This is a genomic window from Paenibacillus germinis (assembly GCF_013141785.1).
In the GTDB taxonomy this organism is placed as follows: domain Bacteria; phylum Bacillota; class Bacilli; order Paenibacillales; family NBRC-103111; genus Paenibacillus_E; species Paenibacillus_E phytorum.
In genome coordinates this window covers 1-57,671 of the sequence record NZ_WHOC01000190.1, presented here as the reverse complement: position 1 = coordinate 57,671, position 57,671 = coordinate 1, and the positions used below count along the sequence as shown (strand labels likewise).

Annotated in this window: 35 protein-coding genes and 3 pseudogenes (1 of these 38 running past the window's edge); 3 read left to right on the top strand and 35 right to left on the bottom strand. The window is 47.1% G+C overall.

Features of this window, described 5'->3' with window-relative positions; translation table 11 throughout:
* The 4 genes from GC102_RS37185 to GC102_RS37170 form a co-directional block, all read right to left on the bottom strand.
* Window positions 1–364, bottom strand: partial view of a cache domain-containing sensor histidine kinase gene (locus GC102_RS37185; protein ID WP_171693971.1) — the beginning only. It extends 1,448 nt beyond the left edge of the window; 364 of the gene's 1,812 nt are visible here — the first part of the coding sequence; its start codon is at window positions 362–364; its stop codon lies beyond the left edge, outside the window.
* Window positions 365–440: 76 nt separating this feature from the next.
* The gene (locus GC102_RS37180; RefSeq protein ID WP_171693970.1) at window positions 441–1,973 is read right to left on the bottom strand and encodes an extracellular solute-binding protein; all 1,533 of its coding nucleotides are present in this window, start codon (window positions 1,971–1,973) and stop codon (window positions 441–443) included.
* 99 nt (window positions 1,974–2,072) lie between these two features.
* Complete coding sequence (locus GC102_RS37175) at window positions 2,073–2,942, bottom strand: carbohydrate ABC transporter permease (protein WP_171693969.1); 870 nt, start codon at window positions 2,940–2,942, stop codon at window positions 2,073–2,075.
* 30 nt (window positions 2,943–2,972) lie between these two features.
* Window positions 2,973–3,893: an ABC transporter permease gene (locus tag GC102_RS37170; protein ID WP_171693974.1), complete on the bottom strand. Its 921-nt coding sequence runs from the start codon at window positions 3,891–3,893 to the stop codon at window positions 2,973–2,975.
* A gap of 325 nt (window positions 3,894–4,218) precedes the next feature.
* Between GC102_RS37170 and GC102_RS37165 the strand changes: the two genes are divergently transcribed.
* The gene (locus GC102_RS37165; RefSeq protein WP_171693968.1) at window positions 4,219–5,799 is read left to right on the top strand and encodes an FAD-dependent oxidoreductase; all 1,581 of its coding nucleotides are present in this window, start codon (window positions 4,219–4,221) and stop codon (window positions 5,797–5,799) included.
* A gap of 92 nt (window positions 5,800–5,891) precedes the next feature.
* Here the strand turns inward: GC102_RS37165 and GC102_RS37160 are convergent, their stop codons facing one another.
* From GC102_RS37160 to GC102_RS37105, 12 genes are all read right to left on the bottom strand, one after another.
* Window positions 5,892–7,496, bottom strand: coding sequence for a glycoside hydrolase family 99-like domain-containing protein (locus GC102_RS37160; protein ID WP_246321343.1), 1,605 nt, complete (start codon window positions 7,494–7,496; stop codon window positions 5,892–5,894).
* Window positions 7,497–7,643: 147 nt separating this feature from the next.
* Window positions 7,644–12,302, bottom strand: a complete 4,659-nt coding sequence (locus GC102_RS37155; protein WP_171693966.1) for an S-layer homology domain-containing protein — start codon at window positions 12,300–12,302, stop codon at window positions 7,644–7,646.
* Between the two features lie 503 nt (window positions 12,303–12,805).
* Complete coding sequence (locus GC102_RS37150) at window positions 12,806–12,943, bottom strand: hypothetical protein (RefSeq protein ID WP_171693965.1); 138 nt, start codon at window positions 12,941–12,943, stop codon at window positions 12,806–12,808.
* Window positions 12,944–12,977: 34 nt separating this feature from the next.
* Complete coding sequence (locus GC102_RS40465; protein WP_171693964.1) at window positions 12,978–18,140, bottom strand: OmpL47-type beta-barrel domain-containing protein; 5,163 nt, start codon at window positions 18,138–18,140, stop codon at window positions 12,978–12,980.
* Between the two features lie 88 nt (window positions 18,141–18,228).
* Window positions 18,229–18,390 (bottom strand): hypothetical protein, encoded by a 162-nt coding sequence (locus tag GC102_RS37140; RefSeq protein WP_171693963.1) that lies wholly within the window; start codon window positions 18,388–18,390, stop codon window positions 18,229–18,231.
* Window positions 18,391–18,447: 57 nt separating this feature from the next.
* Window positions 18,448–19,512: a Gfo/Idh/MocA family protein gene (locus tag GC102_RS37135; protein ID WP_171693962.1), complete on the bottom strand. Its 1,065-nt coding sequence runs from the start codon at window positions 19,510–19,512 to the stop codon at window positions 18,448–18,450.
* 406 nt (window positions 19,513–19,918) lie between these two features.
* Window positions 19,919–21,520, bottom strand: a complete 1,602-nt coding sequence (locus GC102_RS37130; protein ID WP_171693961.1) for an extracellular solute-binding protein — start codon at window positions 21,518–21,520, stop codon at window positions 19,919–19,921.
* 43 nt (window positions 21,521–21,563) lie between these two features.
* On the bottom strand, window positions 21,564–22,460 hold the full coding sequence (locus GC102_RS37125) for a carbohydrate ABC transporter permease (RefSeq protein WP_171693960.1): 897 nt from the start codon (window positions 22,458–22,460) through the stop codon (window positions 21,564–21,566).
* 67 nt (window positions 22,461–22,527) lie between these two features.
* Entirely contained in the window at window positions 22,528–23,448 is a 921-nt protein-coding gene (locus tag GC102_RS37120; protein WP_246321341.1) for an ABC transporter permease, read from the bottom strand.
* A gap of 208 nt (window positions 23,449–23,656) precedes the next feature.
* Window positions 23,657–25,960: an AraC family transcriptional regulator gene (locus GC102_RS37115; RefSeq protein WP_171693958.1), complete on the bottom strand. Its 2,304-nt coding sequence runs from the start codon at window positions 25,958–25,960 to the stop codon at window positions 23,657–23,659.
* A 143-nt stretch (window positions 25,961–26,103) separates the two neighbouring features.
* Window positions 26,104–27,360 (bottom strand): FAD-dependent oxidoreductase, encoded by a 1,257-nt coding sequence (locus GC102_RS37110; RefSeq protein ID WP_171693957.1) that lies wholly within the window; start codon window positions 27,358–27,360, stop codon window positions 26,104–26,106.
* Between the two features lie 18 nt (window positions 27,361–27,378).
* Window positions 27,379–29,577, bottom strand: coding sequence for a family 78 glycoside hydrolase catalytic domain (locus tag GC102_RS37105; RefSeq protein WP_171693956.1), 2,199 nt, complete (start codon window positions 29,575–29,577; stop codon window positions 27,379–27,381).
* Between the two features lie 198 nt (window positions 29,578–29,775).
* Between GC102_RS37105 and GC102_RS37100 the strand changes: the two genes are divergently transcribed.
* Complete coding sequence (locus GC102_RS37100; RefSeq protein WP_171693955.1) at window positions 29,776–30,591, top strand: helix-turn-helix transcriptional regulator; 816 nt, start codon at window positions 29,776–29,778, stop codon at window positions 30,589–30,591.
* 210 nt (window positions 30,592–30,801) lie between these two features.
* On the opposite strand, the pseudogene GC102_RS37095 reads toward GC102_RS37100, so the two are convergent.
* The 16 genes and pseudogenes from GC102_RS37095 to GC102_RS37025 form a co-directional block, all read right to left on the bottom strand.
* Window positions 30,802–31,190, bottom strand: a pseudogene (locus tag GC102_RS37095) (IS6 family transposase); the annotation flags it as partial.
* A gap of 225 nt (window positions 31,191–31,415) precedes the next feature.
* Window positions 31,416–31,943: pseudogene (locus GC102_RS37090) on the bottom strand (ABC transporter ATP-binding protein).
* A 34-nt stretch (window positions 31,944–31,977) separates the two neighbouring features.
* Complete coding sequence (locus GC102_RS37085) at window positions 31,978–32,478, bottom strand: hypothetical protein (RefSeq protein ID WP_171693954.1); 501 nt, start codon at window positions 32,476–32,478, stop codon at window positions 31,978–31,980.
* Between the two features lie 77 nt (window positions 32,479–32,555).
* Complete coding sequence (locus tag GC102_RS37080) at window positions 32,556–35,003, bottom strand: glycoside hydrolase family 38 N-terminal domain-containing protein (RefSeq protein ID WP_171693953.1); 2,448 nt, start codon at window positions 35,001–35,003, stop codon at window positions 32,556–32,558.
* A 74-nt stretch (window positions 35,004–35,077) separates the two neighbouring features.
* Window positions 35,078–35,290, bottom strand: a complete 213-nt coding sequence (locus GC102_RS37075; RefSeq protein ID WP_171693952.1) for a fibronectin type III-like domain-contianing protein — start codon at window positions 35,288–35,290, stop codon at window positions 35,078–35,080.
* Window positions 35,278–35,409 (bottom strand): hypothetical protein, encoded by a 132-nt coding sequence (locus GC102_RS40220; protein ID WP_281367748.1) that lies wholly within the window; start codon window positions 35,407–35,409, stop codon window positions 35,278–35,280. Before GC102_RS40220 ends, GC102_RS37075 begins: the two co-directional genes overlap by 13 nt.
* Before the next feature lie 58 nt (window positions 35,410–35,467).
* Window positions 35,468–37,543, bottom strand: coding sequence for a DUF5054 domain-containing protein (locus tag GC102_RS37070; RefSeq protein ID WP_171693951.1), 2,076 nt, complete (start codon window positions 37,541–37,543; stop codon window positions 35,468–35,470).
* A gap of 20 nt (window positions 37,544–37,563) precedes the next feature.
* Complete coding sequence (locus tag GC102_RS37065; protein WP_171693950.1) at window positions 37,564–38,448, bottom strand: carbohydrate ABC transporter permease; 885 nt, start codon at window positions 38,446–38,448, stop codon at window positions 37,564–37,566.
* Between the two features lie 14 nt (window positions 38,449–38,462).
* Window positions 38,463–39,359: an ABC transporter permease gene (locus tag GC102_RS37060; protein ID WP_171693949.1), complete on the bottom strand. Its 897-nt coding sequence runs from the start codon at window positions 39,357–39,359 to the stop codon at window positions 38,463–38,465.
* A gap of 90 nt (window positions 39,360–39,449) precedes the next feature.
* A complete protein-coding gene (locus GC102_RS37055) occupies window positions 39,450–41,129 on the bottom strand; it encodes an extracellular solute-binding protein (protein WP_171693948.1) in 1,680 nt (559 codons plus the stop codon).
* Between the two features lie 84 nt (window positions 41,130–41,213).
* The gene (locus tag GC102_RS37050; protein ID WP_171693947.1) at window positions 41,214–42,902 is read right to left on the bottom strand and encodes a response regulator transcription factor; all 1,689 of its coding nucleotides are present in this window, start codon (window positions 42,900–42,902) and stop codon (window positions 41,214–41,216) included.
* Window positions 42,892–44,652 carry a sensor histidine kinase gene (locus GC102_RS37045; protein ID WP_171693946.1) on the bottom strand — a complete coding sequence of 587 codons (1,761 nt, stop codon included), beginning with the start codon at window positions 44,650–44,652 and terminating at the stop codon, window positions 42,892–42,894. The genes GC102_RS37050 and GC102_RS37045 overlap by 11 nt, the downstream gene beginning before the upstream one ends.
* A 197-nt stretch (window positions 44,653–44,849) precedes the next feature.
* Complete coding sequence (locus tag GC102_RS37040) at window positions 44,850–47,744, bottom strand: endo-beta-N-acetylglucosaminidase (protein WP_171693945.1); 2,895 nt, start codon at window positions 47,742–47,744, stop codon at window positions 44,850–44,852.
* A gap of 869 nt (window positions 47,745–48,613) precedes the next feature.
* A pseudogene (locus tag GC102_RS37035) lies at window positions 48,614–49,366 on the bottom strand (PQQ-dependent sugar dehydrogenase); the annotation flags it as partial.
* Window positions 49,367–49,647: 281 nt separating this feature from the next.
* Window positions 49,648–50,646 carry an aldo/keto reductase gene (locus tag GC102_RS37030; protein WP_216628301.1) on the bottom strand — a complete coding sequence of 333 codons (999 nt, stop codon included), beginning with the start codon at window positions 50,644–50,646 and terminating at the stop codon, window positions 49,648–49,650.
* The gene (locus GC102_RS37025; protein ID WP_171693944.1) at window positions 50,646–53,348 is read right to left on the bottom strand and encodes a UxaA family hydrolase; all 2,703 of its coding nucleotides are present in this window, start codon (window positions 53,346–53,348) and stop codon (window positions 50,646–50,648) included. The genes GC102_RS37030 and GC102_RS37025 overlap by 1 nt, the downstream gene beginning before the upstream one ends.
* 221 nt (window positions 53,349–53,569) lie before the next feature.
* Here GC102_RS37025 and GC102_RS37020 point away from each other — a divergent pair, with 221 nt between their 5' ends.
* Window positions 53,570–54,472, top strand: a complete 903-nt coding sequence (locus GC102_RS37020) for an AraC family transcriptional regulator (protein ID WP_171693943.1) — start codon at window positions 53,570–53,572, stop codon at window positions 54,470–54,472.
* A gap of 137 nt (window positions 54,473–54,609) precedes the next feature.
* Here the strand turns inward: GC102_RS37020 and GC102_RS37015 are convergent, their stop codons facing one another.
* The 3 genes from GC102_RS37015 to GC102_RS37005 all read right to left on the bottom strand — a co-directional run.
* Entirely contained in the window at window positions 54,610–55,461 is an 852-nt protein-coding gene (locus GC102_RS37015) for an amidohydrolase family protein (protein WP_171693942.1), read from the bottom strand.
* Window positions 55,462–55,672: 211 nt separating this feature from the next.
* A complete protein-coding gene (locus GC102_RS37010; protein WP_171693941.1) occupies window positions 55,673–56,416 on the bottom strand; it encodes a LutC/YkgG family protein in 744 nt (247 codons plus the stop codon).
* The coding region (locus GC102_RS37005; RefSeq protein ID WP_171693940.1) for a LutB/LldF family L-lactate oxidation iron-sulfur protein at window positions 56,409–57,671 on the bottom strand (1,263 nt) is incomplete at its 5' end. The genes GC102_RS37005 and GC102_RS37010, both read right to left, overlap by 8 nt.

The window sequence follows — 57,671 nt, the reverse complement described above, 5'->3', positions numbered from 1 at the left end:
TCGTCTGCGACAGTGTGCGGTTCATCGTGCGAAAATGGATCAATTCGGTCGTCGCCGCCTGAAAGTTGAGGATATCCATCGGCATCAGTTCACCGTCAGCTGCATCCAAATGACGGTTAAGCGTACTGTCCGTCACGACGAGATTGGATAGTTCCTCAACATTCAGCAGTGTCGTATCGATGAACTGCATAGCGGACTGCATGACGCCTTTCGTTCGCTCCATCGCCTGCTCCTTCAGAATGAGCTGCGACTTGTTCTGAGCATACAGATTCATCGCGACAAGCGGCAGCAAAATAAGCAAAAAATAACTCGTAATTCGAATATGCACCGACTCCGCATACAGACGCTTCCAGTATCTCCACATCACTGTTACCTCCAAGCCTTTCAAGCAAAGAAAGATGCTCTGTTAGAGAGCACCTTGACTTGACTTCAATTCTATTTTATTTTCGATTCTTGCTGTACCATTCATTCACTTCGCGCGTCATCTCGTCTCCGCCTTCTTTTTTCCATTGCTTTACGAATGCGTCAAAATCATCGATCGGGCTTGTCCCCATAATGATTTTGGTGAATGATTCCTCCATCGTCTTTTTCAGTTGCGAACTGTACTTACCAAGAATTTCTGTTGGAGCTCCATTATATTGATTCGGGATAACATGACTGTTAATTCGGTTAATATTGTCATTCATTTTGAATTCCAGTCCTAACGCGTCGAGTCGCTCCCGCTCTAGCTCGTCATCCCAAGGATTGGCGATTTCGGACAATGTATTGCGATAAATATGCTTGTTATGTTCTTCGAAATTCATCGTCAGCTTGCCGTCCTTGCGCACCCAGATCTGATGTTCGGGCAGACCGAGCTTTAACGTTTCGTGGCCTTGCGTGCTGTTGATCACATCCATCATCTTGATAACTTCTGCAGCATTTTTACTTGTAGCCGGAATGACGGCATAGGAGCCTACAAGATTAATAGCAGCGATTCCCGATTTACCGTCCATGCCTGCTGGATAATCCAGCGCCACCCAATCCGCCTTCGGATCGTTCTTCTTGTTCGTCAAAATCGAGCCCCGCGTTTCGTGCCACTGAGCGGAGAACAGGCCGACCTTGCCGCCTGCTACCTTTTCGTCCACATTCTTCGGCTTATTCAGCGCCCACTCCGAGTCAATCAGCTTATCCTTATACAGCCCGGCGAGATAGCGAAGCGCCTCCTTCGTCTCCGGCAAAATATAGGAATGCATAAGCTGACCATTCCGTTCAACCCAGTTGTTCTGCCCAAACGGAACGCCGAAAGCACCGAATATAGGGCCGGTTCTGGCCAGCTTCTCGCCAATAATCAGGCCGAGCGTGTCGTTCTTTCCGTTACCGTCGGGGTCTTTGGTTGCCAGAGCGCGCATAACCTCCGTGTATTCGTCCAGCGTCTTCGGCGGATTAAGACCGAGCTTAGCCAGCCAATCTTTGCGGACATACATCAGCTCATCGGCTTTCTTGGTGGTCACTCCCGGTAGCGCATAAATCTTACCATCCTCGAACGTAACCTGCTTCCACACTTCCTCGGGGTATGCCTTCTTCAGATTAGGTCCATATTTATCGATCAGCTCGTTCAGCGGTGTGAGCGCTTTCTGCTTTACCAGCTTTGACACCCAAGCGCTGTCCGTGGAACGGATTAAGTCATAACTTTCGCCTGAGGTCATCATAATATTGATCTTGTCCTGGTAACCGTCCGGCGGCGGCGTGGTAACCGTAATGTTTAGATTGGATTGCTGACGGATATAATCCAGGTAAGGATTCGTGTTCTCATTCATGCCATCGGGATACTTGCGTCCAGCATTATCGAGCACCAGCGTCAGTGACTTCTTCACGGCTGGTCCTGCCGAGTTGGATGCTTGCGGAGCGGATTCTCCCTGGGAGCAGGCGCTTCCGAGTACGACAAGTGTAGATAAAGATGCAATGATTATCGTCAGATTTGACCTTTTTTTCATCGTATTAACCCCTTTATTGTAATGGAATTGATGGAATGGAACAATTGTCGTAATGAGGAATTGATTTTAGCGAATCGTACCGCCTTAGAATCAGCATGGTCATCCCTTTACGGAGCCGATCAAAATGCCCTTCACAAAATATTTTTGTAGAAACGGATAGACGATCAGGATCGGAACAGTGCTTGCGATAAGTGCCGCCGCCTTCAGGGATTCGACGGCAAGCAACTGCCGCTCCAAATTGTCGGTTACATTAATAGTCGTTACATTCGCCTGAATCAGATTGCGCAGGTATACCTGCAGCGGGTTGAGCTTGGAATCGGCTACATAAAGCACCGCATCGAAAAATGAGTTCCAATGCGCAACGGCATGAAAGAGCGCGATCGTAGCAATCGCAGGCATTGACAGGGGCACCACAATGCGGTAAAGAATTCCCTGGTTCGAGCAGCCGTCGATACGAGCCGATTCCTCCAACTCAGTGGGGACGCTCTGGAAAAAGTTTTTCATAATAATCACATTAAAAGCGCTGATCGCTCCCGGGAGCAGGAAGGCCCAAAATGAATTGTAAAGCCCCAGCTCCTTGACGATCAGATAGGTCGGTATCATCCCACCGTTGAACATCATCGTGAATACGATCAAAAAGAGAATAAAATGTCTGCCTTTAATATAAGACTTGGAGAGTGGATAAGCGAGCAGAACCGTCAGCAGCACGTTCAGGCACGTTCCCAGTACGGTACGCCAGGTGCTGACTAGGAACGCTTGCCGGAACGCATTGTCGTCGAATACTTTGCCGTAAGCCTCCCAGGTGAATTCCACTGGCAGGAACGACACCTCTCCACTCATGACTGCCCGGTAGCTGCTGAACGATTGAGCCAAAATGTGCACGAACGGCGCCAGCGCCAGTAGACTGAACGCTCCGAGCAGCGCATAATTCCATAGATGTCCGATCTTTTCTTGCCGGCTAAATCTCATTTGTGGTTCCCCCTTTCCCTGAATTTGCAATTAATAGACGCCTTCATGGCCCGCTCTTTTGGCCATACGATTGAAGAAAATGACCAGCGCAAGGCCAATAACCGACTTGAACAAGCCGACAGCCGTTGAGAAACTGAATTCGGATTGGCTGATACCTACCCGATACACATACGTTTCGATGACATCTCCAACCTCGTAGACCATCGAATTGTAAAGTACAAATATTTGTTCGAAGCCTACATCCAGCACGTGCCCCAAGCGGAGGATGAACAGAATGATGATCGTACCTAGCAACGAGGGCAGCGTAATATGCCTGATCTGCTGCCACTTGCCCGCTCCGTCGATGACGGCGGCTTCGTACAATTGAGGATCTATGGAAACTATCGCCGCCAAATAAATAATGGCTCCCCAGCCAACTTCTTTCCAAATATCGCTCGCCACAATCACGGTCCGGAACCAGTCAGCGTCAGCCAGGAAGAAGATCGGCTCGATGCTAAACCAGCCAAGCATGGCGTTAACCACACCAGTAACCGGAGACAGCAGATTGACTAGAATACCCCCAATAATGACCCACGACAAAAAATGGGGCAAATAGGCGAGCGTCTGAACGGTCCGCTTGAACATAAGATGCCGCACCTCATTAAGCATCAGCGCCAAAATAATGGGTCCCGGGAAGCCCCAGATCAGCTTGTAAAGGCTGATTAACAGCGTGTTGCGGAATACCTGATAAAACTCGCGGTCCGTAAACATTTCGCGAAAATGCATCCATCCGACCCATTCACTGCCCCTCACCCCTTGAAATGGACTGTAATCTTGAAACGCAATCACGATTCCCCACATCGGCGCATACTTGAATACGAGAAAGTAAACAATTCCCGGTACCATGATCAGATACAGATCCCAGTAGTCCTTCAGATGCCCGTATCGGTTACGATTACGCTTCGCTTTCATTATAGGTTGGATGGCATAATCATTGCTTACAGCTTTACTTGCAGCATGCATAACGCCCCTCCTCCTCTCCTTCTAGCACTGCCTGTGCTTGCGTTTCATTACCGATAGTTTGTTTCCTTGGCCTAATTTCATTCTAGGCCATTCGATATACGGTTTCTATCCAAGCACAATGACATCACCTGCACCTCTCATGACATCGTGATCGATTCGTTCGTCCTGACGGAAAGTCATCAGGAGACGCCATCGTGTCATGAACCGATATGTCCAATGGAGTTGACTTTCGTTATTCTGGATAGGAGTTTACAACGAAAGGGTGCGTATATAGATGAAGGAAATTCAAACAGACCTCGTTATTGTCGGCGGAGGAACGGGCGGATGTGCCGCTGCGTTGGCCGCCTGCAGGATGGGATACAAGGTTGTCATGACTGAGGAGACCATGTGGATCGGAGGACAGCTAACTAGCCAGGCTGTGCCTCCCGATGAGCATCCGTGGATCGAGCAGTTCGGCTGCACGCGCAGCTATCGGCAGTTCCGCGATCAGGTCCGCGCCTTCTACAAGGACGGGTTCCCGCTCACCGAAGCCGCGCGATCGAATCCCGTGTTCAACCCCGGCAACGGGTACGTGAGCAGGCTGTGCCATGAGCCGCGGGCTGCCTTGTCGGTATTGGAGCGTATGCTGTCCCCCTATATGCACAGCGGACGGCTGATGCTTCTTACTCAGCGTCGGGCAATTGGAGCGGAGACGGATGGAGACCGCGTAACAACAGTAAAGGTCGTGCATTCGCTGTCTGGCGAAGTGACTGTGCTTCATGCGACTTATTTTCTCGATGCTACGGAATGCGGAGACCTGCTGCCGATGACAGGTACGGAGTATGTCACCGGCTCGGAGTCCAGAAGCGAGACCGACGAGCCGCACGCATTGGCGGGAGTGGCCGATCCGCTGGATATGCAGGCGATTACGCATTGCTTCGCGGTCGACTATCTGGAAGGAGAAGATCATACGATCGACAAGCCTGAGCAGTATGCTTTCTGGAACAGCTACAAGGCAGATTTCTGGCCGGACAAGCAACTCAGCTGGACTGTGCCCCATTACATTACGCATGAACCGACCATTTATCATTTGTTTCCGTCGGAAGGTCCGGACAATCGTTGGCTGTACAGGCGCATTCTGGACCGCAGCAACTTTACTCCTGGCTTCCTCGCCAGCGATATTACACTCGTCAATTGGCCGCAGAATGACTACTGGCTAGGTCCCATATTCGAGGTCAGCGAGGAAGAACGTCTGCGCCATCTGGAAGGAGCCAAGCAGCTCAGCCTCTCATTGCTCTATTGGATGCAGACCGAAGCCCCGCGCGCAGACGGTAAAATGGGCTTCCCAGGACTTCGTTTGCGGGGAGACGTAACAGGAACTGAGGACGGCTTGGCGATGGCTCCTTATATCCGTGAGTCGCGTAGAATTCGCGCCCAGTTCACTGTACTGGAGCAGCATATCGGCGTAGAGGCGAGGCAGTCGGCGGGCTTCAATAGTGCAGAGACATTCGTCGATTCCGTAGGCATCGGCTGCTATCGGCTGGATCTTCACCCGAGCACAGGCAATCGCAACTATATCGACATTGCCTCCTATCCTTTCCAGATCCCTCTGGGCAGCCTTATTCCGATCCGCATGAAGAATCTGCTGCCCGCCTGCAAAAATATCGGCGTCACCCACATCACCAACGGCTCCTACCGCCTGCATCCTGTGGAATGGAATATCGGTGAAGCGGCGGGATACCTGTCCGCATACTGCATGACCCGTGGCGTTCAACCGGTGGAGGTGTGGAGCAACAAAGATCAGCTTGAGGAATTCCAGCGCTTGCTAACGCGAGAGGGCATTGAGCTGAAATGGCCGCATATACACGAGGTATGAGTGAGATTGCATGCTCACAAGTCAGCTAAAGCGCGCAAAGGACCGTCCGGAATGTTACCGGACGGTCCTCTTTTTTCATTCTTGAGACACTTTCAATACGTTTCCTTAAAGAAGCTAACATCATCCACTCGAATCCACTGATTAGCTCCGGCATTGGAGTAGAACACAATCTTCGCTTGTCCGTTCGTGACGGGAACATGTTGAAGCTGAATCTGCTGCCACGTGGAGCTTGCGGTAATATTGCGAATTACTTCAGCACCACCGTAGTCCTTTACCGACATCTGGGCGGTCGTCTGCCCTCCGCTCGACTGCACCCAAGCCGTCAAGGTGTACAAGCCATTGGTCAGCCCCGTAACCGTCTGGTGTGTTGCCACTTCATAAGCAGCCGATTTGTTATGCGTCAGACGCCAGCTCCAGCTGTATCCGCCAGTCTCCGTATAATCCGCATTGGCATGTGTACCGGATGAGCCTCCCCAAGTGCTCCAGCTCTTGGCTGACTGGGCCTCATCCATGTCTGCCTCGAAGCCGGGATTGCGAAGCGCATTGACGCCGGCACCGTTCAACATCGCCTTGATGGCATCCAGACGCTCGGTGCCTTGGGCATGTGTAGGAACAAGCCAGCCTCCTTCGCAAACCTCATTCCATGCAAAAGCCAATACCGTATTGGCTTCTACAGCAGTCGTATGATTGCGGGCGAAATCCATACCCGCCTTAAAGTGCCCAGCGATCTCGCCGGGTGTCGGCTGTTTATAGTAAGGGCCACCGCCACCACCCCAAGGTGGAGGGGTTATCGTGCGGGGTGATTTATCCCAACCTGTCGAGATATCCGGGACAAAAGGCTTACCAGAATTGGCATAATCGTCCCATGAATCTGCCTGAGCTTGAGCAAGCGCTGAGAACGGCGATGGATTATTCATGTCCTGACTACCGTTAAGACCTGAATAGCCGTAGCGCCCAATCGCATCCAAGCCGTACTTATTCAACTGCGACACCGCAGTGTTTAATTGCCAATGCATCGCAACAATATAAGGATCACCTAAGCCGGCATCCACAGTCTTTTGGCGCAGCAGATCGATATTCGTTTGGGTTGGTGTCCCTGAGCCGTAATAAGTCTCCATATCCGCTACATTGAAAATATAAACCAAAGGCCGGTTACCCAACACCTTCACATAAGTAGGCTCCTCGAACCATTCCACCATCTGATCCACCCGCTGCGACCAGGTTTGCTGAGCATTGTACCTATGGATAATCACGGAGAAATCCAGATCTTCCTTATAGGCGCTTGCCAAATATTTATGCAGCGCATACGCTTCCGCTACATTGGGACTCGTATCCGGTCCACTGACGAACGCCCAGTAATCAATGCCCGCATTATGCGCATATTGAATTTGCTGATCGATCGTCGATTGGCTATTTTCATTGCCGCTAACCTGAGTCGAAGAATCAATGCTGAGAAAATAAGGCACCCGATCGTGATACTGCTGCGGACCTAGCGAGTTAAGATCGGCGCAGGTGCTGTTGCTGAAGCAATCCCAACGGATGACACCTAGCAAAGGACTGTTTGCAGCAACGGCAGGCGGTGACGAGAGGATAGCACCTAGTCCACACAGCAGCGTAAAGCCAGCAACCAAGGTAGTGAAGCCCGCCAACCTTTGCAACCAGCTCTTGCATCTCTTTTCCTTCTTGCCATGTTCCATTTTCACTATAAAACCTCCTTCAAATTAGAATGTGGCGCCAAGCCGACCACTTCCTCACAGTCATCCGCTTGGCACCTTGTATTCTTGATGGTTTCCTAACCTGTTTCCCTGCAACTTCGCATCCAATCTCGTTAGTCTTATAGTCGATTATGGATTCATAAATTCGCTATACACAAGCATTCTCTTTAGCAGCACGGCCGTCTCTGCTCTTGTCGTACTGGAATTCGGAGCAAGCCTTCCCTGCTCATCTCCCTGCATAATTTTGGCGGCAACTACACTTGCCAATGCGGTCTGAGCCCAACTACCAACTTGCCCTGCATCGTTAAACTTGCCAAGAACCATCCCCGTATCAGTCGGCAAAGCTAATCTTTTACCTGTAAAAGAGCTTACTCGTTCGAGCACAACGGCTATTTCCTCCCGAGTTATGTTCGCCAGAGGCCGGAACGTTCCATCCTCATACCCATTCATCAGTCCGGCTGCATGAACAGCACTGACTGCTTCTGTGAACCAGTTTTCCTCCGCATCCGCAAACGGCCGCTCTTGCAACGAACCATCGCTTTCCAACGCAAGTGCTCTAGTTAACATAGCCGCCCATTCCGCCCTTGTGACAATTCCATCAGGATCGAAGGCTAGCTCTGACTTGCCTTTCACTATCAATTTGGCTGCCAAAGCTTCAACATCCTCGCGCGACCAGTGCTGCGCCAGGTCGGCAAAAGAAGGCTTAACCTGTAGCAGCGCATAGATACTGTTACCACGGCGTTTCAGCTCAATCGACGTCTTCTCACCCGAAGAGGTGACAATCGTAGGCACCGGCGTATAGCTGCCAGTAACCGGATCGTAATATACGCCAACCGTCGTCTTCGCATCCAGCTGACCGTCAACATGCATAGATCGGCTCACATATCGGTCGAAGGATACGACAACCAGCTGCTTACCGTCCTCGTTCTCCGCTTTCAATTCATAATGAAGCGGCTCACCGATCAGTGCTGCTCCGAAAGCAATAGCCCCATCGCGTATAGCAGCTACAGTAACCGCATCTGCTTTCGTGATCGATAGCGTCAGTGTAAGATTTCCCAGACTTTCCTGCAGCAAATTCCCTATCTTGTCGGTACGAGCTGCCTGCAGCGGAAGCTTGTAAGAGCCGAGCGGAGTGACGAATTCGAGCTCCAAATCCGCGTTCCTAGTCGCTAGTTCTGTGAGCTGAGCGCCTGTTATGTCTAAGGAATAGGTAGAGCCCCTAGCCTTGCCCGCTTCAATTAGGACTTTTCCACTTGCAATCTGCTGCTCTGTAATCGTCACTATGCTGCCATCGTTGAGCGTAAGAGCCACACCTTTGGCAGCCGAATTACCGGGCTTGACTTCAGGTTGTCCCGCTCCGACCTGGCCAGGTCCCCCTCCCGTTTGGGTGCCTCCATCAACGGATTCGCTCCAATCTCCACCGCTGCTATATGCAGTTACGATTAACTCTGCGCTCGCTGTCCATGACTTGTATGTCGCCGAAATTACCGTAGTTCCTTCACTATAAGCACTAATCATTCCATTGGTAGTTGTGACTGCAACACGAGGATTTGCAATCAGAATGTCCGCTCCTGCGGTAACATCGATATTCGTACCTTTGTAAACGAGTTCTACAACCGTTTGCAGTCTATCTCCTTCCGTGAGACTGTAGCGCGTCTTATTGAACCGAAGCCGTGGCTGTGCATAAACTCGTAGTTCCGCAGAAGCCTCTAGCTTACCTGCATACACGGCACGGATGACCGTGCTGCCTTCGCTTATTGCCATAATCCCTCCTTTGACATTGACCGTTGCCACTGCCTCATCGCCGCTGTTCCATTGCAAAGGAGCTGCGCTGATCGGATAGCCATTCTGATCGATAAGTTTTGCCGACCACTGGGCTGATTCTCCGACAGTCAGCGTCTCCGAGGAAGGTACGATGACAACTCCGCTTGGCTGTTTGTTGACCAGAAGCTCTCTCGCTTCTGCAGCCTTGGCTGCGTAGACTGGCGTCACCAAATCCTGAGCGAAAACTTCGATCATATCGCTTCCCATGCTCGCCGCCTTGCGAATCGCTTCGTAGAGATATTCCGGATTCGCCTTCTTGACCGAATATACGTCAATTAGCTGTCCCTGCAGCTTCATCCGGTCGGACGCCTCCGCCCAAATTTCAATGCCTTCATTGCCTCGCTCGAACCAATCCTCGTAGGTAATATAGGCAATCTGCGAATTCAGACGGGGGCCGAGCTTATCGAACGCATAGTCCCTCAGCTCTCTTGGAATCTCGTTATTGCGCTGCTGGGTAATATAATTATTCAGCAACAGCGAAATCGATTTGTTCGGAAATGCTTGATCATAAGCATCAATCATGCGCTTCCACGCACCAATCAGCTTATCCGACGTATAGCCGATTCTGGTCACATCATAATCGTTTAACACCAGATTGGTTTCCAGACCGTTGCTTAAGGAAGGCCCGGTTACCTGCACCGCTCCAATCGCCGCCTCATCGGCATAGCGAGCTGACAGCGCCTTAATCATATTCTCCATAATGGACAAATACACGGGATCCCACGGAACAGGAGCTGAAGCATCATAGCTCCCGGGATCAACCAGATCCGTGACCAGATTCCAGTTGAACTTGACTGCTCCTTTGGTGTATACCCATTCAGGAACCCATCTTCCAGGTAAAATAGCGATCTTAAGCGGTTTGCCATACTTCCTGCTCAGATAGATCATCTCATCGATGTAATCCCAATTGTAGACACCCTCGGTCGGTTCCAGGACAGACAGGCCGGAGTAATAAGTAATACCGTCCACATGCCCGGAAGCGATAGCTTGCTCGGCCGTACTGCTAGTTAAATCATTGTTGCGAACAATAACATGAATACCTTGTTCACCGTGATGGGCCGGAAACGGTTCCGAAGGATTCGTGCCTGCTCCAGGCTCTTCCGGTACTTCCGGCAAACCTGACACAGCGAATGGCGATTGCTCAGTGCCATCACCGGTGAATTGTAAGCCGGATTTCAGATACATCGCCGGTCTTACTCCACGAGTTCCGGTTATCGCATTGCCATTGAGCGGAACCTTCAGATCAGCAGCTACATATCTGACCGCATTCGAGTTCTGCGATACCGCATCACGGGTCCAATAAGGAGCTGCTATTCCCGAATTAGCCGGGTCATAAATTGAATTCGACTGTTCCAAAGCTTGGTCAGTCGCATATCCAGTTAACTTCTCAGGGAAGCGGTCTACGACATATTCCTTCAGTTCCTTCAAAGAAAGTAGAAAGACGCTGTCCGTAGTAAGTCCATAACGTGCGGAATCATAATTAGCTAGCGCCGTGGATACGGAAGCGTCCAGAAACTGATGATCCCCTGCCCCACCGCTTTTCAGGCTATCATCTACGGCAGCCAGCATATGTCGATGGGTAACCGGTACGATCACAGAGCGTTCCGCTGCCTTCATATTTCCCTGCGACAGGAAGCCTTGTTCGCCAGCATAAGCATTGTAGCCATTCCATACGCGGAATGTTCTGGGTGATAATGCATTCCACTGAACCTGTTGCTGATGACTGTTCAGCCAGTCTCGCATATTGCTTTCGCTCCAAAGATTGGAGCCATTTCCCTTACGCGACGTACCGCCTCGTCCACCCGGATCGTCACCGGATGCATCGAACGGCTTAAGCGAAATAATACGGTCGGCAAACAACAGCAATTCCTTGTTGCCATCGCCATTTACATCCTCAGCATGAATAACCCGGTACTTCACAGGCTCATTCAAATAACTCCCGAACGATACATATTTGCCAATCATCGTATCTACCGGGTCTGCTTCTCTCGTCACAGAGAAGGGCGATTGCTTCGTGCCTTCACCGGTGAATTGCAAGTCGGATTTCAGATACATCGCCGGTCTTACTCCACGAGTGCCCGTTATCGCATTGCCATTAAGCGGAGTCTTAAGATCGGCAGCTACATATCTGACCGCATACGAGTTCTGCGATACCGCATCACGGGTCCAATAAGGTGCCGCAATTCCCGAATTAGCCGGGTCATAGATTGAATTCGACTGTTCCAAAGCTTGGTCAGTCACATATCCAGTTAGCTGCTCCGGGAAGCGGTCTACGACATACTCCTTCAGTTCCTTCAAAGAAAGCAGGAAGACACCGTCTGTAGTAAGTCCGTAACGCGCCGAATCATAATTAGCTAGCGCCGTGGATATGGAAGCGTCCAGAAACTGATGATCCCCTGCCCCGCCGCTCTTCAAGCTATCATCTACGGCTGCTAGCATATGCCGATGGGTAACCGGTACGATGAAGGAACGTTCCGCATCCGTCATATTTCCCTGCGATAGGAAGCCTCCTTCGTCAGCATAAGCATTGTAGCCATTCCATACGCGGATTGATTCGGGCGATAACGCATTCCACTGAACCTGTGGCTGATCACTGTTCAGCCAGTCTCGCATATTGCTTTCGCTCCATAGATTGGAGCCGTTTCCCTTGCGCGATGTACCGCCTCGTCCACCCGGATCGTCACCGGATGCGTCGAACGGTTTGAGCGAAATAATACGATCGGCAAACAACAGCAATTCCTTGATGCCATCGCCATTCACATCCTCAGCATGAATAATTCGGTATTTCACGGGCTCATTCAAATAACCCCCGAGTGTTACATATTTGCCAATCATCGCATCTGCCGGACCTGCTTCCTCGGCAGCTGCACCTGTGGCAAATGAGCTGAAAGCGATTGCAACAGTGAGTAAAAGAATCGCTGCGCGGACGAAAAGTCGCCTGATTATTCGGTTCATGATGTCCATATTTCCCTCCTTGTGATGAAGTTATCTGAAACTAATGTCAGTATACGCGGAAGAAGAGCGGCTTCCTATTACACTCGCATGACATATTCAGTCTCTTTGATGACCTATGGGCTCATAATGAACGCCGTATTCCGAAGCACATACATAATCTGAGCGTGCTCCTCCTGCTACGAAGAAAAAGTCGGATTATGTTCGATTTCGATATATATCTTGAAAATAATAAGCCATCAGGAAAGTCATGTCTTTTAAAATCGTCAATATCATCGTTTCTTACCAAGCATAGATTTAAATGAAAAAACACCGCCTTTTTCGGGCGATGTTTATTTCGAGCAATTCCATGCGTGTACTTTAATAACCGCTGCAAGCAAACGTTTCATACTGCAGAACAGACGTTGAAGGGAATCAAGGCCATGCATATGATTAGTAAAGGTCAGGCGGAAAATAATTCGTCTGTCCTTTCTGCTGTTGAATGGCTCAATAAAATATTTGGGATAGTGGCATAGCTAATTTACAACTAGGTGGGCATTTGCTAACCTTTTTAATTCTTGCACCACAACCATATTTCTAATATAACAAGGGTGTTCATGAGCAAATTTTTTTCCATTATTTCCAACCTGCCATAAATACACCAAAGGAGCCACTCTCGTGACTCCCCGAAAATTTAAATTTTCTTATCTATTGATTATGAGGCACTGTAACGGTTACAGATGTATTCGTTTGGTTGCCAGCCTGGTCGGTTATCGTATAAGTAACCGTGTATATACGTCCCGTACCGTTGCCTAGTCTTTCGGCACGCAAGTTAAAAGAAGCGACCGCAGTACCCAAATCGGCTTGAATGTCGCCTTGGCCGCTGTCCGGCTCATTGCTCGTGATCGAGGTTAACACCACCGATGCAACGCCTGATACGGCATCGCGCGAATTTAATGCGGCATTTATCGCCACCATTTTGTGATTCGCCGGCCATAGAGACGTTTTATCTAATTGAACGGTTAGGGTTGGTGCTGTTGTGTCGATTTTAAACTCGATGGTTTGGATCTGTTCTACATTGCCTGCTTGATCCGTGCTGCGATAATTGACGCTATAAATCCCATCACTGAAGGCAGGCATGGAACCCTTATAGGTGATCCATTCCCCGTTATTCACTTGGTATTCTATTTTCTCCATGCCGGATAAATGATCCGAAGCATATACGCTTACCGTTACAGACGAAGTATACCAACCATTGCTGCCGTTAGGTACAGCAGGGCTTAAAGATGCGACACTTACGGGTGCTATCTTATCGATATTGCTTACCACATAGGTGGTTACATTCGATACGTTGCCTGCAGCATCCGTTCCTCTTGCATACACCGTATCATTATCTAAAATGAGGACAGGTGACGTGTACGCAGTCCAAGTACCATTTTCGCCCACTTTGTATTCTTTCATCGATACATCAGCCGGATAGCTGATCGATACAGTGACACCAGTGTTAGTTGGCGCTATAATATCTGCTGCTAACGTTGCATCTGTCGGCGGTGTTTTATCAATCTGAACCGTTAGCGTTTGTTGGGCTTCTATGTTGCCTGCTTGATCTGTGCTACGATAATTAACGGTATAAATCCCTTCACCGAATGCAGGTATGGAACCATTATAAGTGATCCAATCCCCGTAATTCACTTGGTACTCTATTTTCGCGACTCCTGATAAATTATCCATGGCTGATATGCTTACCGTTGCATCCAACTTATACCATCCATTGCTGCCGTCAGGTTCAGCAGGACTTACAGATGCGACACTTACTGGTGCTATCTTATCGATATTGCCAGTTGCACCGATAGTCGACCATTGCTTGGGCGTTAATGTGTCATAAGGACCTAACCCGACATCCTTGGGAACCATATCCGTGTGGGCAGGGGCATCTGTAGAAAACACCTCTCTTATCCCGTCCAGATAACCAAAACCTGAAATATTGCTAGGTATCAGGGCATGCCCTTCCGCTATTTCATTCCAATTGCCCAATAATAGCAGCCTGCTCCCAAGAGAGGCAGCCTCATCTCCATTATCTGGCATATAGTTACTCTTTAACCATTCCAAGCCTGCTTTCCATTCATTCAGCGGAATATTGGTCTTGCGCTCCGACATTCCCCAGGGTTCGTCTCCCCATCCCTGAGAAATCGATGAAATGGCAGGGAGAGCATTGGTATTTTTCTGATTTTGCAGCCGGTCCAATTGTTTGACCATTTCATTTGAAGTATGGTTATAAATGTAGGTATAGTCATAGCCTCGCTCTTTTAGCTCCTGGGATTTGGCCGCATCCGCTCCGCTAAGCTGGGCAAGAAAGATGGCTCCGGCAAAGCCTTCCGCCCTCAACGCCGCATCAATCTCCTCAAATACGGCTGCATTCCCGCTGTTCCCGCCTAACTGACCTGCCAGATCATCCGTCTTCCATATACCTATAACCGGCTTATTATCAATCAGCAAATAGGACGGATGCTTGAAGTAGCGTTCAATCCAATAGTTGACAACATTCTCCTTGAAATCCTCCGCATCCATGGCTCCTGTGCCATTCTCCCACAGTATGGCAAAGCTGATCCTGTCCGAATATTTGGAATTCAAAAAGCCTTGATGCAGCTTTGCCGAATTTCTCGGCTCCTTGACTGGCGATCCCAATGAACCCTTCGGTCTGTACCAGGCCGGATAGTATAAGCCGATTCCATGCTCCACCATCCACTTGGTTTCCCAATCCGCTAACTCAGGATTCCCTTCATCAAAGTACCCCATGAGAGGTGTCCTGTTATCGTAAGGAGCTATCGCATCATACCCAAAGTGACCTCCCTCCCGCCACAAATCGCAGGTCTGGACACCTACCAAATATGGTGATTCGACAGAGGCAGCAATAGGCTCTGGCACATTGCTGATATAGGTTCCTTGAAATAATTTGACATCATCCAGCCACATGACGCCGGTAGCTTCTCCAGGTGTTATAAATTGTACCGAATTCAGGCTATTAACCGGATTCCTCAGAAAAACCTGGGATGCCTTCCTGATATTATTGACATAGATATCTGCCGTACCCAAGGAGGCATCCGCAACAATCTTCATGCCATACCACATATTCCCTTTATAGTTTTCCCAAAGCTTGACGATTGCCCCATCGGCTGCTTCATAGGCTATATTTCCGTCGTCTGTGACAATCTTTACTCCCGGCACATTTTCGCTTCCAATCACCATGGACATTCCATCCACCTTGGAAGGCAGCAGGAACTCATACTCCAAGGTAATCTGTTCCGCCTGATGCGGATAGCTCTTGGACAAATATACGCTATCCCCAACACTTGTATCCTCCAATTTGAATGAATTCCAATCATAATACAGGTTGCTTCTCATTTCCTGTATATGTCCAATTCCCCCTTCAGTCTGCACAGTCCAACCCGAGGGCATATTACCCGGAGAGGTTGTGATGAAATTATCGTAAATCAAATATCCTTTATAGAGCTCCATCACATTGACGGCCAGCTTGGCCACACCTTGCTCCGGTGTCCGGATATACACATTATCCAGTGTGCTTGCAGGATTGCTGAAGCTGGCAGCCTCTATTTTATGACCTGCTCCATTTATATAAACACTGGCCTTACCGGCATCCAGATCGGCAATCACCTTGATTCCATACCAGACATTTCCCATGTATCCCGGCATTATAACGGAGCGGCTGCCATCGGTATTCTCATATTCAATATTTCCGTTTGCCGTAATCAATTTAATGGCGGGAACAGCACCATTTCGCAATTCAAAGCTTACGCCATCTGCTTTGGTTACAAAGCGGACCTTGAAATCAAGGGTTACAACCCCTTCCGATTGAGGCAAAAACGGTCTTTCTCCCCAGACACTCTTCATACTGCTGACATCGTCAAAAATGAAAGGGGTTTCATCATTCAGTTTACGTAAACTCGCCGTTCCGCCTTCTTCCCCAACAGTCCAGCTGCTTGGAATCCAGCCCACAGGCTGCCAATAGGAATCATCTATCAAATGGCCTCTATCCAGAGTTCTTGAAATCGCTGCGGAAAACTCCACATAATCCAACTTGGCGGGGTCCTTTCCATAAACCCCTTCCAACGTGAACATATCTCCCTGATTGATATACAAATATTCTTTGGCATGTCTCACATGAAGCGCATCATCATCATACTGCCCCAGCCAATAATCGATCTCCCTTCCATTTTGCTTCAGCTTGTAAACGCTGTCATATTTGCCCTCTGCTTCATAATACCCGGCATGGACGGCATAATAGCCGGAAGCACCGTTGAAGGAAAAAGCAGCAATGCCAAGTCCTGGCTTCTCCACCGCAATCCCTTTTCCATTGTGTGCTACTTGAGAATCCTCTACTACGTAGTTACTCAGGCTCATCTCCTCGGCCTCTACAATGATTCCTGAAGGCAAATGCTCCGCATTGGCGTAGTCCCCTAGCGAATATCCCGGAACTGCCGGGTCTGGATTATAGCCCGGAACCTGGACAACTACCTCTTCCTCCAGTTTTTTGATATTTACATCATCAATGTGCAGGGTGCCCATGCTGTCTTTTGCCATGACAAAGTCCATTTTGTTCAGTCCCGCTACGGTAAATCTGAAGGGCTCATCCGTTAAGTACTCTTGATTATCAATGAATAGGTCCAGTGTATCTTTTACAGTATCTGCAATCACTTTAACGCTGTACCACCGATTGGCTTGTAAATTATTCATAATAATTTTCGTTTTGCTTGAGGGTCCTAATATTTTAAGGTTAGTACCATCAATCGCCAGACTGATAGCATTTTTTAGATTTTCCGCAATATACATGGCTTTCCACTTAGAAGGAATCTCCTCCGTCAAAAATTTATACTCCATGGTTACCTTGCCAGTAAGCATGGAGCTGAAATTTTTTGTGGCACTTACCGAGGCTCCCGTTACATTTGTCATTTGTGATTTCGTCAGCTTCATACTTTTACCGGTACTGCCAGGAGTATGCTCTACAGCAACAAAGCCGTTGTTTTCAAGTACAGCCCATCCGTCAGGCGCCATACCAATTTGACCGTCCTCAAAATCATCTGAAATTCCGGAAGCACTATCTGCAGGTGTCTTGCTACCCTCAGCCTTAGTGCCTCTGACACCCGTATATACTTTCACGTTATCAAAATACAGGGTGCCGCTACTGGAATCCCCCATTTTAAACAGCAACTGACCAACATGATTGATGGGATTTCTTAATTTTGCATTATACCATTGTTGCTGCCCGTCAATATAAAAATCGAAGGTATCCGAATCCGTATTGATATCTAATTTCAAATGATACCATTGTCCCGGATTAAAGCCCTGCACCGTTTCAAGCTGTGCGCCGTTGTATATCTTTATATTTCCATTGTCAAACGCTACGGAGGCCGCTATATCTCTATTGCTTCCATCCATGATATAGGCCGCGCATTTCCATTTTTCCAGTTCATCTGTTTTGACATCGTATTCAATACTAACTATGCCACTAACGGGGCTGATTCTTTTCATAACATCCAGATTTCCCGCAGCTTCGATTTTGTGAAGCTTTATACCACCGCTCTCCTCATCAACAATAATACTTCCTCCTTCTGCCAGAGGGTACCACCCATCCCAATCCCCCTCATCAAAAGAATCATCAACAACCATTATGCCGTTCTCAGCCAACTCAGAAGCCAGAGGATCTTCAGCATCAGGCAATGGTTGATTTCCCTCGGACATGGCCGGCGCTACCTGTGGTTCAAAATTGGCCGTTGCTTGTACATTAATCGCATTCATAAACAACATAATCAGTATCCCTATTGTTAGGCATTTATATAGGAATGCTTGTTTCACGCATTTAACCTCCTCTGTTAATCACAAGTTAAATCACTCAACGAATATTGGCAACTAAAGTAAGGATCACTTAATCCAGTTTAGTAGGTTACGTCTCGTCCGTATCGTGAAGCCCCGCAGCCTTTAATCCCGTTTCTTGCAGAACAGCCTTCAGCTCCATCGGATCGTAATCATGAAATCCGGCGAACTGGACACCCGCCCCTCCCTGTCTCTTTAATTCTCTCAGAACACCGGGAAATCCACTTGGCAAGCCTCTCTCAGCATGTATAGTTGTACGGCAAGCTTATGTTTCACACCACATGCCTCCTTACAATCTGACTTCCGCACCCAAATCGGCGGATCGGTACAACGCAGTTAATATTTTTATCATATCGACGCCGTGCTGAGGAATCAAAATCGGTTCTTCCCGGCCCTGCACGACTTGGACAAAATGCTTGATATGTTCGCCGTGCGCATCAACCGTGCGATTCCCCAATATCGGCTGGATATTGACGAGCTGGCCAGCTGTTTCCCCGAACATTTTGAGTTCACCCTTCATTAAGCTTGCTCCAGCCTTCGTACCACGCAGCTCGAGGAATGTTCCTTCTTCCTGCACATTCGATGCCCAACTGAATTCAATCTGCAAGGTGGCGTTGTTGTCGAAGCGGATGAAGCCAGTTGCCAAGTCTTCGACATTGAACGTGCCTTCCTCCTTCTTCTCCCCAAACTGGCTATGCTCGGAATCGGACAAGTCTGTTCCCGCAAACTTACAGTAAGTGGCTCCAGAGACCGCGACCGGCTTCGGATTCCCCATCATCCACAGAGCAAGGTCGATATAATGAACGCCGAGGTCTATCAACGGGCCGCCGCCGGACAGCTCCTTAGTCGTGAACCAGCCGCCCTTGCCGGGAATGCCTCGGCGGCGAAGCCACCCGCAACGGCCGGTATAAATTTCACCCATATGGCCTTCATTGATGTATCGTTTCAAATACTGGGAAGCTAGCGTGAATCGATTATTCCGCATCGTCATTAGTACTTTGCCGCTAGCCGCAGCTGCCTCAGCCATTTCTTCCGCTTTCTCTGGAGAGACGGCATCCGGCTTTTCGCAGAATACGTGTATGCCCGCTTTCAGGGCCGCCACCGCCACCTCCGAATGGTAAAGATTCGGCGTACAAATATCGATTGCATCAATGTCCCCATGACGCAGCAGTTCCCGATAATCTGTATACACGAGGGCAATGCCGTGTTCGTCAGCAAGCTTTTGCGCCCGCTCCTGCACAACGTCGCACAAGGCGACGACCTCAATTTCTGGATGCTCCAACCAGGTAGACAAGTGCGCTGACCTGAAAATGTTTCCTGTTCCAACAACGCCAAGCTTCAATTTACGCGACATTCCGAGTGCTCTCCTTTGTTATTCATGGTCTCCGAAAAAATCTTTCAACTTGCTTAGTGAACCATCTTTTCCTTCCTCACAAGCCTTGTATGTGGTGCTCGTTGCTGATGGCCTTATCGTACAAGGAGGAAGAGCTTGCTGCCAACCGGTCCATCTTGCGGTTGGTCTCTTTTCTTTACCAAAGAAGGAGTGACATTACTTTACGTTTGTTTATTTTCATTACGTTTAATCATGTCAAAGGAGGAGAATCGCGCTTTTGTGCAGGCTTTTTGTATTACTCTTGCTCCGTGATCCGCTCCCTGTATTCCGTAGGCGTCAGTCCGGTCAGCTTCAACCGGGCCAAAATCGTCTCCGTTCTGATCCCGATGGCATCCACTTTCTGCATAACTCTGCCCTTTTACTTTCTTTATTTCGCGCTTTTCCAACGATCATAAGCAGTCTGATAAATGTTGACCAGCTCATCGACGCCCATCTTTTTCATCGTAGCCACATATTCGTCCCATTTCTCTACTGGCTCTTGACCGACGATAATTTTCGCCTCCATCTGCTCTACGAATGTTCGAATGTCCACACTAATCGCATTAACCCGTTGAGCCTCCTCACTCTTGAAATAAGTAAGCGGGAATGCTTTCTGGGCATAAGGAAGATAGGGTTTAACCTGGTCATTCAATACAAAGCCTAACCAATCCGGCTTCAGAAACTTGCGTTCCAACGCTTCATTCGCGTAACCATACCCCAGATTTGAAACTTTATTGTTCTTGAAATCATTCTCCAGCATCCCTTGAGGTACCATATACTCGATATATTTGGGTTCGGTGTTTGACCACTTGTAGCTTTGCCCCTCTATGCCATACTGTGCCAACTTGTATCCATCCTCACTATACAAATAATCCAACCAGCGTATCGTCGCTTCAGGATGCTTATTCACACTGGTAATCGCAAAGTTCCCCCGCCGAATGACATCTTTTTCCGGAACGATTGGCTTGGGTAGCCCTTCGCTCACCAATGGCGGCATCTGAGGATTGTTTAGAATATTTGCCGGTGCAACCTGTTTGTCCTTCCCTCCAAAAACAGGCAAGCTGTTTCCCATCACTCCATACTTTCCGCTCTCTCCTTTTGCAATCATTTGCGGATTGCTTTGCGAGAAAATTTCATTATCAAGCAATTTCTCTCGATAAAGCTTCTGCATGAAGGCCAAATAATTTCTATACCCCGCTTGTGAAGGTACGAATCGGGCTTTATCGCCGGATACCTCGACCATGTCGGATAAATGTCCGAAATAGGATAACAGGATGGGACGCAAATAAGTAAGCTTATTGGTTCCTGTTAAAGGTATTTCATCCGCCTGGCCATTTCCGTTAGGGTCCTTTTCTTTGAAGTCTTTCAGCAGTTGATACAATTCCTCTGTAGTGGTCGGAAGCTTTGTAATATTGAGTTTTTTCAGCCATTCACCATTCATAAACAACCGGTAGAATCGATCTCTCGGATGGTCTGCAACTTGCGGCAGTGCATAAATATGCCCGTCCGGTGTTGTAATTGACTTTTTAATTTCAGGATTCTTCTTGAATATCTCTCTAATATTGGGCGCATATTTCTCGATTAAATCATCCAAAGGTATTAACAGGCCCTGAGAGCCATAATTCATTTCATTATTGGCATCCAACGCTCCCATGAAAAATAAATCAGGTAGCTCATTGCTGGCAAATGCCAGATTTTTACGTTCCTGATAGGAGGAACTGGGAATGGTCGTATATTCGAATTTCACATTCGTTTTTTCTTCCATGCCTTTGAAGAAGTAAAGGTCCTTCCAAGAACGCTGCATATCTTCCGGTCCCATCATTTTGAGTGTAATGGCGTTAGGTACAACCGGAAGCCCTGTGGAATTAAAATTAGCTGTGGCCCCCTTCTCAGATGGTTTGGGTTGCTTCTCTTCCGAGGTGGTACAACCTGTGAGGGACAGACTTGCAAGGATAACACTCATCGTACCGATTATTGTTTTATTGAACATTGTAGAACCTCCCTTTTTTTATACAATCAATTTCCTCTAACTGTCATTGCTTCAATGAACCGATCATAACCCCCTGCACGAAATGCTTTTGCACGAATGGAAAAACAATCAATAAAGGGAGCGCCGCAATAATCATCACTGCGTATTTGATCAACTCGGATATTCGGGTCTGCTCCGACATATCCATATTCAGATCGCTGCCAGTTGTTAGCATTTGTGCCGATATTTCCTGCTGCACCAATATTTCCCGCAGAAATAACTGCAGAGGATACAGCTCCCTATTGGACAAATAAATAAGCGCACTAAAGTATTGATTCCAATGCCCGACTCCATAGAATAAAGCCATTACCGCAATGAGCGCCTTGGATAAGGGGAGAATAATTTGCATAAACAGGCGAAAATCGGAACAACCATCCATTGCGGCTGCTTCCTCCATTTCCTGGGGCACATTCCCCTGAAAAAAGGTTCGCGACACCACAATATTAATCGCACTTGCCGCACTTGGCAAAATAAGCGCCCCATACGTATTTACAAGCCCTAGAGACTTCACCAGCAAATAAGTAGGGATCAAGCCTCCGCTAAAAAACATCGTGAATACAATAAACAACGTAAATATATTGCGTCCTGCCAGATTTCTTCGGGATAAAGCATAAGCGCAGGGGAGCGTCACCGCCAAGTTGATTACAACTCCACCAACCGTATAAAATATAGAATTCATATAGCCAGTCCAAATATCCGCATTACGAAACACCCGATCGTACCCCTCCAGGGTAAAGCCTTTGGGGAACAGCCACATTTGTCCCGAGTTGACATAAGTAGGGTCACTTACTGAAGCGCTAACAATATACAGAAGTGGATACAAGATGAGCGCGACGAGCAGTATGAGGAACGTGGTGTTCGCAACCTGAAATAACCGGTCTCCGGTAGATTGTCTTAACATAGTTCCATGCCCTCCCTGTTCATCGATACTGCCATCCTTTGTTGATTATTGCCTATGTGGCTTCTTATTACCATAAGCTGTTCCCGCTCTTTCTAGCCAATTGGTTGAATAGAAGCAATACGCTAAAATTAATCAGATTATTGAACAAACCGATCGCCGCTGTATAGCTGTACTGAGCTTGCAGTAGGCCATTACGGTAGACATGGGTTTGAATAACATCCGAGGCAATCATATTGAGTGGATTTTGCAGTAAATAAATTTTCTCAAAGCCCACGTTCATAAAACTCCCCAGATTTAAAATGAATAAGATGATAATCGTTGGCATAATGCCAGGTATATTGATGGCAAGAATGCGTTGAATCCTGCTGGCACCGTCGATCTGAGCGGCTTCATGCAATTCAGGGTTAATACCCGAAAGTGCAGCTAAGTAAATGATAGCTCCCCAACCCAGATTCTGCCATTCCCCCGAAAGCACAAAAATACTTTTGAACCAACCTGCCTCCGTCAAAAATGCAATAGGTTCACCACCAAAAGCACGAATGATCACATTGACAATTCCCGCTGTCGGGCTTAAGAACGATATGATCATGCCTGAGATCACGACAACTGAAATAAAATGCGGCGTATAGGTTACGAGCTGTACGAACCGTTTAAAGGCAGCATGCTTCAGCTCATGGATGGATAAAGCCACAATAATGGAAACAGGAAACAACACTAATTGGTACAAATTGATCAGTACCGTATTGCCAACAAGCTGCCAAAAATAGTAGGAGCGGAAGAAACGTTCGAAATGGTCGAAGCCTATCCACGGGCTTCCCCATATTCCTTTACTGGCTATATAGTTTTTGAAAGCAATTTGCACGCCATATATAGGAATGTAATGAAAAACTAAGAAATAAATAAAAGCAGGTAATAGAAAAAGGTATAATTGCCAGTTTTTACTTACTCTCCTTCGTATGAAATTTGAACTGACTACGATACCGTTCATTCCAATAACGGACTTGTTGCTTGCCATTTCGACTTCTCCCTTTCTTGTGGACTCTCGATCTAAGCCCAACTATAGGGGGCACCCGCTTCGGTGTAAATAAGTAGTTTCGAACGGAATAGGCGATTTTTTCCCACAACAAAAATCGCCTACTCCGCAATATCGGACTATGGGGTCCAATGCGAAGCAGGCGCTACAGTTTATCATTTACTTAAGGTATGTCCATCTTGCCATATGTTTTGCGATACTCGCCCGGCGTAATACCCTCCATGTTTTTAAATTTCTTAATAAAGTTAGACATATCCTGATAGCCGGTTTCCAGAATAATTTCTTTGATCGGCCTATCCGAGCTCACGATCACCTGCTTGACTGCTTCCACGCGAAGGCGCAATACATATTCGGTAAAAGAAATTCCGGTCTGTTCTCTCACAAATCGGCTTATATAGGAAGCAGAAAGTCCGAATTTCTGCGACAGCATGTCTAGGCTTAACTGGCTAGACCTGAAATTCAGAGTGATTTCTCCAACGATCCTCTCACATAAATCGGCTTGCTTATGATCTTTCTGGACTTCTACATGGTCGCAAATGCGAATCACCACTGCCCTGATTCGTTTGCGCAAATCATCCAGCGTCTGAAACTCCATCATGAGCCGTGTTTCCGGCCAATCAAAGCCAATCTTCATCGTTTGCATCTGTTTAAGCACCGTATTGACCATGTCGAAGCAGACGCAGCGGAGCAGGAGAACCGACTGCTCGGTTAATGCGATACTATCCAGCAGCCCTTCCAGGGTCTCCAGACAAACGGTTCGATCCCCTTGCTTCAAGCTTTGGTTAAATTTGACCTGCTCTCCCAGAGAGTAACTGTTCGTCTGATCTTGAATCTGCGAGATATCTTCAAAAAACAAAATACGTCCATTGTGGGATTGCAAGCGGTACTCCAGCATAGCCAAGCCTTCGATCAATGAACGATTTATCATGGACATCTCCCTACTAACCGTCCCCACTCCGATGAGGGGGCTTAATTGAAATTGCTCCCAAAGCCATTGTTGTACAATTTCAGCGGTTTGTTCACGGAATGCCCTTGTTAGTTGGGAGGTATCCTCTACCGATACGATCAGGGCAACAGCCTGTTCCTCCATAAGCTCAAGACCGAACCCCTTGCCCCCTTCAAAGTGGACCCGATGCAGCATTTGCAAGACAGCGTCGCGATTTTTCATATCGTCATGTACGAAATCCGAAATGCCTTCCTTCAAGGAAATGGCGATGATAAAGTAATATTCCCCTTGAAGCTCCCGAAAGTGCCTATCATACAACGGATCGCCATCAGCATTTGGCTCTAAACCACTGCCTTTCAACAGCCTTAAAAGCGCTTGCTCCTGCACTAAGGGTCTTTGGTGCTCCAGGTCGAATTCCAATCTTTTGGCATAATCGAACATATCATCAAACGTACTGCGAATCCAATCTAACTCATTCGGCTTACGTTCCTCCGTATGTTGGTTCTGCTCATGATTCCGCCGCAGACGCAAATGCTCCTCTAACGAACGAATAGGTCCAAATTGCTTGAAAGCGATAAACACAGCTATTGCTAGACCAACAAGTAGGACCGTTAACAGCAGGCTCCGGACTACAAACTTGTATTGGATAACACGCTGCCAGAACTGGTCTGTCGGCATCACGATCACATAGCTCCAGCCGGTAATTTCCGACTTTTCTCTCATGATCGAATAACGAGAGGAACCGATCTCGTTAACAATCGATTCCTTGGAAGAGGCTAACAAATTCCGAATTTCTTGCATATGAATTGAATTCAGTGTCCGTTCAGCAGCTAGAATATCGCCCTTATCGTTTAAAAGATACACATCTCCCTGAAAGTTGCCCAGCATATCCTTCATCGTATTCGTCAGCACGGATTCATCAATCAGGAATAATAATGTCGCATACGGGTTACTGCTGTTGGGCAGGACCGGAAATAAGTAAGTTAATAACCGCTTCTCCCTATCCCCTCGCAGTACAACAGGAGCTGCAGGTTTAAGCGTAATTTGCCTATTTGAATTCAGCTCCTGCTGGAAGCTGAGACCGTCCTGATCAGAAAAACGATACGTCTTTTTGGTTAAGACATCTAAGGAAACGACGCCTTCAGTCGAATAAATAAGCTCATCTCCGCGAAAATACAAAAGGAGCTCTTCCAGAATCGGGCTATTGGCCTTATACTTGGCAAGCTCCTTAACCGTTTCGGAGGCATAAAAGTCATTGACCTTGGCCATATAGGGAGAGAGGCGGTAATCGTTAGCCATTCTAGCCGCTAACTGGTTCATACCGAGGATTTGTTGATCTAATAAAGTGCGGACTTGATTCAACTTATAATGATTAGACATTTCGACCTCATTCTGGACAGTCTTGACCGCATTCGTATATATAAAAAAACCAAGTATCACAAAAGGTGTCGCAAAAACCAGCAAGTAGGATAGTACATATTTATGAAAAAGCGTTAAACGGATACGTGAAAAGCGATTCATCTGTAACACCTCTCATTCATGCATGTAAGAATCTACAGTATAAACGTAACAGCCTACTTTGCAAATAAGCGATATTTGCAAAGTAGGCTGTTTATGATAGAAGAGCTTACGATGGGGCGAGTCCTCATATCCTAACAGCGTTATCAAGGAACGATAGCACTATGCTCGAGAAGCAAAGCTTTAAGTGCTTCCAAAGGCACCTTCCTTAGCGACACATCCAATTTGGCAGCTAATGCCGCAGCAGCCCCGGCAACTTGGCCGGTAGCCATACAAGTAGCCTGAACCCGATAAGCAGAATTAGCCATCTGGTCTCCGGAAAGACAGCGTCCAGCCACAATCAGATGGTCACTGTTAACCGGTATTAATGCACCATAGGGAATTGTTGCGACGACTCCCTTATCCAAATAATGCTTAATAACAGTATTGTCGCTCGGATGGTGCAGATCGATTGGATAAAAGCTATAGCAGATTGCATCCGGCCAATGAAACCCAGAAACGTAAGAGGCCTCGTCTATCCTAGACTCTCCGATTATTCTCCAAGTCTCCCTGATGCCGCACTCGTTCGCAGCATAACGAACCGATAGATGCTCACAACCGGGTACCCGTCGCAGGAAACGGTAAATACGCAAGAGTGTCTGCCTTGCCGTAACTTCCGCTTCCGTCTTGGATTCCGAGGTGGAACCATCAATACCTGGAATATGCATACTGATTACCCCTGATCGCAGATCGTTATAAAAGGGTGGATTGCTTGCAGGGTGGTCGGTGACCCTTATGCTGCCTTCGGCTAATGCTTCATCGTACACCCGCTGTAGCTCGTCGGGATTGATACTCGAAAACTCGTATCCATCGATTTCGTTGATCAACGTTCCTGGCTGAAGTTTCTCACTTTTCTCTCGGGCATATCCCAACATTCCGCACAAATCGGCATCGCCCGTGGAATCGATGAGCTTGCGCGTTTTCAGCACCTGTATGCCCCCTTTACCTGCAACCGAAACAAGAAGCCGGTTGTCCTGCTCGTCAACAGAAACGGGCATTTCGTGCAATCTTAGCTCAACACCGGCCCGCAAAATAAACTCGTCCAATACTGCAGCGTATACAAAACGGTTGACCCTAATTTGTTGATGCCAATGCTTCTCCGGTATGGTCAAGAAATCCGGCAATAAGGCACCACCCAAACGAAAAGTCTCCATAATAATCTCCCAACCGATTCCATCAATGACCTGCTGTCCCCAAGCATGAAACAAGCCTGGGAAATTGACAGCACCCACGGTAATCGTTCCTCCAAGAATACCATTCTTCTCCACCAACGCAGTTCTTGCGCCTGCACGTGCCGCTTGAATGGCAGCTATGCAGCCAGCGGAACCACCGCCAACTACAATTACATCGTAATTACCGTCCATATATCATACCTCTTCCAATTAATTTATGGTTATACCATCTGGCACTCGCAAAGTCGACTGACCATTCTTATGCTCATAAGAGATCGTGCCGATAGCCACCCGAAAAGAAAGCTTTAACTCCTTGAGTGTATCCGGAATGCGGGGCTTGAAGGTGACTTTCTTCCAACCCGGTTCAGCCGGTTGAATCCCCGCGATATGCTCAATCAGGATTGGAATAGGAGCGCTCGCCCACGCATGACATAAACTTGTATTCCATTTCGCCTCCTTGGACCACGCCTCAAAGCAGGTTGTCGCCCCTTCCTTGACCATATTGTTCCATGAATGGATATCATCAGAACTGATCAGATCATAAATCAAAGCGTATTCCCCCGCTTCCGCAAGAGCTTGCAGAACGAAATAAGACATATAAACGCCACAGTTCAAACGCTTCGTGCGAATAAGTTCGATAACAGATTCTTTTCCTTCCTCAGGTACCAAACCGAACAGGAGCGGCAACACGTTCGAATGCAGTGCAGAATGGGACGATCCTACAGCGTCGGTGAACAACTGGCTGCTTTCATCGAAAAATGCCTTTCGAAAAGAATCTCGGAATCCGTCCAAATCATAAGAATCTCCTTCATCATCCGTGTGCTGAGCATTGACCATACAGCGCATTTCCGAAACCACTTTCATAGCACCATAATAAAACGCATTAATGACATTATGGCATCCTGTTCCTACAGGTTTTGTAAGCGGAAAATCATAGCCGTCTCGCATCCCTTCGGGCCAATCGACCAAGTTCCATTTGTCCGAAACGTTCTCAAGTAATCCGTCCTCGCGCCGATACAAGCGAAAATGCTCCAGCATGTTTACTGCTGTCGGAAGCATCTCTTTTAAAAATTGTATATCTCCGCTTTGCCGATAGTACTGCATCAGCTGCAGCGGCCATTGGAACGAAAAGTCAGCGATCTCCTGCATAAAGTGACCCGGAGCCACAGCCATGAGCCCTGGGCAAACGGAATCAGACAATCGTGCGAAATCCTGCAAAGCTTTGCGAAATAGCCGAAGATCTCCCGAAACATACGAATGGGCATGGGTAATAATCGTGTTATCGCCTAAATATTGCCCCTTTTCACGGGTCGGACAGTCCACGTAATGCTCCTGCGAGCCGAATTTCACCCCATTTCGGCATATGGACCATATTGCGTTCAGATTAGAGTCGGAAGATTCGAACAAGCTCGCTTCCTCATCTAGCGGGTAGTGTCTGACAACCGCTCGGAAACTGTCAATATCGATTTTCACGGTAGACGATGTTGCGAGAACCTCTACATACCGGAAAGCTTTGTAATCGAAAAACTCAGCCTCATCCATGCTTCCCGACAAAGTCCACAGCTCCCTATAAACACAGTTGCATCTCATCTCGTATCGGGTGCGGCCATCACTATTCAACTCTTCTCCGTACCGGATTTCTACAACATCACCTTCTCTGCCTTGGGCTTTAAGTCGAAGCTGACCTGTTAATTCATGTCCAAAATCAATGAAATAGCCGCCTTCCGGTAGGGCTGATATATGCTGAGGCTTGATCTCGTAAACGGAAACAGGAGGAGTCGGCTGAAGGAACAAGCTATACCCATGATCCTCCATTTCCTCGCAGGACTTCCATCCGGATAAATCGATACTGGCATTTCGCCAGTCCGGAACCTGCTCACGGCTGTCGATCCATTCCAAATATTGCGTGTTGTACCCGACGATGCCACCGCTGATGTATTCGTTGGCCTTGCGGGATAACCAGGTCTGGTCGCTCTTCACGATAAGCTTACCGTCCACTTCAAGTTCGGCAATCATTCCTTGCCGGTAATCTCCACTATTGTATGCACGGCAGACAAGACCCTGATAGTAAACATGAACGGCTATGACATTGGTCCCTTCTTTCAAGAAAGAAGCAACATCATATCTATTGTAATAGTAGTAATAATAGTTGCCTTGTGCAGGGCCTTGACCCACAAATCGGCCATTGATGTAAAGCTTGTAATAATCGTCAGCAGTTATATCGAGTAAAGCTTCCTTATAAGCATCCGTAAGAACAAACTCTTTACGTACCAACATATGAAAATTTTTCAATTCCTCGTCGTGATGATGTGGGGGAGCGGCATCCCCTTCTTTATGATATAAATTCAGCGGCAGTAATTCGGCAAAACGTGCTTCCTTTATCCAACTTCCATTCCATTTTTTATCCATGTACGTACTTCTCCCCCTATATTGACTTTGGATGTTTGCCCCCTGAGGATGAAGATTAGCCCCTCATTCATTGTATTTGAAAGCCCTTCATTTTTTCCATACACTAATGTAAACTGAACTATATACTTATTATCCCACAGGGCGAAGCCGGGTCTGCATGTTCGACCACGCCTCATTATGAAATGGGGGAGATCATTAATGTGTGCCTTTCCATTATGCGGTCATATACCAAGACTGACGTATTTCCGACATTTCGTGCACCGTGAGCAATTTTTTCAGTATGAGAGTATTCAGGACGAATGGCTCATTTTTGCTGTGGAAAACGGATCGTTATACTTTGAAATCGATGATCATCATGCAACCGCTTCTTTCGGAGATCTCGTTTTTTGTCCACCAGGTGTCGTATTTCGACGGGTCGTGATTTCACCCATCACGCTCTTTGTATTTCGGATGAGTTGGAGAGACGACGAAGGAAATGAGATTGATCTTGCGGAATTGGGTACCCTTCCAGTGGGAAAAGTCAGCTTGCGCAATACCGAAAGGCTGATTGGAGATTACGCAGCTCTGAAACCGTACAGTACCCAAGGAGAGCGATGGAGTATGGTCCTCAGAAGCCATTACCTGCATCATATATGGCTGTTATATTGTGAAGAGGCGGAGGAACTGTTGAACGAGGAACCCCATCGACCGGCAGACTCGATCATTCAACAGGCAACAAGGCTAATTCAGGTACAAGCATTTGAGCGATTTAGCCTGAATGCGATTGCCGCCTCTCTGGGGATTAGCCGTATGCAGCTGTGTAAAAAGTTTCACGCTGAATTAGGAACGACACCGATCAAGTATCTCACTTCCCTTCGTCTTGAAAAAGCCAAGACCCTGCTGACGGAAACGAATTTGACACTGGATCAAATCTCGGAATGCTGCGGTTATCAGAACGGGTTTTACTTAAGCCGAGTATTCAAAAACAATTGCCTCGTAACCCCAATGCAATACCGAAAAGCCCACCGCTTGTAGAGGAGGCCACTGAAGAACTTGTAGTTTTTCCGAGCATATAAGAGAAACGAATAAAAAGACGACCCTTTCCCCCATTTTTTGGGAGTGAGAGTCGTCTTTTTGTAATCCAAACAGGTCTACTGGATCCACTTTTTACTTCATCAGCTTCAATATTCGTTTTAGATTAACCGTGAAGGTTTTGGTGCAACTATAAAAACAGATCAAAGATAGTATCATATGCATAGCTTCGATTCCGGCAATTGTTTTCTCTGCAGTACTGAAAGATTTGTATCCCAGCATTGGTTTAATGACTTTCTTTATGAATCGATGATCTTGTTCAATAATATTGTTTAGATATTTTTGTTGTCGTAGTAATGATTCTTGATTCATAGCTTTCTCGTCCTTCAATTGCTGGACTGCGGTAGGATAAGCTGGGTTTTTATCGAATCATTAGTCGGTTTCAAATAGGGACGAATTCGTTTATCTAATTCTGGGCTAAATTGATGAACCCACCGCATAATGGTTGTATGAGCAGTGCCAAGACCCCGCTCTTTCATCATCTCCACGAGATCACGATAACTTAGGCTATATTTCAAATACCATCTTACCGTTAGCAAGATAACCTCTGATTCATACTACTTCCACTTAAACAAATTTAATACCGATTCCAAAGTAATTGCCCCATCTCATGACTTCATTTCGATCATGGTATCATGTATCGGAGCTTTGCACCACAACCCTTTAAAGGGTAAAGTTACCGAGTGGATTTGAACCACTTAGATTTGCGACTGTGAGGCGCACAAACAAACCGGAACCTCTTATTCGGAGTCCCGGTTTTATAAACACTAAACAACTTCACTTAAGCGCCCATCCCGAAACCGTACAATCCGCTTCGCCTGCTGCGCAATCAATAAGTCATGCGTAATCAAAATAATCGTCCGACCTTGTGCATTTAATCTCTTTAAAATGTTTAAAATCTCCACACCTGTCTTCGAATCTAACGCTCCCGTAGGTTCATCCGCCAAAATAATCGGAGGATCACCTGCCAACGTTCGCGCAATAGCTACGCGCTGCTGCTGCCCGCCAGATAACTCTGATGGAAAATGCTTCTTACGATCCAGTAAATCCACCGATTCCAATGCCTGTAGAACGTATGGCTCTCTATCCTTTTTCGTCATTCCCCGATAAATTAAAGGTAATTCCACATTCTCGTAAGCATTTAGTCTCGGAAGCAGATTGAAGCTTTGAAAGACAAATCCGATTTGTTGATTCCAAATCTCAGCAATCATAGATGCCTTTATCTACAATGTCCAAACACCGATGATGTTCATTAGTGTGGATTTGCCGGAACCTGACGGTCCCATGATGGCCACGAACTTCTCCTTGATCAATATCTACACTATACCTTTACGCCACCAGCGTGTAATATGCTCCATCATAGGATGATCGCCATTCACTCCTACATCTACCTGGATTTGTTCTCCACTTGAGACACGTGATCAAATACGATTGGGTCGCGCCAGGTGACGTTTTGCCCCAGACTCCTTCGATTATCGGATGCGGCAGACCTTCGCCAAGTTCTATCGCTTCAATGGTTTCCAGCACCCGTTCAGCTTCGCAGCCAAACAAAGCAATTCTGGTACCGACGATTCGAGCGTCGTCGCCGTCGATCGGAGTCACATAAAGCCCTTTTCCTTCGACCAACACGTCCACTGCTGCTCCGCATTCGGTAAACTCCAATGTCATTACGCCTGATTCCTCAACATAATTTGTCTGTACGGGCATCTCCATTTGACCGCCAACGATAACCCGAATCAACGGGATCATGTACGCTGCGGATTCGTAACGATTACCGGTTGAGGGATCGGTTAAACCAACCAACTTGCCTTTATCATTGATATGTATCATCAATTTTCCCGCATTAACACTTACATCGCAGACTTATCTCCCAAGATAAGCTTCTAACCTCTAAGTTGATCGCCAAATTATTTAATTCGCCACGGCGTAAAGCCGGAGCTCATTGCTTGGCAGTGACCAATCGCTTGATCCGCTGTACCGATACCTTTGCTCCATTCTAAGTGATAACGGAATTCGTAAAACCCTCCGAGTGTTGCTTTAAAATTCGTTTCCCAGTAATTGGTCATCGCCCAAGCGTACAGCTGTCTCTCGGTATCTTCCCGCTGCTGCGTATGCAGAAGTCTTTTGCCATGCTCCAAAGATCCTAACTGCATGAGCGGCGTATCCGGGGTAGCGATCATCAGCGAACGGTCTTCACTTACAAACGCAAGCCCCTCCTGAATGCAAGAAAAATCGAGCAGCGTTCCCGGCACCTGGTCGGTCCATGGACGCACGAGCGCACCGGGCTTATCAAGCCATAACGTTTCATTGTCTAAGCTTCCGTTCGTGAACGGCAGCGAAATATAGACGTTTTCCGGCTCCCATACGCTGTCTTTATGAAAGCGAACGGCGACATCGACCCGGTTAATCGTCGCATAAAGCTTTAAGAACAGCGAATAATAGCTCATCCCCGGCGTTTGAAACTGGAGCTCGACGACGCCGTACAACGGACCGCTCCCAACTGCTTTTGCCTTCACCAAACGTCCGGCCGAGCGCTTCACATTCAGCCCTTTCCGGTTGCGGCCCATCGAAGAACGGGCGGTATAAATGCTGCTCGGGTTGATCGGATCAACCGCCGGCGTCACCTCGTACACGGGAGTGAACGCTCCGTGCTTCCGGTCCTCACGGATCATCTCTTCCCCGGTTTCCTTGTTCACCCACGAGACGATCCCTTCGTCTTCGCTCCAACGGATGACCGCAAACGGTGATTCGATGGCATACTGCGAAATGACGAACATTTCAGGCTCTCCGCCGTGCGGGTGCATATCCTCGATGTCATTAACCGAGTCAACACCGACCAGCTTGAAGTTGCTCGTCGTTTTCGCTTTTGGAACTTTCGCCGTCCGGATGAAAAATTGTTTCTGCTCGCCCGGCTTTAAGTCCGCTTCGACCGTAACCGTCTGATAGCCTCGTTGAGAAGGGACGACATGCCCGCTGCTTTCTTCAACGACTTCCAATCCGTCTTTGAACCGTTCGTTCTCAAAGCCGTCCCACTCCAAATCGACAAGCTGCTTGGAAGGATGCAGTTCCGTGTTGACGACACGATAACGGAACGGGCGTCCCGGGTGCAACAGAGAGCCGTCCAAGGCGTTGCGTACTTTATCCAAAGCGCTGTGAGCCAGCCGGCTCGCGTTCGCCGCATAAGCCAGCTTGCGAACCTCAAGCATTTGGACGTTCCAATGCCAAGGCGAATGAACCGACGCATGGAATCCCCACGTATGCTCCGCATACATGATAAGCTGCTGCTCGATTTCGGACAGCTCCGCCGAGTCAACGATTTGCTTTTGCGGATCAAGCCGTTTGACTTTGCGCAGCGTGCGCTGTGCATCCTTGTAAATTTGCGTCTGCATAGGTGTGGATCCTATCCCGTCCGACCACCAATCCGGCCAATCTCCCCGATAAACAGGAATGTCGGCTTCTTGCTCTTTCAGATGCCGGAAAAATTCGCTTAACGTTGACAGCTCGATACGAACCTCGTCCCCGTTATCCGCATTCCATTTCCGAATCACTTCCGCAATCTCCCCGTTAGGCGAACCATTATCTGTAGCCAGCCCTTGTACCATGACAGGGACAAAATCATATGGATATTGCTCCTCCTCCAACTTGTTTAAATAACGTTCGATTCGAGTGGTCATGATTTCGAAGCGGTTGTCTACAATCCCCGGCGTATGAAACTCATCACGGATCAAGTAACTGTTGACCGCATCCGGGCACAACCCTAATTCGTTGCCAAACATGTAGTGATCCCCGTTCCAAACGAGCAGCTTGTCGCCGCTTGGCGTCTCCCACCAGAACGGAATTTGCTTGCGGCCAAGCGCAAACATCCCGTGATGCGTATGAATACACGAAAAAAGGTGCTGAATACCCGCTTCCGCCAAGCTTTGCGCATATCCCCAGCTGTATCCGTTAATATCCGCCGTCATCGCCGAATCGACCGGGCAACCGATCGAACGCCCGTATTCGGCCGCTTTCGAGTGCATGGATCTCAGAAGGTCGTAATCGGGCAGCTCGGTCATGTTGAGATACGTTCCCGACAATTCAATATCGCCTCGCCGCACAGCTTCCGCAAAATCGTTTTTCTCTTCCACGCTTGCTTCCTTCAAAAACTGCTCGACTGCCCAAAACGTCTCGCAAGTCCATTTGAAGCCGCTCCACTCGCTGCGCGTTCCTGTTAGGGCATCCTTCGAAATTTGCAGCGCTTGTCGTATAAAATCTACATGGTACTGCTCGATCCGTTCTTGTCTCTCCGTATAGCCAATGTCCGTATGGGAATGGTGAATGACGAAAAATCGCCATTTCCGGTTTGTATTGATCATAATGTTCAGCTCTCCCTTACCTATGAATGATATGAAAACCAGTTTACCTCAATGGGCAAAAGAACGGGTTTGATTCAATTGTTTTTCATTGAACGCTCGACAATCAGTTCCGCTGTCAGCAGCGCCGTCGGATCGCCGCCAACATAGATCATGAACCGTCCCGGCTCAACAATCCGCCCAAGCGACTGGTCGACGAATTGAAGCTGATCTCTGCCAAGCGTAAAAGTGACCGTTTTCTCTTCGCCTGGGGCAAGCGCGATTTTCGCAAACCGTTTCAATTCCAACAAGCTTTCCAACCGAAAAGTTGGATCAACTGCCCAATCTTCTCATCGGTCATCATTCGTCCAAGCAGATCGGTGACCCTCTTCCCCACCGGCAGCGCCGCATCAAGACACGGATATTTCATTCCATCCCATCCTCTTTGCATGAATTCTGGTCGAGAACCGGACCTAGGTCCGAACTCCTTATATTCGATTCGACTGCAGCATGAGTCTGAAACGGAACTTCATATCGTCTTCGAACCACATCATAAAATTGGTTCCCCAAACGTTATTGTGCAGATTGAAATGAAATCCGCCATCCAGCGGAGCATACGTATTGTCGAATTGCAGCAGACGGGGCTCTCCCGGACAAACAAGAGGAGCGTCCAACGTTTCGATAACCGCCTTGCCGTCCGCACCTTCGTAGTAAAGCCCGGTGTTCACGCCATGCATATTTCGGTTGCCGTCTTTCACGACGAATAACGGGGAAATCCGCTCGCCCAGCTTATCCATGAGCCATAGATTCGGGTTATTGACAAGCGGTGCGAGTGAATACCAACTCGCTTCCGGAAGTCTGCACGCCCTTTTATTTGTCCACTGCAGCTCGATGTCGATGATCGGCTCCCTACGATGAAAGGAGTAGGTGACAGACAGCTTTCCGGGCGCTCCATAATGCTCTTGCGCATCGGACGGCACATGCAGTTCTGCACGGACAACGTCGCAATCCGTCTGCTGTTCCAGCCGAAGCGCCCTTGCTGTCGCTTTGTACCTTCTATGCTCCGGCTTTGGCTCGGCATACTCGATGCCAGGTTTGCCAAGATCGTTATCCGCCCAACTGTGATGAATGTCCAGATTAGTCACATATTCGTTGAAAAAGCGGTCATAGCTTTCCTTGCTGAAAGTCTCGTATTGATACGTCCCTAAGCGGTGTTCTTCGTCCGCCCATTGTTTCCCTGACGAATCCGTCATTTTATTGATCGATCCGTCCGGAGCAAAGCTGACTTGAAACTGACCCAAATCGTAACACTCGTTTAACTCTATGGCTTTCGCACTTTTTTCCGTACAGACGTTTTGTTGAGGACTCATCTGTGCAAGCGCCTGTTTCGCCTCTTTCGCCAACCGTTTGGGTAGTACAGAAAGTGACTCATCGATATAATCGCGCTGCTCCTGCCAAGAACTTTCATAATAGCTGTAGGATCTGCTGTCATTCGCGAGCTGGCGAAGGTAATCGTATTTCTTCATTTTCGTATCGTTCACGGTATCGCGGGCTCTCGCTGCGGCAAAATCGGCGGCGGAATAATGGGCGAAATCAACGAGATACACCGAATTATTCAATCCCCACGTATGTTCCGGAATAAGCATTAACCGATTGCAAAAGTTAGCGTATTGCGCGCTTTGCGGGTCCAATTCGCCGCTAGCCAGCCACCTGTCGCGCAATCGAAGAAGTTCACGATACCTCGCCACTTTCCATGGATCGGAAGCAACCCCGTGAATCCAAGAGTCCCCAATTTCCTCGCGTATGACCGGCAAACGATGTTTATGAGCGAACAATTTTTCGGCAAACGCGTCAAGCGTCGAGGCCATAATGTCCGCTCCCGGGTAATCGAGCTGCAATTGAGCATACAATGCACGAATTTCTTCTATGCTGGATGGACCATGATTATCCCCTGTATGGGCAAAATATAAGACGTCCTCAAGCCCATCCATTTGAAAAGGTTTGCCGTAACTGTCGGCGTAATTGACGACGATCTCCGATCCGTCGGCTGCGCGCCAAACGAATACTTTCGGCACATCTGGATTTTTGGACACCATATTGACGCCCAGATGCAAATAGTGAATACCGCTTTTCGCGAGCATCGGCACCATTGCGATCGTATGCCCCGGAACGTCTGTCATTTTGGCGGCGATCGTCGTTTTGCCGAACTGGCGATCCAGGTTCTTTGAAATTGAAATGCCGAACTCAAACAATGTTGCATCCATAATTTCCGTATGCGTCGTAAACGGCAGTCCGTGCCAAACGATGCGGCCTTGCCTTATTGCTTCCTCCATGCGCGCACGCATTTCCGGCGAAGCCGTATTTAAAAATTCGTGGATCAACCACGAACCGGTCGTCCAAATGAATTTCACGTTTCCCTCTTCCCGCGCTAGCAGCTCGGACAGCTCCAATGCTTGAGGAATAAACCCGTTCATGTAACGGTCGACGACATGTTTCCCCATATCGGTAAAACCGATGTCCAGATGCGTTTTAAAAACGACATGGACTCTTTTCACGTTTGTCATGATGCCACTCCTTCTATCCGTTATTCTTTTACACTGCCAACTACGATGCCGGTTACAAAATATTTTTGCAAAAATGGATAGACGATCAGAATCGGTAAAGATCCAAGGATGATTTGGGCTGCTTTGGTCGTACGATCCGATATTTCAGACATATGTTTGGCTTGAATCATGCTGATTTTGGCAAAATCGGGTTTAATGATAATCGATTGCAAATAGGTGGAAAGCGGATATTTTTCAGGTGTACTCATGATCATCAATCCATCGAACCAGGAATTCCATTGGCCTACAAACGTAAAAAGGATGATTGTTGCAAGAGCAGGCATCGAAATCGGCACATAGATGCGCCAAAGCGTTGTCCAGTGGGATGCGCCGTCGATGAAAGAAGATTCTTCCAGCTCTTTCGGCAAGCCGCGAAAAAAATTAAGCAGCAGGATTGCGTTAAACACCTGAACTGCACCCGGCAGCACAAGTCCCCAGATCGAGTCGATTAACCCGGTCATTTTGATTGTCATATACCACGGGATCAGCCCGCCGCTAAACAATATCGTAAAAACAAAAATCCAGGCATAAACCGTTCTAAAGCGGAAATCCTTCACTTCCTTGGACAGCGGATAGGCGAGCAGTACCGACAGCAGCATGCTGACCGAGACGCCCAAAATTACACGCTTGATGGAAATGCCAAACGATGTTATAAACTGGGATTTTTCCAAAATAAACGAATAGGAGGCGAGCGTAAATTGGGCTGGCCAAAGCTTGACTAGACCTGCCGAAGCCGCGCTGCTTGTACTAAAGGATATCGCCAGCACATGTACCATTGGGGCAAGGCAGAGCAGGGCGATCAGAATGAGAAACAAATAGTTGCAAATATTAAACAGTCGGTAACCAAAAGACGGACGATGAAACATGCCTGGGTGCCCCCTTAGAAAATGCGGTAGTTGGAAAAGCGATAGGCCAGCCAATACGAGACGGTAATAAACACCAAAGATACAACGGATTTAAACAAACCGATGGCCGTGGACACACTGTACTGCGCATCGACAACGCCGGTGCGGTAAACGAGCGTATCCAATATATCTCCCGTATCGTATACAGTTGCATTATATAGCGTAAATACTTGATCGAAGCCGGCGTTGAGCACATTCCCCAAACTCAAAGTCGTCACCAATAGGATGATGGGCAAAATACCGGGCAACGTGATGTGCCACGTTTGCTGCCGTCGTGATGCGCCGTCGATAACGGCTGCTTCATACAAACTTGGGTTCACGCTGGTAATCGCCGCCAAATAAACGATCGTGCTGAATCCAAATTCCTTCCAAATATCAGAAATAACTAATACATAACGGAACCACCGGTTATCCCCCAGAAAGAACACCGGTTCGATTCCGAAATATCCGAGCAGTTGATTCACAATCCCCGAAGTCGGGGACAAAATATCGATGAGAATGCCCCCAAGAATGATCCAGGACAAAAAATGCGGTAAATAAATCAGTGTCTGAACCCCTCGCTTAACAAAAGAAATGCGGATTTCGTTCAGCAAAAGTGCGATTATGATCGGGACGACAAGTCCCGCCACAATTTTCATGCCGGCGATGATCACTGTATTCCAAATGACCTGCATCGTATCCGGCAGTTCAAAGATGTACCGGAAGTTATCGAACCCGACCCACGGGGACCCGAAAAAACCTTTCACGGGGGAAAATTTGTTAAATGCAATCACGATGCCAACCATCGGAATGTAGCTGAAAATAATGACAAGAATCAGACTTGGCAATATCATGGCATGCAGCGGAAGTTCCCGGAGCCACTTTTTGTGCATATCGACACCCTCCTTCCTTGGGCGGTCTCTTATTTAAATAAGGAGAAAGGATCGGGATCCTCTCTCCTTTCCTTGCATCAGGTCCAATGCTTATTTTTGTGCAGCATACCAGTCGTTTACTTCTTTCGTTATTTGATCTCCGCCCAGTTTCTTCCACTGTTCCACTAATTTATCGAACTCGTCGATTGGTGCGGCACCCATAATAATCTTCGTGAACGATTCGTTTCGAAGCTTATCCAGTACGCTCTTCTTTTCCACCATCGTCGGCGTATTGGCTCCCAAATACTCGGTTGTCAGGAGCTTGCCTTTATATCCGGCCAGCACCTCGAACGAGGATTCTGTCGGTCCGGCTTGACGATAGGTAGCCCACTGCGAATCATCGCCTTTTTTGAACGCTACAATTTTCTCATATAGCGCTTTTTGTTCCGGATTCAGCGTGGCTGTATCGTTTGATGCAACCGCAGCTTTAACCGCTTCATAATTGTCCGGCACGTCCTTGTTCGGCGCGAATACCTGGAACAGCGGGTATTGGAAAATTTCCGTACCGTCCTTCGCAACCGCAAACTTCTCCCAGTCCGCAGTTTTGCCATAGGCGCGTTCTAGCCAAAGGTTGAGCATTTTGACAATGACTTCAGGATGCTTGTAGCCTTTTTTCGCAACATCATATTCGATAACTGGGAATCCGACCCCGGGTTTTGCAGCGCTGCTGTCAATCGATGTAATTGGAAAAGGCTTCCATTCCATGCCTGGATTTTGTTTTCTTGCGTCATTAAACGGCCAATAAGAGTACCAGTTCTGTCCATAATAAATGCCTACTTTGTTTTGCGAAACGGACTCGATGACTTTCGATCCGTCTTTTACCGCGAACTCCCGATCCAGAAGTCCCGCTTTGTACATCTCCTGCAACTTGGCCAAAGCCGGTTTCATTTCAGGCTGAACATCTCCGTAGACGAGCTTCCCGGATGCATCCTTCACCCAAAGGCCCGGATATGCGTGATATCCGTTGAAGTACCCGGTTAATCCAGTCAGCTCCTTGCTGATCGCAAAACCAAACGTATCTTTTTTATTGTTGCCGTCAGGGTCCGAGTTCACAAACGCATCGGCAATTTTCATCACATCGTCCATCGTTTTAGGTGCCTGCAAGTTCAGCTTTTGCAGCCAGTCGGTCCGGATCCATAGGATGTCAGCACTTGTAATGTTGCCGCCGAACTTTGGAATCGCCATCAATTTCCCTTTAAATGTAGCCGCTTTCAAAGCAAGACCGCCATCTTGGTTCGCCAATTCTTTCAGTGCCGGAGAGGCGTATTTGTTCCATATTTCCGTCAGGTCCTGCACTTGATCTGCATTGATCAGCTGATTCAGTTGCTTGGCATTTACGCCAAACACATCGGGGATTTCATTGGATGCAATCGTAACGTCCAATTTGGTGTTGTTGTTCGGATCGGTGCTCGGATCGCCGATCCAATCGTAAACCAGCTTGATGCCAAGAGCGCTTTCGTATTCTTTCGTCCATGCATTGTTCTTCATCGTGTCGCCATTTTTGAAGCGGTCATCCGGCATGCCGATACGCACCGAATGAACCTCGATCGGCGGATCGTATTTGCCTAACGGACCGTCTTCGACCAGTTTCCTCGGCGCGTCCGTTTGCTTTGTTTCCTCTTTCTTTTGCGGTTCTTCCGCCTTCTTGTCCCCTTCCGAACAAGCTGTTGTCAGCATCGTCAATCCAACGGCACATACCGCCACCAAAGTCAATTTTTTACTCATTGCCATTCTGAAACCCCCTAGCGATTAGTAAAATATTCCTTGCAATTCAATTATAGTCTTACGAGACATACATTATCTATTCGCCTATTTTTACTTTTCAGTCGCATTTGTTGACATGATGGCGCGCTCCCGATACTCTTGAGGCGTCAGCTCTACAGCTTTTCGGAAAAAGCGGTAAAAGGATTGCTCCGATAAAAAGCCGACAACTTTGGAAATTTCGTGGATCTTCAATTTGTTCTCCCATAGAAGCTCTTTCGCTTTGCTCAAACGCGCAGCCATAATGTAGTCGGACAACCCTTCACTAGCAATTTGCTTGTACAACCGCGACAAATAGGACGGATTATGGCCAACGACATCGCCAATCCGATTCAGGGAAAGATCTCCAGCGAGGTTCTGCTTCACATATTGTTGGACTTGGCGAATCACATCGTTCTGCTGAAAACCTTGGACTGACATTTTTTGATCGAATAATCGGTTCGCGAGTGCATAGAAATAATCGACGACTTCCTCCCAGGAGGCTTGGCAGTCCAGCATCGTCATTTTGCCAAGATTTGTTTGCTTGCCGATTTCCTCCTGCACGCCCCAACGGTTCATATAAGATAAAAAAATCGAGATGAGCGTAAAATAAACTTCCATTTTAACCGGATTCGACTGCGGTGCGGTCATAGCGACGGCTTTCATGATGCTACCGTATTCGTAGAAAAACTGCTCCTTCTGGCCATTGTCGAGAAGTGATTGCAGTAAATTCAGCTTATTCATTTGCTTTCGGAGCTCGCGGTCAATGGCGTGCGGATCCATATCCGCAGCTTGCTGCTCGAGCAGCAGCAGCTCGTGTCCAAGCCCGAGGCCACGGCTCATCAGCAGCTGCAAATGTTCAAATTGTTCGGATACGTGATTCCAGTCCCGATATGTCGTTCCGACCGCAAAGGAAACGTTCAGCTTTATTAACTGCTTGCACGTATGCTGAATCATTTCCACCGCTCCTTTGACAAAAGCGACCATACGCCCGCGAATTTCGGTCGAAGAGGAATCGATGGCGCTGTCAGACGCTTCTTTCGTCTGGATCAGCCACACCAGCTTCGTCTTTTGCGCGAAATCGAAAGAAACAAGATTTGTTGATTGAGAGAAGTATTCTTCGGCTATGTTTTGCACAGCAAACAACAGCAATGATTTGTCGACAGAACTGGCGGTTTCGCTCCATTGGTCGATTCTTCCGATGACGACTATCGTCGGTTTTGCGGAACTTAACGGAATGTTCATTTCGCGGAACTGATCATGCATCGTTTGCAGCGCGTGAGGCTCTCCCTGCACAAGCCCCCACAACAATTCTTTTTGCAAGTAAGGCTGGATCATTTGCATCTGCTTCTTCGACTTGTTTATGAGATTTTCCACCTCAATCGCGTCGGATAAGGCTTGGACCGCCTTTTGCACGGCCCGGATAATGGCCTGGTTACCCTCCGTTTTCAGCAAATAATCGACGCCTCCGTTACGCATCACTTCCTGAATGAAATCGAAATCGTTATATCCCGATAAAAAAATGACTTTGCACCACGGCCAGTGCTTGATAATTTCGCGATGCAGCTCAATTCCGCTCATCCCCGGCATCCGAATATCCGTCAGAACGACGTCAATTTTGGTCGTTGTAAGCAGTTTCAGCGCTTCGGTAGACGAATAAGCTCCATACACTTCCAAATCGAGCGCATCCGTTCGCGCAAACATATCGAGGATGCTTTCCACAATAATTGGTTCGTTATCTACGACAAGCAAGCTATACATCATGATCCTCCTTCGGGTAAGCGAGCTTCAACTCAATCCGCATGCCCCCCAAAATTCCTCTTGAGACTGATAGACCGTACTTCTCACCATATTTTAATTGAAGGCGGCGATGAACATTGAATATAGCGGTTGATTCCTTCACCGGTTGCTTGGAACGAAGCTGATTATGTAAACTCGCTAATGTATCGTCGTGCAGATTGTCGCCATTATCCTCCACGACGATCTGCAGATAATCGTTATTTTCGGCAAACTGAACAATCAACCTTCCGCCTTCGGCTTTGTCTTCCAATCCGTGAACATAAGCGTTTTCTATAATCGGCTGCAAAAAAAGACGGGGAACTTGCATCGTTTTGTATAATTCCGGCACCGATCCCCAATCCACTTCGATTTGCCTGAAAAAACGCATGGATTGAATTTCCATGTACGACTGCGCATGGCTGACTTCCTGTTCCAACGTAACCATCTCAGTTCCTGTTCTCGTAATAAATTGGAAGTAGTCCCCAAGGTGCTGCATCATTTTCTCTGCTGACAGATTGTCGTTCATTCGGACCAGTCCCTGCAGAATGAAAAAGCTGTTGTATAGAAAGTGCGGATTGATCTGCGATTGCAGCTGCTTCAGCTCCGATTGCTGGGAGCGGATTCGTTCCTCGTAAACTTCCTGGATCAACAGGTTCAACTGCCGGACCATCGCATTGAACTGCTCGTACAAGTAATAAAACTCATCTTGGTGATGATGGTGAATCTCGACTTGCAGATCGCCCTTCTCCACCTTGCGAAAAGATGTGATGAGCCGTCTCAGTGGCTGATGGATGAGGCGGAATATCCAATAAGAAAACGCAATGATGACAACGGTCGACATGAGCGAGAGCAACCAAAATAACGTCCGGTATTTGCCGAGCGGTCCGAGCACCTGATCTTCCGGCACATAAACCGTCAAATAAGTATCCAGCAATTTTGAATATTCAAACGTGAACAAATATTTTACCCCTCGAACCGTCACGCTTTCTTGTCCGCTTGCCTTGTCTTTGAACCGGGGCTCGGAGACGAACTCCTTCAATGCCGATAATATCGGTTCGTTGCTTTTCCCGTCGGTAACAATCCATTTCTGCTTCAGATTAATGAATGAAGCGCCGGAATCTTTCACTTGGCTGATCTGAGCGAGCGAATGCTGAATCTGCTCCTTCGATAATACGACGCCAAGCGCAATCGACGTTTCCAAATGATACATCGGCAGCGGATACACTTCGCTTAGCAGCAGGCGATTGTTCCAAAATGTAAACGGAGTACCGTATTGGCTCAACGATTTTTGCAGCACACCTAGCTCATCATCAGGGATATGATTGTCGAAGCTGTTGGCGAAAATACCTCTGGCCAGCGCAGGGATATACACTTTGACATCATCCACAAAAGAACTGGACGTCTTTAAAAGGTGTAATTTATTTTTCACACTTAAAATTGTTTGTGAACGGGTGTAATCGTCCATCGCATCGGAAATCGTCCGTATTTTCTGAAATTCGTCGTCAAAAATCAATTCTTTGTTCAACCTCATGAGCCGCTGCATTTCCGCTTCGAAGGAGCTGAGGTAAAAGTGAACGCTGGAAACAACCGACTGCGACAGCTCGTTATGAACGTTCTCCTCTGCGGTTTGATTCATATACAGACTGATGCCGTAAATCGGAATCATCACTAGCAAGAGCGCGATAACGAGCTTGGAGAAGATGTTGAATGGACGAACCGCGTTTAATTTAAGCAAGTTAGCATCACACCTTTTGTTAAATTTTCCTTATTTAGTAGTTGTCTCTACATTTATAGCATGTTCCATTTAACAACGGAACCTATTTTTCGTTCGATAACAATGTAGGAACTTTTGTATCGTAAAAGGATGACAAAAAAAAGAAGAAGCGCTTGGGACATTTGGCCTCAAGCGCTTTTTCAACCGAACTTAAAAACTTATTCGCCCAAACTTCCAAATGGAACTTGTACAGGCTTAGACTTATTGCCATTAAAATCTTCCAAAACAACCTCAATAACGCCAGAGCTTCCTACAACGCTGAGTGATCTTAGATCGTCAACACCTCTAATAGCATATGCTTTTCCATTAAATGTAATCGGTTTGCCGTTCTGCCATGCATATAAATGCCACCAGTCATCGGATGTTGGTCCTGATAGTTTAACTTTTCGAACTCCAAAAAATGTTGCTGTTCCCTCATACACGTCGGAATGATCATCTTTTAATACGCCTGTATCATCTGCATAAGTAACTACGTTACCTTTGTCGTCCAGCAATGAAATTCTAACTGTATATGCGCTTCCGTCTGCAATTGGAACTTCAACTCTCACTGAATTGGTTCCTTTTGCCACAGTCGTTGAATATACATCTTTTGTTACAGTCGATGAATATACATCTTTTGTTACGGAGTAGTTCAATGTTACGTCTACTTGAGCTTGTTCGTATTTAACCGCCGGAGTTTCCCAAGTTACATCAATAGATCCGACATTTTCCGTCATCTGGATATTTTTTACAGTTTCCGAAAAATCTTTTTCTACAACTGCTGCCTTGCCTTCTCTTCCATCAGCCCCAACAGCTTTAACTTTGATTTTCACAGTACCTTTCGGATCATATAAAGACTTAATATAAAATCTGTCATCATAGGTTCCGCCTAAGAATATTTCTTTGCCATGCTCATATTCCGCATACACATTGTATTGTTGTACTTTGTTGTAATCTTCCAAATTCCAGGAAATATACATTTCGGAAGAATCAAAAGATTTATCGATTTTTAATCCGGTTGGAGCAGCAGGTTTAACTACTGTACCATCGGTAATGTTAATTTCACCAACGTTAAATTGATAATTCTTAATCGTTCCTTGTTCTGGGGTGAAAGACAGTCCGAAGGCTGCCAACGTTTTACCCGCATATTGGGACAAGTCCAGATTTTTTTGAACCCATCCTTGTGTAGTTTTATTTGCTCCGCTTGGAATTTCAATGTACTCGACTTTTGCTGGATCATCTTCAAAAATCAATCCGACTTTAACGCTGCTTGCATCGGTAACGGATGGTTTGTTGAATGTAATGTTTAATTTTGATTCCGCTTTAATGTCTAATTTTGTTTTGTACAAAGAAATAAAGTTAGTTGCATCCAAATCCCCAAAGATTGCCAGAGAGCTGCCGCCATCATATCCGCCAAGCTGAGTATAATCATATCCCGCACTATATTTCTTGCCATAGTCGAAATCCACTTTTAAACGGGTACCGTCCGTGTCGATCCGCCATTGCCATGTTGGGAGAATATCCTGGATATTGATGTTAGCCCATTGATTATCATTCGAAACTTCGCCATCTACAAAATATTGCATGCCATGTCCGGTATTAAAGTTCGTATAAAAATTTGAACCATTAATGACGGATCTTTCAGATATGTATGCTGCCAGACCCGGCCATGTCTTATAATTTTTACCTTCGTTTGGTTTTCCACGATTAGGATCATTGGCTGTTTTGACAGGGTCTGGAGTAGCTTTTAGAACAGCTTCCAACAATTGATCCTGTGTCATGCCAGCTGAAGCAAGCGTCCCTTTTCCCGCGTTATACGTAGGAGCATCTGCAGCACCTGACCACCATGTTCTTTCTCTTGCGACAATATATTTGTAATAATCAGGGTTTCCGCGTCTATTTTCAGTGTACTTATTGGGACCCGAATGACCAAAGAGTTGTTCATCCAGATGCTCAAAGACCGTTGAACTGCCCAGAGAAGCTATGCCTGTCCTTGGGACTAAATTTTCATCATAAGTGTTGTATAATGTCCCACGTGTTCCGCTGAATCCGGTTTGACCTGCTTCAAGCGTATTAAATACAGTATTTCTTGGGTCTAAACCTAATGACTTCATAGTTGCAACCGAACCGTCTACCATTGATTTACTCGGGTCCGGATTCATATACAAGGAATTGGCGGCAATATTCATATCTGTAGGATTTTTTATCCAGTTGCTAAACACTGTTGCATCTTTATTAAAGTAGTCAATTGACCCCCACGAGCTTTGATTTTTTTGTCCATACCGGTTGGAAGCATAGACATTAACATATAGACCTTGAGATGTCATTGCACGAATGAACTCTTGATAAACCGGCATAAAGCTGGCAGGCAGTGTTTCTTCGGCATTCACAAAGTACCCGTCAAAGCCGTAAAACTTAGCCATTTCAACTAATTTATCAGTGATAGGGAATCTTCCATTATTATCTTTATAAATAAAATCTTCCGTATGCTCCGTTCTCGGGAAGAAAATACAACCTAGAGATTTAACGCCGTTTTTGTGAGCGGCATTTGTGTATGCCGGGTTTGGAATATTCAACACGCCAAACTCATATTCACGCTGCCACCAATCTGCCTCAGGATTGTACAACGAATCCGGCGTCGGATTTGTAACTACACCATGCCAAGATGCTGTATAATCCACATACTGCCAAAAGTTGAATAGATTTTGTGCAAATTGATCATTATACACTGTCGGATTGAAAAATTCATCACCATAGTCGCTTGTCAAGTTTAGGTATTGAACTTCTTGATCCAATTTGGGGTTTGCCTGCGTTGGCTTAAAAGCTTCATTACGATTCTGAAGCGGTACTTTTGCTCTCATAAATTCATAAAATTCGTCTGTTTCAGGAGTCCAATTCAAGATACTTTGTTTTCGGTATCCATGATAAACCGGCTGGTTTTTACCCTTGTAGCCTTGTTCACCGGCACGAGGGGGTAGAGCATCGCCACCGGCATTTACGATAGCTGGTATGGCACCCATGGCTAGTAATGATGCCAAAATGACCGCTAGATGTTTTTTTTGTTTTGCTTTCATAATCACACTCTCCTCTTCAATTTTAATATTTATAAAAACGATAAACGTTTTTATCGAGGATAAAATGATTCCCCAGAAGGCCTTCAAGGGTTTCAACGAATTTATAGAATTAATCTAAGATTCTGAAAATTATGGTCATGGGTCCCCTTCACGATCCAATTATATTTCAGGTTGATCCCTATCTCCTTGTACAGGGATTCCCAAGCATTGTTCTTTTCCGATTGGCCATCCGCGTAGACCACTTCTTGCGTAATAAATCTCACTGCCGTCACATCAATCAGCGGTCATATTTTTCTAAGTGATCGACTATTGTTTCTTGATTGGTTATGCGAGAAGGTTCGGCATTCTTGGTAGTATCTTCTACACAACCGGATAATAAAGAGAGATAAATAATAGACTAACGAGCAAGAAACTAATGGAGTTTACTCCGCCCATATCTTGCCCCCTCCACTTTATTATAAAATCTGTACGATTGGTCAAACTACTCTCCGTTCATGACATTTGAATATCTATTATTTACTTTTTTGCTTTCTTTTGGCTCTTCTATTTTTTATTCGAAATAGAAACGATTGCGATCTCATTTTTGTTACAAGCATTGTATTGATGGATAAAAATAGAAACAACCTCCGTAATGCTGGAGGTTGCCTTAAGGGTAACCACTATTCATGACGACGTCGAACGATTAGATTCGATTCCTGGAATAGCCGCTCGAATGGCAGAACAAATCCTAGCGGAAATCGGGATGGCTGGAGAGGATGAAGGATGCCTTGAAGAGGATCGAGAGTTCCAAGGAGAAACAGATGATGCGTATGGAGAGGCCTGGCATGTGCCGAATGCGGATTAATAAGTCGAATTTTATAGTTATGAATTACTCTGGTTTGATCCAGATTCGTTCCCAAATTAACATAGTAAGCTGATTGTGATCCAAAATTATAATCGGTTTCAATAACACTAAAATCATTTAGTTTACAATCTGTTCTTACCCTGGTATAAGCTAAAACCCCTCTAACCGGAGGTTGAGATTCTTCATCCCGGGCAAGATCGGTAAACACAACGCTTCCCGTTAAATCGGGGATTCCATTCCCCATATATGGCTGGACTCCTGTAAGTGCAGTTCCTCCAAACTTATCGGGTCGGGGATCTTTATGAAAATAACTAGTTAAAGGCTGAAGACGCCCTACTAAAGTTTTTACTGCTTCATTGTAATAAGCAATTGTTTTCTCATCCAAAGTCGGATTTGCAGAGCAGCCCCTTATAATCGAAGTAGGAAAAGCACCTTCCCACCCTCGCCAGCCAAAGTTAATAAATCCTTCTTGGTCAGGTTCAGATTCCATTAAAAAAGCTTGAATAAGCTGAGTAACCGGTATTGGTTTATAATGAACGAATGAAAAAATCGACTCTACCAAGTCCTGTCCGACATTTCCCACATATTTGATATACTGATTATAAGCCCTTTGAAAAGAAATTCCTGGTATATTGCGAACCCCTTTGGCAATTACCGTAAGCGTTTCCTGAATAGGTACGGGAAGTTCATTAAAACGTGTGACTACGGATGGATTATCAATAAACGTATTCTTAACTACAACAACTTCAATTATTTTACCACATATTTCCATATCATTTCTCAATTCTTGAAACATAGCTGCGACTTATCACCAGCTCCGAATGATAACTGGCAGGAAAATAATCGGGTAAGCAAAAGTGCTTGCATCATTGTTTTTTGTGGACAGTCCGGTTATCGCTGCGTCCAACTTATTTCCAGTGTAAATCATCTTTTTGAAGTAATTAAAAAATCCCGCCCCAAAGACATTCTCTTAGGGACGAGATTATTGTTCCAATTCAAAGAATCACCCGAGCAGCTCGGTCACGAATCGATCTAGATGACCATGATTTCCCCTACCCACTAAGCAAATTGATTCTCTTCGGGATCTTCCGTATCATAGCCAAAGACATCAAGCGCCGGCCATAGCTCTGGGGCAATCGGGTATGTCGCAAGCTCCAACGTCTGGGCTACCCGTTCCGGTTTGCTCATGCCGACGACCGTGCTGGCGATCCGCGGGTCGCGAAGCGAAAATTGAAGCGCTGCGGCGGCAAGTGGCACATCGTGTTCCTGACAAACTTTAGCGAACATACGCGCTCGTTCCATTACGACTGGTGAAGCATCGCTATAGGCATACCGAGCATATGCATCCGGACCTTTAGCTAATATGCCGCTGCCATAAGGAGCGGCGTTAATGACGGCGACGCCCATGCGATTAGCGACATCAAGCAATGGTTCGGCAGCTCGATTGAGCAGCGTATATCGATTGTGGGTTTCTACAGCGCTGAACGCTCCCGTTTCGACATAACGAATGAGCATATCGATCGGTCCGCCGGAGATGCCGATGTGTTCGATGACTCCTTGCTCTTGAAACTTTTGAAGCACTTCTAAAGGTCCGCCGGGTCCCATCACATTTTCGAAGGTGGTATGTTCCGGATCGTGGATGTAAACGTATTGCAGACGATCAAGTCCTAATCGTTCAAGACTTCCTTCGATGGAACGTTTGATCTGTTCGCCGCTGAAGTCGCCAGTCTTGAAGTCGCGGTCGGCTTTGGTAGCCAACACGTAACCAGCTGGAAGTCCACCATTCGCTCGAATTGCCTTGCCAATCCGCCGTTCGCTCTCGCCTTCACCGTATGCTGCAGCCGTATCTATAAAGTTAATCGGGCTTTCAAAAGCGGTACGCAGCGTTACCAATGCTTGTTCCTCTGACGTACTATATTGAAAGGTCTCCGGCATATCCCCGAGCGGAGCGGCTCCAATACATAGCGGTGATATGAGTAGGCCAGTACTGCCAAGCGGCCGTAGGGATAATAATGCGTTCGTCATGGAGTTTACCTCGCTTTCTGATTTTGTCTGCATTATAACGACACCCCCAAAAAGCCCCGTGTCATTTGAAAATCGATATTTCCTTGCTGATAGAGACGCGGTACATAAGTATGTTCCAAAATTTCTTTGCTACGCTCGAGTATACGATCCACCCATAAGCTCGGGTTGCCCTCGAGTACCAAATCGACATCTTGCTTATGGTTATGCACCACAGCCTGTTCCGACGTCACTTGCAGCATTGGGACGAAAGGATGCGTCTGCATTGGACGATCACCAATCAGCGCGATTATTAATTCCACACCTGTGGCGGCGAGTCCTGTGATCGTCTCTACCCCATGCGTTGTTGGAGTCTCCATAACGTGGAAGCCGTTTTGGCGGACGTGTTCCCCATAGGCAATTGACAGCCGAACTTGAGACGCGCTTAATAGATGCTGACTAAACGCATCCTCGGCAAGCAATCCGCTATTCTCGGGAATAACGACCAAACCTCCGGCCCCGACAATCATCTTGGTTAGTATTCCCAGCTGCTTGCCGGCATCTTTGTTAATGGCACCAACACTTACGATCCCGATGCGCAGCCCTTCCAAACCGACCGTCACCTTCTCCGCAGCATCGGCCGCAACCAATCGATCGGCGAACCAGGCCTCAACCTTCTCGCTAACCTTGGCAATTCCGCCGTCGAGCTGGATGCTGGCATAACCAAGACGGCTCGCATCGACGCCCATCACTTCCATCTGATGGCGCATGTAGTCGTTATGTGTTTTCTCGCAGCCATGCTCTAGCAGCAAACAATGCTCCACCATCGGATGCGTAATATAGCCGATCATCGTGCGGGCGAACAGCGATTCGGCTGCCCCCCCCGAGGTGCCGCAGCCTTCCGTGTGCGCCAATGTGACAAAACGCGAGAGCTCAGGCTGCCCTGCTCCTTGCTCGTTCAGGCGCCTTGTGATCATGCCCGCTACCTGACCGGCACAAAGACTGGTCGGCACGATCAAGCCGATATTGTCACTAGATTGCCGATTGCGATGTCGAGTAAAGGAAAATTGGATCGGGTTAACCATCGTTATAGCATCATCTTTAATTTCTATCGGATCTCCTGTCGGTACAGGAGTGTGAAGCAGCGTCTCCAGCTGACTCGCATCGTTCTGCTGCCAGTTGCGCCAAATTTGTACTTGAGCATGGCCCGCCTTCTCGCCGACGCTTCGCTGACCAGAGGCAATTTGGAGCGCCAACTCAAATACCTCTTGGCCCAGCTCATCCATTGACTTGCCTTCCAGATACTGCCCCGCGTTCACATCCATATCGTTCGAAAGCAATTGGAAGCGGCGAGTTGTCGTGACTACCTTAACCGTAGGCACATATGGAAAGTTGGTGATCGAACCATTTCCCGTTGTAAAGAAGATCATGTTGCAGCCTGCGGCTACCTGTCCGGCGATGCTCTCCAGGTCATTGCCAGGGCTATCCATGAAATAGTAGCCGCCATCCTTCATGAGCTCCCCGTACTCAGTCGCATAATCAATCCGTGTTGTCGGGTCTTTCTTCATAGCGGCGCCTATCGATTTGAGATAGATGTTGTACAAGCCGCGATACATGTTGCCCCCTGACGGGTTACCCTCTGCACTGGTGCCGTGCCAGGACGTGCGCTCCTTAAATCGGTTCACAAGTTCCAGAAATTTGCGTGCCGTTTCCACGTTGCGTACTTTCGAAAGGACATAGGGCTCCGCGCCAATCAACTCATCCGTTTCTGCTAGACTAGCCGCACCGCCATAACGCACCAATTGTTCTGAAACCCAGCCGAGCAGCGGATTCGCGGATACTCCGGAAAATGCGTCCGAACCGCCGCATTGCAAGCCGATTCGCAAGTGGCTAATGGATTCAGACGTTCGCTGCATTGTGTTGACCGTTGATAGCCATTCGCGTACTAACGCTTCACCATTAACCAGCTCCTCTTCGAAGCTGCCTGTGAGCGATACGAACTTATGCAGCACTTCATCGATCGGATAGTTATGCTCACGTGCATAAGCCTCCACCATCTTGTTCGTAACCGATTCATTGCCATAATCGACAACCAATACCGCTCCGACGTTCGGGTTCACCATGAAACCTGCGAGCGTCCGCAGCAGCAAGTCCACATTATTCGGATTCTCTGTGCCGCCCTCCGTGTGAGCGACGGGAACGATCCCGTCTATATTCGAATCATTCTTCCATTCGCCTTGCAGACGAGTGGCAAGCTCATTCACGTAGCTCCCCGTGTGCGAGGTAGTGCCGAGCAGTACGATGTAGTTCCGGGTGCCAACCCCGCGATCTTTATGGCGGCGATATCCCATGAAAGTTCGCGTATCCGTAAAAGCTGGCGATGCCTGAGCCGGGCGGAAGTTCTCCTCGTCAAAGATATAAGGAGAAACTTGATCCGCGAAATTGGACTCCGCCGGCACCGCGAATGTCAACTGGCGCACAGTGAGCGCTTTCCGAACTGTTTCGTTGATCACATAGTGGCCGGGCTGAATCGGCTTAAGCGCCATGCCGAAAGGCAATTGCCACGAAAGCAGATCTTCGCCAGGAGCGATTGCTTTCACCGCAAATCGATGGCCTTCCATAACCGTGTAATCCAAGGTGAGGATTTGGCCTTCATATTGAATGGTGGTGCCAGAGTTCAATTGGTGAATCGCAACGGCGCAGTTATCCCCGGGCAAGGGAAGTCTCGCTACTTCTTCAAATTGGTAAACGACGTCCATCGATGACTGGCTCCTTTAATGAGATTTTCCGAACAATCCAAATACTACGTCAGCCTATAATAAAATAATTTGAGTTTCTTCCAAAGTTGGTGCTGCTTAATATTATTGTAACAGGATTACGGCATTTGTTAATTCTTTACCTTTGCAAAAACATACTCTATTTTGATATTCTATAAATAAGACAGATTAATGAAGTGAGATGATCTAGGGAGGTTCGGAACATGCAAAAACCGCTAATAAAAAACTTTATTAACGACCCCCTCTTGCCATTTGATATCGTATTTAAGGACAAAAAGACACCGAATCGTGAACTACCAGAGCATCTTCATGATCGCTTTGAATTAGTTTATGTTTATAGTGGAAAAGGTACGTTTTTTTTAAATCAAATGCTTTATGAGATGAATGAAGGAGACCTCTTCATCATTCCTGGCAATACCATCCATCAAGCAATGCCAGATTCTGAATCTCCAATTACTGCCACTGCTGTCTATTTTGATCCGCAACTGATCGGACATTATTCATCAGCTGATTCGTTTACGAATATGCAAGTTTTTGACCGAGCCCGAAAATATAAGAGCTATAAGCTTGTTGTCCCAGCAACCATACGCCCTCATCTTGAAGAAAAACTCAAACAATTACATGAAGAATTGGAACAACACGAAGCTGGTTTTAGATACGCTATTCAACTGAATTTAAATAGCCTTTTGATCATCATTAATCGTTTGATATTAAAAGAATCCCATCATCAACTAGCCGCTTCCGATGTCGGACCCTCCTGGTTACTAAACATACTTCAACACTTAGATCAGTTTCACACTGACCAAATCGCTGGACTTTCGTATTTGGCTAAGCACACTTCAGTATCACCCGCTCATTTATCTAGAGCGTTTAAACAATTAACCGGGATGAACATCACCGACTATGTAAATGCCAAGCGAATATCAACTGCAAAGGAGCTGCTTTTAACTACCGACTTAGGTATTGATACGATCGCGCACAATTGCGGTTATGAGAGTTTACCTTATTTTCATAAGTTATTTAAGAAGTTTACTGGCGTTACTCCAGGCTTATATCGAAGAAAAGTAATGAAAGAAATTAGCTTCCAAATAGACAAATTGACATGAAAATGTGAAAGTATACCAAGAGCTTAGTATTGTAATATTACTCACCGAAGCTAATTGAGAAAAGCCTGCTTATAAGAACAGCAGGCTTTTCGCATCCATTGGTAGCACTGAGGAAACCGTGCATATCGCAAGGTATTTCATTGAGATTCCCCTAATTTAAGTTTATAGAAACGCTCCGCATTTCCGCCAAATAGTTGCGCACGCTCCGTTTCTCCCCAATGTTGCGGAATCGCATTCAACAAAATCTCCATTACCTGATCATAATCCGCAGAAAGCAGACAGACTGGCCAATCACTACCGAACATAACCCGCTCCGCCCCAAACATCTCCAGTATGGATTGAATATATGTTGTAAAGTCTTTCTGCTCCCATCCATGATGCTTAGCCTCTGTGACCATGCCGGACAACTTGACGTGTATGTTGGGATGCTCAGCCAGACGTTTCATTTGGCTATGCCACGGCTCAAGTTGACCTTCTGCGATTCGTGGTTTGGCGATATGATCAATGACGCCTCTTAGGTCAGGCACCCTGTCTACCAATGAGATAAGCGACTCCAACTGATCGCTGCGAAGCAATAAATCTATAGGGATGTCTAAGGAGACATACTTTTGCAACGCCTCCATAAAATGAGGTGCCAGAATCTCCCTCGCATCCGCCATTTCTTGAATCATAACTCGAAAACCAACAAACTTCGGTTGCGCTTGAAACTGCTCAAAATAGCAATAATGATTGGGATCATTAAGGTCCAGCCAACCGACAACTCCAAGGATACTTTCATCTTCTTGCGCCAAGCTGAGGAGATATTCCGTTTCCTCCAATGTCGGTGCAGCTTGAACGACAATGCTACCACTAAGAGAATGTGCTGCCAAGTGAGGGGCAAGATGCTCCGGCAAAAAATCTCTACACAAGATTGGAAGTTTAGGAGTAATCCAGCCATAATCCCCTCGCTCAATGAGCCAGTAATGCTGATGTGCATCAATTCGCTGCATAACAAACCTCCTATATATCTTTCATGTATCCTTATCATATCAGCATATACATGCACAAATAATAGTCAATTTTCGCAAAAACATACTTTTTTTTGATTTTATTAAGTAGTGATATTGGAGATGGAGGAGACTTTTTGGAACCTGTATGAAAAAGCGCACAACAAAATACCACCAGGGATATTTCCTCCTTGGCGGTACATGGACGAATCATTTATTCAATAATAAGTGCATATACAATACCAGGACCATGAACGCCGATCGTCAAATCATTTTCAATATCAGCAGAACGACTTGGCCCCGAAATGAAATGGATGCCCGCTGGCCTGTCCTTCATCTCCAGTTCATCGAATGGCATGAGAACTTCGCCCAGCTTGGTTGTCAGACGCTCCACAGGAATGATGGCGATCAACGTCGTAGGAAGCAAGCTGACACTTCTACCTCTAGTTGGGGCGGAAGTAACGACAAGGGATCCCGTGTAAGCTACCGCATGTTCTGCCGCTATGATCCCAATATCGGCTCCTGCTGCTTTGGCAATGAGTTCTTCTTTGCCTTGTGCACCAACTCCTTCTGAGTTCCATACGCAGATGTCTACATCGCTCTCTGCCAGCTCCATCCGAAGGATCTCCAGCTCCGATTGATCCTGAATAATGATTTGCTTAGCTTGGGTCAATGCAATGAAGTTCGCAATGAATGCTTGCGCTTCAGCCATTCCGGTCAGGCGTTTCGCATGGCCGCCAGCTTTCTGCCAGTTCGTCATGAACAACTGAATGCGCTGTTCGAGCGGGAGATCCACCTGCTCCCAGAATTCAGGAGCGCCCTTCATAGGGTGCGCGGGAGCTGTTTGTAAAGGCTTAGTTCTACCTAGTCGATTAGAAATATTAGCAAAGAAGGCCTCCTGATCCTTCAGGGCTTCTTGGTGAAGCTTTTGGAGAAATGCTGCATCTGATTTAGCCATGACGATGTCCTCCTCCGCCGTCTTTGCGATCTGCCACTAGCTTCTCCATGCGGGCTTTCATCACGGAATCAAGTTCAGGGAAGGTACCTTCTAATCCCTGCTCGATGTCCTTCCATGACTCACGGAATGTCTTTTTCGCCATGCTTGGCGCATAACGATATGAATTCCAAGGTTTTAAAGGACCTATCTTCGCTTTGATATGACCATCGCGAACTAACAATTTCTGCCCAATACGGCCGACTTTGATTAACGCTTTAACCCGCTTCGCGTCCGACATCAAGAAATTAAAGCCTTTCATACCGACCTTTTCAACAAAATCCGTCGCCCCGCGCTCCACTTTGCGTTGACGGAGATAAATGAGCATATCATGCAGGGGAATCTTCACCGGGCATGCCTCATAACAAGCACCGCATAGGCTTGATGCACTCGCGATATCGTCCCATTGGTCGACGTTTTTGTTCAATGCCGGCGTAAGCACAGCGCCGATCGGGCCACTATATACACCGCCGTAAGCATGGCCGCCGATGTGACGGTAAACCGGACATGCGTTCAAGCATGCCCCACAGCGAATACAGTTCAACAATTCCTGGAATTGCGGATCTCCGAGCTGCAAGGAACGTCCATTATCTAGGATAATGACGTGCATTTCTTCCGGCCCATCGCCGTCCTGCTCCCGCTGCGGTCCAGAAATCACAGACATATACACCGTGAGCTTTTGTCCTGTCGCTGAGCGCGGCAGCAATGTCGCCATCACTTCGAGATCGTCCAACGTAGGAATGATTCGCTCCATGCCCATGAAGGTGATCTGTGTCTTAGGGATGGTACTAACCATCCGCGCATTGCCTTCATTTTCGAAAAGAACGATAGACCCCGTCTCCGCAATAGCAAAATTACAGCCCGTCATCCCAATGTCGGCTTCAAGGAACTTCTCGCGCAGCTTCCTTCTTACATAGCCAGCCAATATACCCGTGTCCGGCTCAAGCTTTTCGCCTGCATCCTCCGAAAGCAGATCGGCGATCTGATAGCGATTTTTGTGAATCGCTGGAATAATAATATGCGAAGGCGTCTCGCCTGCCAGCTGAATAATATATTCACCAAGGTCCGTTTCAATCGCCTCGACACCAATTTGCTCAAGCGCATGGTTGATATGCAATTCTTCGGAAACCATCGACTTGGACTTTACCACACTTTTCGCCTTCTTGTGCTCAGCGATTTGCATCGTTAAACGAACAGCATCTGCTGCATCTGCTGCGAA

What these genes read in the sequence shown, in the direction of transcription:
- GC102_RS37080 (WP_171693953.1), bottom strand. Translation starts at nt 35,003, where the DNA reads ATGATCAATACAAACCGGAAATGGCGATTTTTCGTCATTCACCATTCC.
- GC102_RS37170 (WP_171693974.1), bottom strand. Translation starts at nt 3,893, where the DNA reads ATGAAAGCGAAGCGTAATCGTAACCGATACGGGCATCTGAAGGACTAC.
- GC102_RS37135 (WP_171693962.1), bottom strand. Translation starts at nt 19,512, where the DNA reads ATGTCGCGTAAATTGAAGCTTGGCGTTGTTGGAACAGGAAACATTTTC.
- GC102_RS37160 (WP_246321343.1), bottom strand. Translation starts at nt 7,496, where the DNA reads ATGGAACATGGCAAGAAGGAAAAGAGATGCAAGAGCTGGTTGCAAAGG.
- GC102_RS37070 (WP_171693951.1), bottom strand. Translation starts at nt 37,543, where the DNA reads ATGACAAACGTGAAAAGAGTCCATGTCGTTTTTAAAACGCATCTGGAC.
- GC102_RS37180 (WP_171693970.1), bottom strand. Translation starts at nt 1,973, where the DNA reads ATGAAAAAAAGGTCAAATCTGACGATAATCATTGCATCTTTATCTACA.
- GC102_RS37025 (WP_171693944.1), bottom strand. Translation starts at nt 53,348, where the DNA reads ATGGACGTCGTTTACCAATTTGAAGAAGTAGCGAGACTTCCCTTGCCC.
- GC102_RS37155 (WP_171693966.1), bottom strand. Translation starts at nt 12,302, where the DNA reads ATGGACATCATGAACCGAATAATCAGGCGACTTTTCGTCCGCGCAGCG.
- GC102_RS37100 (WP_171693955.1), top strand. Translation starts at nt 29,776, where the DNA reads ATGTGTGCCTTTCCATTATGCGGTCATATACCAAGACTGACGTATTTC.
- GC102_RS37165 (WP_171693968.1), top strand. Translation starts at nt 4,219, where the DNA reads ATGAAGGAAATTCAAACAGACCTCGTTATTGTCGGCGGAGGAACGGGC.
- GC102_RS37130 (WP_171693961.1), bottom strand. Translation starts at nt 21,520, where the DNA reads ATGTTCAATAAAACAATAATCGGTACGATGAGTGTTATCCTTGCAAGT.
- GC102_RS37085 (WP_171693954.1), bottom strand. Translation starts at nt 32,478, where the DNA reads ATGATACATATCAATGATAAAGGCAAGTTGGTTGGTTTAACCGATCCC.
- GC102_RS37105 (WP_171693956.1), bottom strand. Translation starts at nt 29,577, where the DNA reads ATGGATAAAAAATGGAATGGAAGTTGGATAAAGGAAGCACGTTTTGCC.
- GC102_RS37120 (WP_246321341.1), bottom strand. Translation starts at nt 23,448, where the DNA reads ATGAACGGTATCGTAGTCAGTTCAAATTTCATACGAAGGAGAGTAAGT.
- GC102_RS37020 (WP_171693943.1), top strand. Translation starts at nt 53,570, where the DNA reads ATGCAAAAACCGCTAATAAAAAACTTTATTAACGACCCCCTCTTGCCA.
- GC102_RS37010 (WP_171693941.1), bottom strand. Translation starts at nt 56,416, where the DNA reads ATGGCTAAATCAGATGCAGCATTTCTCCAAAAGCTTCACCAAGAAGCC.
- GC102_RS37115 (WP_171693958.1), bottom strand. Translation starts at nt 25,960, where the DNA reads ATGAATCGCTTTTCACGTATCCGTTTAACGCTTTTTCATAAATATGTA.
- GC102_RS37110 (WP_171693957.1), bottom strand. Translation starts at nt 27,360, where the DNA reads ATGGACGGTAATTACGATGTAATTGTAGTTGGCGGTGGTTCCGCTGGC.
- GC102_RS37065 (WP_171693950.1), bottom strand. Translation starts at nt 38,448, where the DNA reads ATGTTTCATCGTCCGTCTTTTGGTTACCGACTGTTTAATATTTGCAAC.
- GC102_RS37040 (WP_171693945.1), bottom strand. Translation starts at nt 47,744, where the DNA reads ATGAAAGCAAAACAAAAAAAACATCTAGCGGTCATTTTGGCATCATTA.
- GC102_RS37050 (WP_171693947.1), bottom strand. Translation starts at nt 42,902, where the DNA reads ATGATGTATAGCTTGCTTGTCGTAGATAACGAACCAATTATTGTGGAA.
- GC102_RS37015 (WP_171693942.1), bottom strand. Translation starts at nt 55,461, where the DNA reads ATGCAGCGAATTGATGCACATCAGCATTACTGGCTCATTGAGCGAGGG.
- GC102_RS37125 (WP_171693960.1), bottom strand. Translation starts at nt 22,460, where the DNA reads ATGTTAAGACAATCTACCGGAGACCGGTTATTTCAGGTTGCGAACACC.
- GC102_RS40220 (WP_281367748.1), bottom strand. Translation starts at nt 35,409, where the DNA reads ATGAAATATCCGTGTCTTGATGCGGCGCTGCCGGTGGGGAAGAGGGTC.
- GC102_RS37060 (WP_171693949.1), bottom strand. Translation starts at nt 39,359, where the DNA reads ATGCACAAAAAGTGGCTCCGGGAACTTCCGCTGCATGCCATGATATTG.
- GC102_RS37030 (WP_216628301.1), bottom strand. Translation starts at nt 50,646, where the DNA reads ATGCAGACAAAATCAGAAAGCGAGGTAAACTCCATGACGAACGCATTA.
- GC102_RS37175 (WP_171693969.1), bottom strand. Translation starts at nt 2,942, where the DNA reads ATGAGATTTAGCCGGCAAGAAAAGATCGGACATCTATGGAATTATGCG.
- GC102_RS37055 (WP_171693948.1), bottom strand. Translation starts at nt 41,129, where the DNA reads ATGGCAATGAGTAAAAAATTGACTTTGGTGGCGGTATGTGCCGTTGGA.